The 57,671-nt window shown below is 73.0% G+C and carries 42 protein-coding genes and 1 riboswitch (2 of these 43 cut by a window edge); of the genes, 7 read left to right on the forward strand and 35 right to left on the reverse strand.

Annotated features, from left to right (window positions below; genetic code table 11):
* Both ACZ31C_RS18985 and ACZ31C_RS18990 read left to right on the forward strand, forming a co-directional pair.
* Positions 1-361 carry the 3' end of an endo-1,4-beta-xylanase gene (locus ACZ31C_RS18985; protein ID WP_465796404.1) on the forward strand. It extends 2,924 nt beyond the left edge of the window, so the window shows 361 of its 3,285 coding nt (coding positions 2,925-3,285); its start codon lies off the left edge, out of view; it ends in the stop codon at positions 359-361.
* A 337-nt stretch (positions 362-698) separates the two neighbouring features.
* Positions 699-1,820: a M14 family zinc carboxypeptidase gene (locus ACZ31C_RS18990; RefSeq protein ID WP_465796405.1), complete on the forward strand. Its 1,122-nt coding sequence runs from the start codon at positions 699-701 to the stop codon at positions 1,818-1,820.
* A 100-nt stretch (positions 1,821-1,920) separates the two neighbouring features.
* On the opposite strand, the gene ACZ31C_RS18995 is transcribed toward ACZ31C_RS18990, so the two are convergent.
* On the reverse strand, positions 1,921-3,573 hold the full coding sequence (locus tag ACZ31C_RS18995) for an amidohydrolase (RefSeq protein ID WP_465796406.1): 1,653 nt from the start codon (positions 3,571-3,573) through the stop codon (positions 1,921-1,923).
* Between the two features lies 1 nt (position 3,574).
* The gene (locus ACZ31C_RS19000; RefSeq protein ID WP_465796407.1) at positions 3,575-4,153 is read right to left on the reverse strand and encodes a TetR/AcrR family transcriptional regulator; all 579 of its coding nucleotides are present in this window, start codon (positions 4,151-4,153) and stop codon (positions 3,575-3,577) included.
* A gap of 117 nt (positions 4,154-4,270) precedes the next feature.
* On the opposite strand from ACZ31C_RS19000, the gene ACZ31C_RS19005 reads away from it, so the two are divergent.
* From ACZ31C_RS19005 to ACZ31C_RS19020, 4 genes are all read left to right on the forward strand, one after another.
* Positions 4,271-5,512, forward strand: a complete 1,242-nt coding sequence (locus tag ACZ31C_RS19005) for a cytochrome P450 (RefSeq protein ID WP_465796408.1) — start codon at positions 4,271-4,273, stop codon at positions 5,510-5,512.
* 146 nt (positions 5,513-5,658) lie between these two features.
* Entirely contained in the window at positions 5,659-7,314 is a 1,656-nt protein-coding gene (locus ACZ31C_RS19010; RefSeq protein WP_465796409.1) for a hypothetical protein, read from the forward strand.
* Complete coding sequence (locus tag ACZ31C_RS19015; RefSeq protein ID WP_465796410.1) at positions 7,314-8,396, forward strand: hypothetical protein; 1,083 nt, start codon at positions 7,314-7,316, stop codon at positions 8,394-8,396. The genes ACZ31C_RS19010 and ACZ31C_RS19015 overlap by 1 nt, the downstream gene beginning before the upstream one ends.
* A complete protein-coding gene (locus tag ACZ31C_RS19020; protein WP_465796411.1) occupies positions 8,393-9,442 on the forward strand; it encodes a right-handed parallel beta-helix repeat-containing protein in 1,050 nt (349 codons plus the stop codon). The genes ACZ31C_RS19015 and ACZ31C_RS19020 overlap by 4 nt, the downstream gene beginning before the upstream one ends.
* Before the next feature lie 13 nt (positions 9,443-9,455).
* Here the strand turns inward: ACZ31C_RS19020 and ACZ31C_RS19025 are convergent, their stop codons facing one another.
* From ACZ31C_RS19025 to ACZ31C_RS19075, 11 genes are all read right to left on the reverse strand, one after another.
* Positions 9,456-10,952 carry an FGGY-family carbohydrate kinase gene (locus tag ACZ31C_RS19025; protein WP_465796412.1) on the reverse strand — a complete coding sequence of 499 codons (1,497 nt, stop codon included), beginning with the start codon at positions 10,950-10,952 and terminating at the stop codon, positions 9,456-9,458.
* Positions 10,953-12,587: a fucose isomerase gene (locus ACZ31C_RS19030; protein WP_465796413.1), complete on the reverse strand. Its 1,635-nt coding sequence runs from the start codon at positions 12,585-12,587 to the stop codon at positions 10,953-10,955.
* A gap of 36 nt (positions 12,588-12,623) precedes the next feature.
* Positions 12,624-13,493, reverse strand: a complete 870-nt coding sequence (locus tag ACZ31C_RS19035; protein WP_465796414.1) for a dihydrodipicolinate synthase family protein — start codon at positions 13,491-13,493, stop codon at positions 12,624-12,626.
* Positions 13,490-14,512 carry a sialidase family protein gene (locus tag ACZ31C_RS19040; RefSeq protein ID WP_465796415.1) on the reverse strand — a complete coding sequence of 341 codons (1,023 nt, stop codon included), beginning with the start codon at positions 14,510-14,512 and terminating at the stop codon, positions 13,490-13,492. Before ACZ31C_RS19040 ends, ACZ31C_RS19035 begins: the two co-directional genes overlap by 4 nt.
* Positions 14,509-16,041: a tripartite tricarboxylate transporter permease gene (locus tag ACZ31C_RS19045; RefSeq protein ID WP_465796416.1), complete on the reverse strand. Its 1,533-nt coding sequence runs from the start codon at positions 16,039-16,041 to the stop codon at positions 14,509-14,511. Before ACZ31C_RS19045 ends, ACZ31C_RS19040 begins: the two co-directional genes overlap by 4 nt.
* The gene (locus ACZ31C_RS19050) at positions 16,038-16,535 is read right to left on the reverse strand and encodes a tripartite tricarboxylate transporter TctB family protein (protein WP_465796417.1); all 498 of its coding nucleotides are present in this window, start codon (positions 16,533-16,535) and stop codon (positions 16,038-16,040) included. The genes ACZ31C_RS19045 and ACZ31C_RS19050 overlap by 4 nt, the downstream gene beginning before the upstream one ends.
* Positions 16,535-17,500: a tripartite tricarboxylate transporter substrate binding protein gene (locus ACZ31C_RS19055; protein WP_465796418.1), complete on the reverse strand. Its 966-nt coding sequence runs from the start codon at positions 17,498-17,500 to the stop codon at positions 16,535-16,537. Before ACZ31C_RS19055 ends, ACZ31C_RS19050 begins: the two co-directional genes overlap by 1 nt.
* Positions 17,497-18,180, reverse strand: coding sequence for a GntR family transcriptional regulator (locus ACZ31C_RS19060; RefSeq protein ID WP_465796419.1), 684 nt, complete (start codon positions 18,178-18,180; stop codon positions 17,497-17,499). The genes ACZ31C_RS19055 and ACZ31C_RS19060 overlap by 4 nt, the downstream gene beginning before the upstream one ends.
* A 214-nt stretch (positions 18,181-18,394) precedes the next feature.
* Positions 18,395-18,532, reverse strand: coding sequence for a hypothetical protein (locus tag ACZ31C_RS19065; RefSeq protein WP_465796420.1), 138 nt, complete (start codon positions 18,530-18,532; stop codon positions 18,395-18,397).
* 647 nt (positions 18,533-19,179) lie between these two features.
* Positions 19,180-20,232: a ribonucleotide-diphosphate reductase subunit beta gene (locus tag ACZ31C_RS19070; protein ID WP_465796543.1), complete on the reverse strand. Its 1,053-nt coding sequence runs from the start codon at positions 20,230-20,232 to the stop codon at positions 19,180-19,182.
* Positions 20,229-22,604 (reverse strand): ribonucleoside-diphosphate reductase subunit alpha, encoded by a 2,376-nt coding sequence (locus ACZ31C_RS19075; RefSeq protein WP_465796421.1) that lies wholly within the window; start codon positions 22,602-22,604, stop codon positions 20,229-20,231. Before ACZ31C_RS19075 ends, ACZ31C_RS19070 begins: the two co-directional genes overlap by 4 nt.
* 136 nt (positions 22,605-22,740) lie before the next feature.
* Positions 22,741-22,949, reverse strand: a riboswitch (cobalamin riboswitch).
* A gap of 120 nt (positions 22,950-23,069) precedes the next feature.
* On the opposite strand from ACZ31C_RS19075, the gene ACZ31C_RS19080 reads away from it, so the two are divergent.
* Complete coding sequence (locus ACZ31C_RS19080; RefSeq protein ID WP_465796422.1) at positions 23,070-35,036, forward strand: amino acid adenylation domain-containing protein; 11,967 nt, start codon at positions 23,070-23,072, stop codon at positions 35,034-35,036.
* Here the strand turns inward: ACZ31C_RS19080 and ACZ31C_RS19085 are convergent.
* From ACZ31C_RS19085 to ACZ31C_RS19190, 22 genes are all read right to left on the reverse strand, one after another.
* Entirely contained in the window at positions 34,982-35,965 is a 984-nt protein-coding gene (locus ACZ31C_RS19085; RefSeq protein ID WP_465796423.1) for a DMT family transporter, read from the reverse strand. The genes ACZ31C_RS19080 and ACZ31C_RS19085 overlap by 55 nt on opposite strands.
* 69 nt (positions 35,966-36,034) lie before the next feature.
* Positions 36,035-36,733, reverse strand: a complete 699-nt coding sequence (cofC, locus tag ACZ31C_RS19090) for a 2-phospho-L-lactate guanylyltransferase (RefSeq protein WP_465796424.1) — start codon at positions 36,731-36,733, stop codon at positions 36,035-36,037.
* The gene (locus ACZ31C_RS19095; RefSeq protein ID WP_131053162.1) at positions 36,730-37,560 is read right to left on the reverse strand and encodes a nitrilase-related carbon-nitrogen hydrolase; all 831 of its coding nucleotides are present in this window, start codon (positions 37,558-37,560) and stop codon (positions 36,730-36,732) included. The genes cofC and ACZ31C_RS19095 overlap by 4 nt, the downstream gene beginning before the upstream one ends.
* On the reverse strand, positions 37,557-38,252 hold the full coding sequence (gene npdG / locus ACZ31C_RS19100) for an NADPH-dependent F420 reductase (protein ID WP_465796425.1): 696 nt from the start codon (positions 38,250-38,252) through the stop codon (positions 37,557-37,559). The genes ACZ31C_RS19095 and npdG overlap by 4 nt, the downstream gene beginning before the upstream one ends.
* Positions 38,253-38,256: 4 nt before the next feature.
* On the reverse strand, positions 38,257-39,264 hold the full coding sequence (locus tag ACZ31C_RS19105; protein ID WP_465796426.1) for an LLM class flavin-dependent oxidoreductase: 1,008 nt from the start codon (positions 39,262-39,264) through the stop codon (positions 38,257-38,259).
* Positions 39,265-39,306: 42 nt separating this feature from the next.
* On the reverse strand, positions 39,307-40,722 hold the full coding sequence (gene hydA / locus ACZ31C_RS19110; protein ID WP_465796427.1) for a dihydropyrimidinase: 1,416 nt from the start codon (positions 40,720-40,722) through the stop codon (positions 39,307-39,309).
* Positions 40,723-40,767: 45 nt separating this feature from the next.
* A complete protein-coding gene (locus tag ACZ31C_RS19115; RefSeq protein WP_465796428.1) occupies positions 40,768-42,129 on the reverse strand; it encodes an aminotransferase class III-fold pyridoxal phosphate-dependent enzyme in 1,362 nt (453 codons plus the stop codon).
* Between the two features lie 30 nt (positions 42,130-42,159).
* The gene (locus ACZ31C_RS19120; RefSeq protein ID WP_199489138.1) at positions 42,160-42,723 is read right to left on the reverse strand and encodes an amino acid synthesis family protein; all 564 of its coding nucleotides are present in this window, start codon (positions 42,721-42,723) and stop codon (positions 42,160-42,162) included.
* Between the two features lie 106 nt (positions 42,724-42,829).
* Positions 42,830-43,723: a nitrilase family protein gene (locus tag ACZ31C_RS19125; RefSeq protein WP_465796429.1), complete on the reverse strand. Its 894-nt coding sequence runs from the start codon at positions 43,721-43,723 to the stop codon at positions 42,830-42,832.
* Entirely contained in the window at positions 43,717-45,201 is a 1,485-nt protein-coding gene (locus ACZ31C_RS19130) for an NAD-dependent succinate-semialdehyde dehydrogenase (protein ID WP_465796430.1), read from the reverse strand. Before ACZ31C_RS19130 ends, ACZ31C_RS19125 begins: the two co-directional genes overlap by 7 nt.
* Positions 45,202-45,252: 51 nt before the next feature.
* On the reverse strand, positions 45,253-46,044 hold the full coding sequence (locus ACZ31C_RS19135) for an IclR family transcriptional regulator (protein ID WP_161594958.1): 792 nt from the start codon (positions 46,042-46,044) through the stop codon (positions 45,253-45,255).
* Between the two features lie 112 nt (positions 46,045-46,156).
* Positions 46,157-47,335 (reverse strand): ABC transporter substrate-binding protein, encoded by a 1,179-nt coding sequence (locus ACZ31C_RS19140; protein WP_396696795.1) that lies wholly within the window; start codon positions 47,333-47,335, stop codon positions 46,157-46,159.
* A gap of 20 nt (positions 47,336-47,355) precedes the next feature.
* On the reverse strand, positions 47,356-48,177 hold the full coding sequence (locus ACZ31C_RS19145; protein ID WP_396747220.1) for an ABC transporter permease: 822 nt from the start codon (positions 48,175-48,177) through the stop codon (positions 47,356-47,358).
* Positions 48,174-48,965, reverse strand: a complete 792-nt coding sequence (locus ACZ31C_RS19150; RefSeq protein WP_396747223.1) for an ABC transporter ATP-binding protein — start codon at positions 48,963-48,965, stop codon at positions 48,174-48,176. Before ACZ31C_RS19150 ends, ACZ31C_RS19145 begins: the two co-directional genes overlap by 4 nt.
* 38 nt (positions 48,966-49,003) lie before the next feature.
* Positions 49,004-49,960: an ABC transporter permease gene (locus tag ACZ31C_RS19155; protein WP_465796431.1), complete on the reverse strand. Its 957-nt coding sequence runs from the start codon at positions 49,958-49,960 to the stop codon at positions 49,004-49,006.
* A 363-nt stretch (positions 49,961-50,323) separates the two neighbouring features.
* Positions 50,324-51,238 carry an ECF transporter S component gene (locus ACZ31C_RS19160; RefSeq protein ID WP_465796432.1) on the reverse strand — a complete coding sequence of 305 codons (915 nt, stop codon included), beginning with the start codon at positions 51,236-51,238 and terminating at the stop codon, positions 50,324-50,326.
* Positions 51,238-52,866 (reverse strand): ABC transporter ATP-binding protein, encoded by a 1,629-nt coding sequence (locus ACZ31C_RS19165; protein WP_465796433.1) that lies wholly within the window; start codon positions 52,864-52,866, stop codon positions 51,238-51,240. Before ACZ31C_RS19165 ends, ACZ31C_RS19160 begins: the two co-directional genes overlap by 1 nt.
* Positions 52,863-54,107 carry a CbiQ family ECF transporter T component gene (locus ACZ31C_RS19170; RefSeq protein WP_465796434.1) on the reverse strand — a complete coding sequence of 415 codons (1,245 nt, stop codon included), beginning with the start codon at positions 54,105-54,107 and terminating at the stop codon, positions 52,863-52,865. Before ACZ31C_RS19170 ends, ACZ31C_RS19165 begins: the two co-directional genes overlap by 4 nt.
* Positions 54,100-55,044 carry a hypothetical protein gene (locus tag ACZ31C_RS19175; protein WP_465796435.1) on the reverse strand — a complete coding sequence of 315 codons (945 nt, stop codon included), beginning with the start codon at positions 55,042-55,044 and terminating at the stop codon, positions 54,100-54,102. The genes ACZ31C_RS19170 and ACZ31C_RS19175 overlap by 8 nt, the downstream gene beginning before the upstream one ends.
* On the reverse strand, positions 55,041-56,489 hold the full coding sequence (locus ACZ31C_RS19180; RefSeq protein ID WP_465796436.1) for a prenyltransferase/squalene oxidase repeat-containing protein: 1,449 nt from the start codon (positions 56,487-56,489) through the stop codon (positions 55,041-55,043). The genes ACZ31C_RS19175 and ACZ31C_RS19180 overlap by 4 nt, the downstream gene beginning before the upstream one ends.
* Positions 56,490-56,830: 341 nt before the next feature.
* Positions 56,831-57,325, reverse strand: a complete 495-nt coding sequence (locus ACZ31C_RS19185; protein WP_396747244.1) for a hypothetical protein — start codon at positions 57,323-57,325, stop codon at positions 56,831-56,833.
* Positions 57,326-57,358: 33 nt separating this feature from the next.
* Positions 57,359-57,671, reverse strand: partial view of a peptidase gene (locus ACZ31C_RS19190; RefSeq protein WP_465796437.1) — the final stretch only. 743 nt of this gene lie beyond the right edge of the window; the window shows 313 of its 1,056 coding nt (coding positions 744-1,056); the start codon falls outside the window, past its right edge — the gene reads right to left on this strand; it ends in the stop codon at positions 57,359-57,361.

Below are 57,671 nucleotides of genomic sequence, written 5' to 3' on the forward strand. Positions count from 1 at the left end.
TACGCGCACGTCGATCCGCAACTGGGCCGAGCAGGAGGGCGTCGGCTACCAGAGCACCGCCCGCTGGGGGGTGGGCCGGCTGGTCGAGGGCTCGACCGTGGACGTCACGCTCACCCGGGTGGCCCGGTGGAACTCCGACAGCGGTGGGGGTTACTGCGCCACCATCACCGCCACCAACACCGGCGACAAGCCGGTGGCCTGGAGCGCGATCGTCGACCTGGAGGGCGACATCTACACCGCGTGGAACTTCACCCGGGAACGCCTGGCCGACGGCAGCTACCGGATCAGCGGTCTGGAATGGAACCGCACCCTGAAGCCCGGCGCCAGCACCCACAGCGTCGGATACTGCGCCAATCTGTGAGACCCGGCCCCGGCTGACGTCGGGGCCGGTCCGCGGACCTCGTGGCGGCCACCGCTCAAGCGGTGGCCGCCACCGGCGTACCCGTCGGGAGGTGCCGCAGCTCCGGCCTCGTAGGACATTCGACGGAGTCGCGGGTGCCCGACCCTGAACAGACGACGGAACTTGCCCACCACCCTTGACCTGCGAAAACGCCCCCTTGTTGAATGAGCGCACCGCGGAGCCTTCCGACCAGGAAGGTCGAAGCCCAGCCAGCACAGCGGCGCGAACAGGCGCGCGGAGTCGCACACGATCGTCTTGCTGGACGCTACCGCGACCACCTCAGAAGGGACGTCACCCAGTGTCCAGACCACGTCGCCGGCATGTCCTCCTCGCCGCCGCGCTCCTCCTCGCCCCGATGGTCGTGCCCGGGGTCGCCCAGGCGAACGGGCCGTTCGTACCGCCGAACCAGGAGACCGTCAACCGCTCCTCGATGCTCAGCGCCGCCGAGGTCTCGGCCGAGCTGCACGCGTTGCAGGCCCGCAGCAAGGGCGCCCTGCGGGTGCAGGAGGTCGGCCGCAGCGGCCAGGGCCGCCCGCTCGAGGTCGCCTTCATCGGCACCGGAAGCACCCGGATCTGGATTCAGGGCCGAATCCACGGCAACGAGCCGTACGGCGCGGAGGCCTCGCTGGACTTCCTGAAGACGCTCGTCTCCGGCGGTAAGCACGCGCGGGAGGTGTTGCAGCAGGTCAGCTTCGCGGTCGTCCCGATCTACAACCCGGACGGTTCCGAGGCGTACCGGCGGCAGGACAGCGTCCAGAACGTCGATCTCAACCGCGACTGGGGTGTGGACCGGCCGATCTTCGACCGGCTCAACGCGGTCCGGGCCGGTCTCGGTCAGGCGCCGCTGTCCGAGCAGACCTACGCCAACTACACCCGGCACCGTGCCGTCGAGTCGCAGGCGTTCTGGTACGTCTGGGCCGACTTCAAGCCGCACCACATCATCGACCTGCACCACCAGGGCACGTACGTCGTCGGTGACACCGACGAGATGACCACGTTCTCGGTCGGCATCTCCCTCGACCCCGGCATGCTGACCTCGCAGCAGTGGGACACCGTCCGCCGGATGGGTGTGGTGGCCGCGGACGCGGCGGGGCGCAGCGGTGTGGTCAACGTGACCCGCTACCCGTACATCAACATCCCGGAGGGCGTCACCTCCGCCGCCATGCTCAACGCCCCCGGGCCACGCGGCGAGTACGCCAACTGGCGCAGCAACGCGATGTTCTTCGAGTCGCGCGGCGGCATCGGCCACAAGAGCAGCGGCTACCTCATCAAGCAGAACGTCGACGGGCTCTGGGCCATCGTCAACTCGTTCAGCGACGGCTCGCTGGCCGGCGTGGACGCCGACCGGTGGAGCGACATCCCGGCCCGGGGTGCCTCGATCTCCACCTGCGCCACGTTCCCCCAGCAGTGTGAGTTCTGATCGTCGACGCGATCGCTGACCCGACGGTGGTCCACGTTCCGGTGCCGGAGCGTGGGCCACCGTCGTCGCGTCGACCTGACCGTCCCACGACGAGGGCGGCTCAGGCGGTCCGGCGGCCGGCGCACCAGGTGCCGGTGACGGCGATGTCGGCGAGATGGTCGGGGTCGGCGTGCACCGGGTCCTGGTCCAGTTCGACCAGGTCGGCGGCGGCGCCGGGACGCAGCACACCGGCCCGGTCGGCCAGCCCCAGCGCCACGGCGGCGTCCCGGGTGTAGGCCGCCAGGGCCTCGGTGACGGTGAGACCCTCGTCCGGGTGGACGATGTCGCCGCCCGCCACGCGTCGGGTGACCGCGGCCTGGATGCCGACCAGAGGCGAGAGCGTGCCGGCCGGATAGTCGGTGCTGGCCGCCACCGACGCTCCGGCGTCGCGCAACGTGCGCAGCGGGATGAGCCGCAGGGGTGCGGGCAACGGGAGCACGGTCAGCTCCGCGCCGAGGTCGTGCAGGAAGGACGGCTGCGTGACCACGTGCACGCCCGCGTCGGCGAGCCGACGCGCGGTGGCCGGATCGCAGACCATCGCGTGCTCGATCCGGATCGGGGTGTCGAGCCCGTCGACGGCGGCGAGGGCGTCGGCGAGGGCACCGTTTCCGACCGCGTGCAGGGCCGGCGGCAGGCCACGGTCGACCGCCGCCCGGACGGCGGTGGTCAGCCGGTCACGGTCCAGCACCCGAAGACCGTTGTGCCAGCGGCCGTCCGGGCGGCGGGTCGGGGTGCCACCACGCCGGGACAGGGCCAGGGCCCGACGGCCGTGCCGCAGCAGCGCCCGGGGCATGCCGGCGACCGAACGGAGCATCTGCCCACCGGTGAGGCACAGGTCGCACCGCTCGCCGCCGTCGACGAGGAGCTTGAAGCCACCGAGCGGGGTACGGGCATGTCCGTGGTCCCGATCCGGGTCGAGGTCGGGCAGGGTGGGGTCACCGATCTCGGCCGCGCCGACATGCCAGCGGTGCACGGTCACCGCCAGCTCGGACGCGGCGCGGGCGTACCGGGCGGCACCCTCCGGCGGCACCGCGAGGTCGCCGATGCGGGTGATGCCGTGCCGGGCCAGGGTCCGGCTGTGCGCGACGGCGCGATCCACCCAGGCGTCGTCGTCGCCGGTGGCGCGGCGGGTCAGCGACTCGGCGACGAAGCTGGCCTGTTCGACGAGGACACCGGTGGGGCGTCCACGGCGGTCCCGTTCCAGGTGGCCGCCGCCCGGGTCGGGGGTGGCGCTGCCGTACCCGAGGGCGGCCAGGCCGGCGGAGTTGACCGTGGACTCGTGATAGCTGACCGAGAACAGGTGCAGCGGCCGGTCCGGGCAGGCGGTGTCCAGTTCGGAGGCGGTCGGCAGGCGCCCCTCGGCCAGGTGCAGCGGGCGTACCCCGTGCAGGCGCAGCCAGCCGGTGCCGTGGTCGGCGCGGACGACGGCGGCGATCCGGTCGAGCAGCTCGCGCAGTGTCGCGGGGTGCGCGTCGAAGGCCCGGGTGTGCTGGTCGGCGGCCACCAGATAGAGGTGGTGGTGTGGGTCGACGAAGCCGGGTAGCAGGGTCCGGCCGGCGAGGTCGTGCACGGTCGCGCCGGGGCCGGCGGCGGCGCGTACGGTCGCCGCGTCCCCGGCCGAGACGATCACCTCGCCGTCGATCGCCACCGCCTCGACGACCGGGTGGGCGGGGTCCATGGTGCGGATCGTGCCGCCGCGAAAGACGGTCCTCATGTCACGCTCCGAGCTGGGCGAGCAGCCCCTCGGCCCACGCCGCGAGGAAGCGGTCTCGCGCGACGTGTCCCGGCGGGCAGCCGTAGGTGAACTCGCTGATCGCGAAATAGAACAGCGACGACAGACTCACGGCGGCGACGGCCTCCGCGTCGAACCGGGGACGGTCTCCGGCGAGCTGCGCCAGCCAGGCGGCGACCTCGTCGAAGCCCGGTTGGAACAGCCGCCGGTAGACGTCGGTGAGGTCGACCGGCAGGTCGCCGCCGCCGCGTAGGACGAGACGGTAGAGGTCCCGGTCCGCCTCGACGGTGGCGAGCACCGCCCGGCCGGCGACCGCGATCGCGGTACGCGGGTCGGTGAGGTCGGCGATCCCGGGTCGGGCCTGTGCGGCACGGCGACTGTGCAGGACCCGGTCGAAGGCGGCCACGAGCAGTTCGCGTTTCGACCCGACGTGGCGGTAGAGCCCGCCCGCGCCGGGAGACAGCCCGGCGGCGGCCTCGATCTGCGTGATCGTGGTGGCCCGGTAGCCCTGCTCGGCGAAGAGACGCAGCGCCACGTCGATGATCTCGTCCCGACGACCCATCGCATAAGTAAACACTTGCTTACAGAGTTCTCGCAACGTGCGCTCGGCGCGCGTGCCCCGCCGTTCGTGTCCGGCGGGGCCGGTTTGACGGTCGGGTGAACGGGCAGGACCAGCGGTATGCCGACTGACCTGCTGCACCGCGTGGACGACACCCTGACACTCGCGATCCAGGGCTACGGGTGGCTGCCGAACCGCCTGCGTGCGGATCAGACGGACGTGGTGCGTACCCGTCTGATGGGCCAGACCGCCGTGGCGCTGCACGGCCCCGACGCGGCCCGCTTCTTCTACGACGAGCGCCACATCCGGCGGCACGGGGCGATCCCGGAACCGATCCGCGGCACGCTGTTCGGCAAGGGGGCGGTGCACACCCTCGACGGTGAGCCGCACCGGGTGCGTAAGGCGATGTTCACCTCGCTGCTGATGAGCGGCGGCTTCGACGGACTGGTGACCCGGACCGAGGTGGCCTGGGACGAGGCCGCGCGGTCCTGGGCGGGCCGGCGGGTGGTGCTGTTCACGGAGACCGCCGAGGTGTTGACCCGCGCGGTCTGCGACTGGGCCGGGGTCCCGGTGGACGACCGGGACGTGCCGGAACTCGCCGCGAACCTGGTCGCCGAGGTGGACGGCTTCGCCACCGCCGGGCCACGGCACTGGCGGGCCCGCCGCTCCCGGGGACGCCTCGAACGCCGGTTCGGCGATCTCGTCGACCGGGTACGCCGGGGCGAGGCCACCGCGCCGGAGGGCTCGGCGCTGGCGGCGGTGGCCGCGCACGAGGACAGCGACGGGCGGCTGCTCGATCCGAAGACCGCCGCAGTGGAGTTGCTCAACATCATCCGGCCGACGGTGGCGATCACCTGGTTCGTAGCCTTCGCCGGGCACGCCCTGCACCGGTGGCCCGCGCACCGGGACCGGCTGCGCGCGGCGGAGCCCGCCTTCGTCGAGGCGTTCGCCCACGAGGTCCGCCGCTTCTACCCGTTCGCGCCCTTCGTCGGCGGCCGTGCCGTGACCGACCTGAGCTGGCGGGGCACCGACATCCCGAGCGGCGCCATCGTGCTGCTCGACCTGCACGGCCAGAACCACGACGCCCGGCTCTGGAAGGACCCGTACCGGTTCGACCCGGACCGCTTCGTGGGCCGGGAGATCGGCCCGTTCGACCTGGTCCCGCAGGGCGGCGGCGATCCACGCACCGGCCACCGCTGCCCCGGTGAGCAGATCACCGTCGCGCTGCTCGGTGCGCTCGCCGTCCGGCTGGCCCGCCTCGACTACCGGGTCCCGGACCAGGACCTGGACATCCCGCTGCACCGCATCCCGACCCGGCCGGTGAGCGGTGTGGTGCTCGCCGTGGCGGGGCCGTCCGACTGAGCGCCGGGGTCCCGCACGCCCGCCCGGCGCCCGCCGCGCCGGATCGGGGTTCTTCACCGGCCGGCTACCGTCCGTTCGGCTCCCGTGCGTACCGTGGCCGTAGCGTCCGACGCCGACTCACGTATCGGGAGAAGGACGGGTTTCGGGTGTGGCTCGGGGCTGACAAGAAGGAGTTCGAGGCGTTCCTCGACTCCGCCGCTGTCTACTGGCGCAAGAACGTGGGCACCGCGTCGTCGGAGCGGTACCTCGTCGTCGAGGTGTTCCACCAGGACATCCGGGTGGCGATGCGCAACCTGGCGGTCGCCAACGCGATCCGCCGGATCGTGCCCGCCCAGCTCGTCGTCGTCACCGGCGTCGAGCAGATGTGGCACGAGGCGCTGTGGACCGAGTTCGACGTCAAGCTCGTCGAGCGTCTCGCCCGGGCGTACGGCGCGACCGAGGTGGTGGACCTCTATCGGCTCGTCGAGGGGCCGGCCCGGTCGGGCACGCCCGAGCAGGTGCCGGTGGAGCTGTTCGGCAGGCGGTTGACGCCCGGCCCGTCGATCGGCGCGGACACGCTGGCCGAGTTCGTCAGCGCCACCTACTGCCGGGTGACCAAGCGGCCCCGCCCGCCCGAGGATCCCGGCGCCGATCCGCGCTACCGGCGGCGGGAGGCGTTGGCCCGGGCCATCTCGTCGAGCTACGACGCCCTGCTCGGCAGCGGTTCGGTGGTGGCGCTGGTGACCAGCCACGTCGACTACGACCACTGGGGTCTCGCGGTGGACTCGGCGCGGCGGGCCGGCGTACCGGTGGTGCACACCCAGCAGACCGGATGCCTCAAGGCGTACGCGCTGTTCCCGGAGACGGACAGCGGCCGGTACACCTTCCGGGGTGAACTCACCCACCAGATCGGCAGCTTCTTCGCCGAACGGGTCTGGACGCGGCGCGGCGAGGTACGGCGCAGCGCGGAGCTGGTGGCCTGGCGGTCGAAGGTCAACCTGGGTCGGCCGAGCTGGTGGCGCGGCGGTGCGAGCGCCTCCGTCGACATCAGCAACAGCGCGGAACGCGCCCGGTTGCGGACGCACTTCGCGGCGCGGCTGGGCTTCGACCCGGCCCGGCCGGTGGTGGCGGTGTTCAACCACGCGGTCTCCGACGCCCCCGGCACCAACCACCAGTCCTTCCCCACCCTGGCCGACTGGTTCGAGCAGACCGCACGGTACGCGAGCACCAGCACCGAGGTGCAGTGGCTGTTCCAGGACCATCCGAGTCAGTTCCGCTACGACAGCACCGGCTTCTTCGACTCGGTGGCCGCACGCTACGGCCGGCACCGGCACATGGTGTTCCAGCCCAGCAGCGAGCTGAGCAAGAACGGCCTCTGGAGTCTGGTCGACCTGGGCGTCACCGTTCGCGGCAGCGTGAGCAACGAGCTGCCCGCGTACGGGATCCCGGTGATCCAGGCGGGCTGGTCCGAGTGGAGCGAGTGCGGTCTGTCCACTGTGGTGGAAGACCCGGAGGCGTACGCGAAGGCGCTCAACGGGGCGATCACCGGTCTCTGCCGTGGGCAGGAGCTGATCTCGGTCGAACAGGTCGAACGGGCGCGGCTCTGGTTGTGGTTCTATCGCAGCGCCACCGACCTGGTCACCCCGCAGGTGCCGCACTGGGAGGTGTGGCCCGCCGGGTACCTGCTCAAGGCGGTGCAGACCGCGTTCCGGCACATCGAGAGCGACGCGGATCCACTGTTCGACGCGGTCGAGCGGATGTGGACCCGACGCGAGCCGGTGCTGACCCGGACGGACCTGCGGGTGCCGGAAGGAGTCCGGTAGTGGCCGTCGGCACGTGGTTCGCCACCGAGTTCGACGAGCCGGCCGCACCGCGCGGACTGCCCGCGCTCTTCGCCTCCGGCGCGGACTCCGAGGTGCTGGTCGCCGACCGGATGGCCCGGGGCGTCGCAATCCTGGGGCGGGTCCAGGGCGCGTCCGGCGCGGTCGTGCTCAAGGTCCGCACCGACGGTCGGCCGGTCCGCGTCCGCGTCGACCTGCACGTCGACGGCGCCTCGCAGACGGCCTGGTCCCGGGTGGCCGCACCGTCCCGGGGCGTCCGTGAGCTGCCCCGCCTGGTGATGGTCCGGGCGCAGGGCACCGACCGGGTCGCGGCCCTGATCAGCCGCCAGCGCGGCCGGCTGCGGATGGTCGAGGCGCACGCCTGGGTCGAGTTCTACCTGGGCGCGGACGAGGTCGGCGCGGACGAGCTGCTGATCGTCGAGGTGGCGGACGCGACGCTGCCGGCGTGGGCGTCCCCGTCGCTCAGCACGCTGGCGGCGGTCGGTGTGCGGATCAACCAGGTGGAGATCGCCGCGATCGACGACGTCGAGCCGCCGGAAACCACGGGTCGGGTGACCGGGCAGGCCGCCCAGCACGCCGGGCTCGCCAGCGCCGGTGGTCTGGTGGGGGCGCGCGGACGCGGCGAGGGCCACGCCCGGACCGGATACGTCGTGGTCAACGCGGACGCCACCACGGTGCGGTGTCAGCTCCGGGTGGCCACCGCCTCGGTGGCCCCGTCCGCGATCCGTGCCCCCCGTCGGGCGTGGATGCGTCGTGGCAGGGCGCAGACGGTGTTGAAGGCGGTCCGGGTGGCGCAGCGCGGGGCCGGGTACGCGTTGTTCGAGGCGTCGCCGTTCACCGGGCCACCGCGCCCGGAGCAGCTCCGCGTACGCGCCGTGAACCTGCTCGACGGCGGCGTCTGCCGGGTGGCGGTCACCGCCGACGGCACCGAGACGCTCGACGTGGTGGTCACCCGGACGACGCCCGGTCCGATGCTGATCGGGGTGGACGAGCCCGACGCCACCGCGATGCGCCGACGGGTCTGCGAGGTCGTCTGCCGGGTCGTCGAGCTGGAGTGGACGTGACCGACTCCCCCGGCCACGACCTGGTGCTCACCGACGACGCGACGGCCAACCGGGTCGCCGTCGAACGGATCCTGGCGTCCGGGTCCGGCGGCACGCTGCGGTTGCCGGCCGGCACCTACCCGCTCGACCGGGGACTGGTCGTCGGCGACGGCTGGACCCTGGCCGGCGTGCCGCGTACGGACCGGACCGTCCGGACCTGGCTGACCTCGTCCGCGTCGGACGGTGAGCCGCTGATCCACGTACTCGGCTCGCGGGTCACCGTGCGGGACATCGGTCTGCGCCCGCCGCCGTGTGCCCCCGGAGCGCACGGCGGCGACCGGGGCACCGCGGTCACCGTCGGCAGGTACCTCTATCCGGCCGAGACGGAGTGGATCTCCGACGTCCGGATCGAGGGTGTCCGGGTGGAGCGCCCCGGCACCCGGTCGGCCAACGGCGTCGCCCTGGTCGGCGCGGTCCACGGCGTCGTCGTCTCCGACGTGACGATCGTGGGCGGCTGCACCGGCGTCGCCGTGCACTGGGGAGCGGTCGGCACGGGAGTCGACTCGATCAGCGGGCCCTCCTACCACCCCCACCACGTCACCATCTCTGACCTGCGGGTCTCCGACGCCTTCGAGGGCTTCTACCTCAGCTCCGTGCACGACGTCGAGGTGGACCGGGCCTGCCTGTCGGAGGTGGAGATCGGCTTCCGGCTGCTGCCCGGCGACAACACCGACCGCTTCCACCGGGCGCACGGCGCCTCGATCGGCGAGCGCATCCGGGTGTCGCGTGCCCACGTCGCCTGGAACGGACCGTTGTACGCGGTGCGGATCGCGGGCTGGGGACGCAGCGAGATCGACCACTCGGTGCGGGTGCTGGAGTACCGCGACGTGGTGGTCACGGACTGCACCCTGGTCCCGCTGCCGCCGGCCACGCCCGGTCCGGCCGACCCGCTGTGGGCCCGTTCCCCCGTCGTGGTCGAGGAGGCCACCGGAGTGGTCCTGGAGGCGATCCGCGTCGACCTGCGGGCGTCGTCACCCGAGGGCAGGTGCTGCCCGGCCGGCGTCTGACCGACCCCGCTCGCTACCCGGTGCCGCTCTGCAACCGCGCGAGGGCGTGCACCTCGGCCCGGGTGTTGCGGTACAGCGAGGTGTAGCCGGCGTAGAGGCCGTCGTAGGTGCCGGCCACCGAGGGATCGGGGCGCACGATCTGCCCGGGCCGGGTCCAGTCGGTGTCCGGGGCGGCCAGACCGGCACCGATCGCGGCCAGCAGGGCGTCACCGTAGCTGGCCCCGATGGTCACCTCCGGCACCTCCTGCTCCCGGCCGGTGACGTCGCTGACGATCCGGGTCCAGAGTCCACCCTGGGTGCCGCCGCCCACCGCGACCAGCCGCGCGACCGGGTTCTCCGGGGTGTCCAGCAGTTCCAGGATCTGCCGGATGCCGAAGGCGATCCCCTCGTACCCGGCGCGGAACAGGTGTCCCCGCCCGTGCCGCAGGGTCAGTCCGGCGATCACGCCCCGGGCGTCCGGGTCGAAGATCGGGGTCCGTTCCCCGGCGAAGTACGGCAGCAACAGCAGACCGTCCGCGCCCGGCGGCACCGCCGCCGCCTCCTCGACCAGCGTCTCGAACGGCACCTCGCCCACCAGGTCGCGCAGCCAGGTGGTCAGGCTGCCGGAGGTGGCCATGCCGGCCGCGAGGCAGTACGAGTCCGGAGACACCCCGACGGTGTTCCAGAGCTGCGGATGCCGGGCCACGCCCCGGAGTTGCTGAACGAAGAACATGGTGGAGCCGTACATCAGCATCAGGTCGCCGGGACGGCGGACGCCGACGCTGACCGACTCGGCCCAGGCGTCCACGGTGCCGGCGCAGACGGGCGTGCCCACCGGCAGCCCGGTCGCCTCGGCCGCCGCCGGGGTCACCTCGCCGACGATCTGGGCCGACCAGGCCAGTCGGGGCGCGGGCAGGTCGCCCATGATCTCGTCGTACCAGGGCCGGTGCCACTGCCGGGCCTCGATGTCGTACAGCGGCACGGACTGGCTGGCGGTGTGGTGGTCGAGGACGTACTCGCCGGTCAGCTTCCGCACCACGTACGAGCTGGAGTTGTACCACCGGGTGGCCCGCTCCCACACCTGGGGTTCGTGGCGGCGTACCCAGAGCGCCTTGGGGCCGACCGCCTGGGTGGTGATCGGGGTGGCCGACCGGTGCAGCACCTCCTCGGCGCCGAAGCGCTCGGTCAACTCGGCGATCTCGGCGGTGGCCCGCATGTCGATGCCGTAGAGGATCGCCGGCCGGACCGGCTGGTCCCGCTCGTCGCAGAGCACCAGGCAGGGGCCGACACCGCTGACGCAGACCGCCGCGATCTGCGCGCCCTGGGCGGCGGCGGTCAGCTCGGCGGCGATGGACACCACATCGGCCCACCAGACCGCCTCGGCGTCCACCTCCGCCCAGCCCGGCCGGGGCAGCGACATCGACCGGGGCCGGGGGCGGACGGCGGTGGCCAGCACCTGCCCGGCGGCGTCGGTGAGCACACCCTTGCTGCTCCCGGTGCCCAGGTCGATGCCGATCAGCAACGGTGCCATCTACAGGTTCACCTCACCGCAGAGGTGCACCGCCAGGCCCAGTTCGGCGAACATGGCGGCCTTGGCGGCGAGCGCCCGGTCGGCGGTGGCGGCGTCGGGGGCGTACACCACGTTCAGGTGGTTGGCCTTGTGGCGGGCCATCAACTGGTCACGGTCGACGCCGTGCAGCACGGCGTGCATGATCGGCCACTGCGGGGTGGTGGCGTCGAGGCGGCGCCGGGTCTCCTCGGCCGGCAACTCCACCGCGCTGCCCCGACCCAGGTCGACGTGGAGGACGCCGTCGGCGATGAAGACCCGGGACCAGACGATCTCCCCCGGCTTGGACACGCCGCTGAGGGTGCCGCCGCCGAGCGGGAAGTACATCGGCGGCTGCCGCATGCTCCAGCTCTTGTCGTAGCCGCCGTTGTGCGAGGCCGGGACCGAGCCGGAGATCTCCATGACCCAGACGAACCGGCCGTCGTACTCCTCGCCCCAACGGATGTCGTGCAGGGTGGTCGCCGGGTCCAGCCCCATCGCGGTCCAGATCCGGTTGGTCACCAGGGAGTCCACCGCGACACCCTCGTCGACCTCGTTGAAGTGCGGCAACGGCGCGTCGGCGTAGAGTTCCCGGGCACCGTCGCGGCTGGTCACCGGCGGGCGGGAGACGTTGTTCAGCAGTCCCTCGACCAGGTCGCTGGCGGGTACGACGTCCTTGAGCCCCTGCTGGTACTGGATGCCGACCGCGTCCAGGCCGAAGTCGTCGGCGATGCGCAGCGCGGCCACGTACATCGTGAACTGGCTGTGCAGTTGGGCGTCGGTCAGCTCGGTGGCCTCGTCGGTGCCGGTGTGGAAGGTGAACCCGGCCGCGTCCAGCCAGTCCCGTACGGCCTGCGCCTCGGCGTCGGTGACCGTCGCCATCTCGGCGACCAGGGCGCTCTGCGACAGCCGCTCCTTGTAGACGCCGAGCGGGTTGAGCAGCTCGTCGTCGATGATGGCGTTGTACATGCCCATGCAGCCCTCGTCGAAGACGCCGATGATGGCCTTGTCCCGGACGAGCTGCGCCGCGAGCGCCCGACCGAGGCGTACCTCCTCGGTGGCCGGCAGCTCCGGCAGGTCCCGTACGTGGCTCTGGTCGTGCTCCAGCTTCCCGGTCTCCAGCCAGGTACGCAGCCGCGACACCGCCCAGTCGTCGGTGAACTTCTCGCTCCACAGGATGGAGTGCACCACGCCCGCCTTGGTGAGGCTGGCGGTCAGGCCGAGCAGGCCGACCAGGCCCGGGAACTCACCGCTCCAGTTCGCCACCACCAGGATCGGGCCCCGGTGGGTACGCAGCCCGGCCAGCACGTGGTGGCTGTACTGCCAGACCGCCTCGGCGACGATCAGCGGCGCGTCCGGCGGGATCGACTTGAACACCTCGATGCCCTGGCGCTGGCTGGCGATGAAGCCGTGCCCGGCGGTGTCGTCGACCGGGTGTGCCCGCTGCACCCGGTGGCCCAGGGCGGTGACCGCCCGCTCCAGGTCGGCCTCGAACTGCCGCTGCACCGGCCAGCAGGTGACGTTGGCGCTGGGCCGCAGGTCGCCGCTGGCGACGGTCCAGACCACGCCGGGTTCGGCCACGGGCTGGTCGGTCAACTCGGGAAAGGCGTAGCTGCTCACGCGGGGCTCCTTGGAGTGAGGCGGCGGTGTCGGGGGTCAGAGCAGGTCGGCGACGTCGGCTTCGAGCGCGCGACGGTCGTCGGCCGAGATCGGGTCGAGCGGGGCACGCATGCCGCCGGCGGGCAGCCCGCGCAGTTCGAGGACGGCCTTGAGGTGGGCGAGGTTGCCCTGCCGGGTGGCGGCCACCGCCCGCAGCGACCGTTCCCGGGCCACCGCGAGCGCGTCGGCGTCCCCGCTGCGCAAGGCGTCCCGGACCGCGAGGAAGGGTGCTGGCAGCGCCGAGCTGACCCCGGAGACCACTCCGGCGCCGCCGGCCGCGACGACCTCGGTGAACTCCGCGTCGGCACCGGAGTACGCCGGCAGGTCCCGGTCGCCGAGCGCGGCGAGGTACTCGGCCAGCACCCGGGTCGGCTCGCCGCTGATCTTCACGCCCGCCAGTCCGGTCTCGGCGAGCCGGGCCAGCGACCGTGGCGAGACCGTCGTGGTGGTCCGGGCGGTGAAGAGGTACGCGTACACCGGCAGTCCGGCGGCGGCGGTCACCACCGCCTGGTAGTAGTCGAGCAGGGCGCGCTCGGTGGCCGGGAAGTAGTGCGGGGTGAGCGCCGCGAGCCGGGCCGCTCCCCGGTCGACGGCCGCGCGGGTGAGGCGTACCGCCTGGTGGGTGCTGGCGTGCCCGACGTGCCAGTAGGTGCGCTCGGGCCCGAAGGCGTCGTTGGCGGCGGCGGCGACGTCCAGCCGCTCGTCGTCGGTGAGGGTGGTGAACTCACCGGTGGTGCCGGCCACGAACACCCCGTCGACGGGGTGCGCGGCGAGTTGGTCGTAGGCCGCCCGGGTGGCCGTCAGGTCGACCGCGCCGTCGGGGGCGAACAGGGTCGGCACGGCGCTGATCAGGTTGGCGGTGGTCATGAGATGTGCTCCGAGGGATCGAGCAGGGCGAGCACGATGCCGCGCCGCTGCCAGGTGTACGTCACAGCGAGCCGGTCCCCGACGGGGATCAGGCAGGGGTACGAGAACTCGTTGCTTCCGGTGGTCCGCACCCCCGAGTCGGCGGGCCGGTAGCCCTCGTCCGCCGTCTCGCCGAGCGACTTCTCCAGGGTCAGCCAGGGCCGAAAGGTCTCCCCCTCGTCGGTGGAGACGGAGACGGTCAGGGGCGCCCGGCTGGCCCAGTCCCCGGTGGTGGGGTTGTGGGCCAGGTGGACCTGGTCGCCGAGGCGGGTCACCGCGATGCCGGAGTTGTTGTTCGGCACGGTGGACAGCGAGCCGGGCGACCAGGTGCGGCCGTCGTCGACGCTGGTGGCGGTGACGAGCCGACCGGCGGTGCTGCGGGCCAGCAGGCGTACCTCGCCGGTCGGGGTCTGCCAGAGCGCGGGCTGGATGGCGCCCGCGCCCGGGAAGGCAGCGTGGTCGAGCCGGATGTCCGGGGACCGCTGCCAGGTCTCGCCGTCGTCGTCGCTGCGCTCGACGAAGCAGTCCCATCGGGGGCGCTCACCCCACGTCTCGGTGGAGGCCCCGGCGAGCAGTCGACCGGAGCGCAGGCGCAGCGGCGGGGTGCGGACCGGTCCCCGGCCGCCGGGCTCGGCGTCGCCGAGCGGTCGGGGCGTCGACCAGGTCCGGCCGCCGTCGGTGGAGACGACCTGGTGGGTCACCCAGGTCGAGATGGTCGCGCCGACCTTGAACCAGCAGACCAGGTCCCCACCGGTACGCCGGTGCAGCACCGGGTTCCAGCAGGGTGCCAGGTCGCCGCTGACCACGGTCGGGGCGCTCCACCGGTCGTCGGTCCCCCGGCTGAGCCAGATCCGCGAGTCGGCGGCTCCTTCGTGGTCGCCCTGGAACCAGGCGACCACGAAGGTGTCCTCGGTGACGCAGACGGTGCTGCCGTGGCACTGGCCGGGGACGTCCCGGACCACGAAGTGTCGTGCCGTCACCGGCTCGCTCCGGCGGGGACCGGCGGATCGGTCGGGGTGTCGCGGTCGGTGGGGTCCTGCCGGCGCGCCTTCATCCGGCTGCGGATGCGGGGCACCGCCACGGCCAGCACGGCCAGCACGAGCAGGCCCACCGCGATCGGGCTGGTGTAGATGGTCTCCAGCCCGCCCAGCTCCATCGACCGGCGGAAGTTGCGTTCGGCGAGCGGGCCGAGGATCAGGCCGAGCACGATCGGGCCGGCCGGGAAGCCGTACCGGCGCAGCAGCAGGCCGAGCACGCCGAACAGGACCATGACGCCGACGTCGAAGACGCTGTTGTTCACCGCGTACGTGCCGACGATGCAGAAGGCCAGGATCACCGTCCACAGGAACCGGCTGGGCAGCTCCAGCAGCTTGGCGACGCCGCGCATGCGCAGCAGGCTCAGCCCCAGCGTCAGCACGGTAGCGAAGAACATGATGCCGGCGATCGAGTAGACCAGGTCCGGTTGCGAGGTGAACAGGCCCGGGCCGGGCTGGATGCCCCAGATGATCATCGAGCCGAGCATTACCGCCATCACCGAGTCGCCCGGTACGCCGAGGGCCAACGTGGTGAGCACCGACCCGCCGACACCCGCGTTGGAGGAGCCGTCGGCGGCGGTGAGCCCTTCCAGGGAGCCCTTGCCGAACTTTTCCGGCTCCTTGGAGACCCGCTTGGCCTGGTTCCAGGCGACGATCCCGCCGATGTCCCCGCCGACGGCGGGCAGCACGCCGACCACCGTGCCGACGGAGGAGCCGACCGCGATCGGCTTGACCATCTGCCGGGTCTCCTGCCTGGTCGGCCACCAGCGGCCGAAGCTGGTGATCGCCTTCTGCTTGCTGTGACGACGCGAGATCATCTGGCTGAACACCTCGGCGATGCCGAACAGACCGATGATCACCGCGATGAACGGGATCCCCTCGACCAGTTGCGGGATGCCGAAGGTCAGCCGGTCCGAGCCGTCCATCGGGTCCCGGCCGACGGTGCCCAGCGCCAGGCCGAACAGACCGGCGATGAGACCCTTGACGAGCTGGCGGCCGGAGACCTCGATCATCATGGTGAGACCGAAGACCACCAGCGCGAACATCTCCGGCGAGCCGAAGCGCATGGCCACCGTGCTCAGCGGGATCGCGGCGACCATCAGCACCGCGATGCCGACGAAACCGCCGACCGCCGAGGCGAAGGCCGACGAGGTCAGCGCCAGGCCGGCCTTGCCCTGCTTGGCCATGGCGTAGCCGTCGAAGGTGGTGGCGATCGACGCCGGAGTGCCCGGGGTGTTGATCAGGATGGCCGGGACCCGGTCGCCGAACTGGGCGCCGATCAGGATGGTCAGCAGCACGGCCAGGCCGGGCAGCGGATCCATGGTCAGGGTGAAGGCGCTGGCCAGAGCGACCGCCATGGTGGCGGTGATGCCCGGGAACGCGCCGACGAGCATGCCGATGGCGGCGCCCGCGAGGACGCAGAGCAGCATCTGGACGGAGAGGAGGGCACCGAAGCCCTCGACGAGCGCGTTCACAGCGGCACCCTCAGCAGCAGGCCGAACAGGCCGTAGATCACCACGGTCACCCCGGCGGGGAAGAACAGCAGGTCCTTGATCCCCCGGCCCCCGGCGATCCAGGTGAGCGCGGCGACGAAGATCAGTCCGGAGACCAGGAAGTGCAGGTAGTACCAGAGCACCCCGAAGGCGAGCGTGGCCGCGACGAAGCCGACCACCCGGACGATCCCGGAGCGGGTGGCCGGTCCGTCCTCGTCCTCGTCGTCGTCGGCCACGGCGGGCGTGGTGACGAAGGCGAGGACGATCTGCAGGGCCGACAGACCGACGATCCCGATGGCGAGCGTCTCCGGCCAGATCCGGGGGCTCACCGCCAGGGCCCGGGCGGGCAGCTCGATCGAGCGGGCCAGCCACAGGAACACGGCGCCCAGCACCAGGAAGACCATCCCCGGTGCCGCCGCGCGCCAGCGCGCGGCGGCACCGTGATCACCCTGGATCGGCGGGTGGTGGATAGCCATCAGCCGTAGATCTGGCCGAAGCGGTCGTACTCGGTCTGGGCGAACTCGCTGGCCTCGTCCGGCGAGGTCGCCAGCGGCGTGTTGCCGGCCTTGGTCATCACGTCCTTGAACGCCTCCGAGGAAGCGGCCTTGCGGACAGCGTCGGCGAGGCGCTGCCGGACCTCGTCGGGCAGGCCGGCGGGGGCACCCATCAGACCCCAGCCACCGATGACCACGTCGACGCCCTGCTCCGTGGCGGTGGGCACCTCCGGCAGCGAGGAGACCCGCTCCGGGGCCAGCACCGCAAGGATACGCAGCTGGTTGTTTCCGGCCGCGGCGGCAGACTCGCTCACGCCGGCCATCACGGCCTGGACCTCGCCGGAGACCCCGGCGGCCACGGCCGGCGCGCCACCGTCGTACGGCACCGGCTTGAAGGTCGCACCGGCCGCCTCGCCCAGGGCGAGGGTGGCGGCCTCCCAGATGGCGCCGGCACCGGAGTTCGACACGGTGATCGTGCCCGGCTCGCGCTTCGCCGCAGCCAGCAGGTCGTCGAGGCTCTGGTACGGGCTGTTCGTCGGCACCGACAGCGTGGCCGGCGCGTTCATCACCTGCCCGAGGACGGTGAACTGCTCCGGGGTGATGTCGGCGCCCTGGTGCCCGAGCATCGCCACCTCGACCGGGATGAAGCCGATCGAGTACCCGTCGGCGGGACGGCCCTTGAGGTAGGTCAGGCCCACCCGTCCGCCGCCACCGGTCCGGTTCTCCACCACGATCGATCGCCCGAGGTCCGCTTCCAGCTCCTTGGCCAGCGTGCGGGCGGTGAGGTCGGAGCCGCCACCGGCGGCGGCGTGCACGACGAGGGTGAGGTCCTTCTCCGGGAAGTTCTCGCCGGAGGCGGTCTCGCTCCCGCCGCGGTTGGCGCAGCCGGTCACCACGAGAGTGCCGGCGACGGCCAACGCGGCGAGGCGCAGCATGCGTGATCTCATAGGTCGTTCTCTCTCTGGACGGGGGTCGGGGGGATCGCGGAACGCAGCCGCGAGCAGGTCGTCTGCAGGTGTCGGTGCAGCTCGGCCTTGACCTCGGCGACCTTGCCGGCAGTGATCAGCCCGGCCAGGTCATGGTGCTCCCGCGCCGAGGGCGCGAGGTCGGCCAGCCGCTTGCCGGAGGCGTGCAGCAGACCTTCGATGGTGGGGCGGAACTGGTCCCACAGGACGCTGAGCCGGGTCATCCCGGCGGTGGCGAAGAACGCGCTGTGGAACCGGATGTCCGCGGTCGTGAAGGCGACCGGGTCACGGTCGGTCACCGCCGCGTCCATGTCGACCAGCGCGGTACGCAACTGACGGGCGAGGACCTCGCGCCGGACGGTGATGGCCCGCTCCACCGCCAGCAGCTCGAACGACTCCCGCAGGGCCATCAGCTCCTCGATGTCGGCGTCGTTCAACGAACGGGTGACCGCGTTGCGGCCGGAGCCGGTGACCAGTCCCTCCGACCGCAGGATGCGGATCGCGTCGCGGACCGGCCCCCTGCTGACCTGGAAGGAGTCGGCCAGTTCCTCCTCGACGAGACGGGTGCCCGACGGCACGTCGCCCACGATGATGCGACGGCGCAGCTCGCCGGCCAGCTTCTCGCCGAGGGACTCCGCCCTGATCGGCCTGACGTCCAACACGTTGTCCTCCTGATAACTGTTAACAGTTAACACTCGACTCATCCCACGGTCAACGGAAGATGACGAACGAGTTTCTCGATGTTTCCTGCCGACATTTCGCCTGGTGGATGCCCCGGACGGGACGAAGGGACGCCGCCGCGACGACTGGCGGCGGCGGCAGCGGGCCGGAATGGGGCGCGCGCGAACCGGGAACACGACGGCCGCCACGGGCCGCTCAGCGGGCGGCGGGGCCGTGCCCGGCCACCGGTCCCCGCACTGCGGTCGCTGCCGGCACCGCAGGGGCCCGACCCGGCCGGCGGTCCCGCGACCGCACGTCGGTGGACCCGAGGTCACGCCGGATCAGCAGAGACATTGCGACAGGGTACGGGCGCGACCGGTTCCGGTCCGCCCACGGCGAGCGACCTTTCCCCGCAGTCGCACGAGTCGCTCGGCCAGCTCGCCAGCACGCGTGGAAGCTCGGCGCAGGCGTCGGCGTCGGCGTCGGCGTCGGCCGAGGGTCGGAGACGCAGGCGTCGGCCAGGGCCGGGGGCCGGGGCCAGGGGCCGGGGCGGCTGACTGCCATGTCGGGTACGGGCACTGTCGAGCTGACGGCAGCGACGGATCGCGGTGAGCGCCTACCTGCTCTGCGCCGGCCAGGAGTGGCCGAGCCGAGCCGAGCCGAGCCGATCCGCCCCGCCGCTCGCCGGGCCTGACCGCAACTCACCGTTCGAGCACGGTCGGCCCGCGTTGATGGCCTCCACGGTCGGAGTGTCCGGGTTCGTCTCCCCGGACGGGCGCGCAAGGGCGATCGGCAGCGACCGAGACCGCCCGACCCGCCACATCGCCGAGTCGTCGGCCCGCTGGCCGCTCTCGCAGTCGAGAGGGCCGATAGCGCATACGGTTCAGCTCGACAGGGGCCGCCGACACCACCAAGGACCAGGCATCGGCCGGAACACGAGTCGGAACGTCGCCGTCCCGGGCGGCGCCACGCCACCCGGGACAGCGGTCCGTCTCAGCCGGTCAGAAGTCGTCGTCGAAGCTGACCGAGCCGGTCACCCCGACCTGGTAGGCGGAGACCCGACGCTCGAAGAAGTTGGACAGCTCCTGGACGTCCTGCAACTCCATGAACGCGAACGGGTTGCCACTGCCGTACATGGGTGCGATGCCGAGCACAGCCAGGCGCCGGTCGGCCACGTGCTGGAGGTACTCCCGCATGTCGGCCGGCGACATCCCGGAGACACCCTGCTCCAGCAGGTCGACGGCGAACTGCACCTCGCACTCGACCGCCTCGGCGAGCATGTCCTTGACCTGCTGCTCCATCTCGGCGTCGAAGAGGTCCGGCTCCTCGGCGCGGACGGTGTCGACCACGTCGAAGGCGAAGGCCATGTGCATGGACTCGTCGCGGAACACCCAGTTGGTGCCCGAGGCGAGTCCGTGCAGCAGCCCCCGGGAGCGCAGGAAGTAGACGTAGGCGAAGGCGCCGTAGAAGAACAGGCCCTCGATGCAGGCGGCGAAGCAGATCAGGTTCAGCAGGAAGGCCCGCCGGTCCTCGCGGGTCCGCAGCTCGCGCAGCGCGAAGATGGAGTCGATCCACTTGAAGCAGAACTCGGCCTTGCGGGCGATCGACGGGATGTTCTCCACCGCCGCGAACGCCTCGAACCGTTCCTTCTCGTCCGGGACGTAGGTGTCCAGCAGGTTCAGATAGAACTGGACGTGCACCGCCTCCTCGAACAACTGCCGGGAGAGGTACAACCGCCCCTCCGGCGAGTTGACGTGCTGATAGAGGTTGAGCACGAGGTTGTTGGCGACGATGGTGTCGCCGGTGGCGAAGAACGCCACCAGCCGGGACACCAGGTGCTGCTCGGCCGGGGAGAGCTTGGCCAGGTCGGCGAGGTCGGAGTGCAGGTCGACCTCCTCCACCGTCCAGGTGTTCTTGATGGCGTCCTTGAAGCGGTCGAAGAACTGCGGGTAGCGCATCGGGCGCAGGGTCAGGTCCATGCCGGGATCGAGCAGCAGGTGCCGCTCCCCCATGCCGGTGCCGGTGCTGGTGCTGGTCTCGGAGACGGTGGTCACTGGCATGCCTCGCAGCTCTCGGGGTTCTCCAGGGAGCAGGCCAACGCCTCGTCGTCGCTGACCGCCACGACCGGCGTGACGCTCGGGGTGACGGCGACGGTGGCCTGCTGGATCCGGGTCGCCGGACGCGACCGCAGGTAGTAGGTGGTCTTCAGCCCGGACTTCCAGGCGTACAGGTACATCGAGGAGAGCTTGCCGATGGTCGGCGCGCTCAGGAACAGGTTCAGCGACTGCGACTGGTCGATGAAGGGGGCGCGGGCCGCCGCCAGGTCGATCAGCGCCCGTTGCGGCAGCTCCCACGCGGTCCGGAACAACTCGCGTACGTCTGCGGGCAGCTCGACGACGCCCTGCACGGAACCCTCGGCGCGCTTGATCTGCTCCCGGATCGCGGCCGTCCACAGTCCCCGCGCCTTCAGCTCGCGGACCAGGTAGGTGTTGATCTGGAGGAACTCGCCGGACATCGTCTCGCGCTTGAACAGGTTGGACACCTGCGGCTCGATGCACTCGTAGCAGCCGGCGATCGAGGCGATGGTGGCGGTCGGCGCGATCGCCACCAGCAACGAGTTCCGCAGGCCGTGCCGGCCGATCGTCTCGCGCAGCGCGGCCCACCGGTCGGGCTGGCCGACCTCGGCGCCCCACAGGTCCGGGTGCAGCTCACCCCGGGCGGCGCGGGTCTGCGCGTACGCGGGATGCGGGCCGAACCGCTCGGCGAGCCCGGCCGAGGTCTCCAACGCGGTCAGGAAGATCTCCTCCTGCACGCGGGTCGACAGCTCCCGGGCGGCCGGGGAGTCGAACGGCAGGCGCAGCGTGAAGAACGCGTCCTGCAACCCCATCAGCCCGAGCCCGACGGGGCGCCAGCGCGGGTTCGACGCCGCCGCCTGCTCGGCCGGGTAGTAGTTGATGTCGATCACTCGGTCCAGGAACACCACGGCGGTCCGCACCGTGGCGCGCAGCCGCTCCCAGTCGACCCCGTCCGCGGTGACGTGCGCGCCCAGGTTGACCGAGCCGAGGTTGCAGACCGCCGTCTCGGCGTCGTCGTTGACCTCCAGGATCTCGGTGCAGAGGTTCGACAGGTGGATGGTGTTGCCCCGGGCGCCGGTCTGGTTGGACAGCCGGTTCGAGGCGTCCTTGAACGTCATCCACCCGTTGCCAGTCTGCGCGAGCGTCCGCATCATCCGGCCGTACAGGTCGCGGGCCTTGACGGTCTTGACCGCCTTCTTCTCCGCCGCGCGGTACGCCTCGTCGAACGCCTCACCGAACAGGTCGGGCAGCTCGGGGGCGTCCGACGGGTCGACCAGCGACCAGTCCCCGTCCGCCTCGACGCGCCGCATGAACTCGTCCGGGATCCAGTTGGCGAGGTTCAGGTTGTGCGTACGCCGGGACTCCTCGCCGGTGTTGTCCCGCAGTTCGAGGAACTCCTCCACGTCCGGGTGCCACGGTTCGAGGTAGACGCAGGCCGCGCCCTTGCGACGGCCGCCCTGGTTGACGGCGGCCACCCCGGCGTCCAGCGTCTTGAGAAACGGCACGATGCCGTTCGACCTGCCGTTGGTGCCCCGGATCAGCGCGCCCCGACCGCGCACCCGGGACCAGGAGATGCCGATGCCACCGGAGAACTTGGACAGCTTCGCGACCTGGTGGTAACGCTCGTAGATGGAGTCGAGTTCGTCGCGCGGCGAGTCGACCAGGAAGCACGAGGACATCTGGGTGTGCCGGGTGCCGGAGTTGAACAGCGTCGGCGAGCTGGGCAGGTAGGCCAGGCTGGACATCAGCCGGTAGAAGCCGATCGCCTCGCCGGGCGTCTGCGACAGGCCGCAGGCGACCCGCAACAGCCAGTACTGCGGCGTCTCCACCACCAGTCGGGTCTGCGGGTGCCGCAGCAGGTACCGGTCGGCGACCGTGCGCAGCCCGAAGTACTCGAAACGCAGGTCCCCGGCCGGGTCGACGGCGTCGTCCAGCTTGCGCGCGTTGCGGGCCACGAACGCGGCGGTGTCGTCGCCGATCAGGCCCAAGCCGTGTGCGTACCGGATGGACTGGCTGAAGCTGGCCACCTGCTGCCCGCGGACCTCCTTGTCCACGTACGCGGCCAGCAGTCGGGCCGCCAGCTTCGAGTACTGCGGCTCCTCACCGATCAGTTCGGCTGCGGTCTGGATGGAGAGCTTGTCCATCTCGGCCGTGGTCGCGCCGTCGTACAGCCCGCTGATGGTCTTCGTCGCCACCCGCAGCGGGTCGATCTCGTCCAGGTCGGCGACCCACCGCTCCACCGCCTTGACGATCTTGTTGACGTCCACCGGCTCGGTGTCGCCGTTCCGTTTGCGGACCTGCATGACGTGCCGGCGTTGCTCCGGCCCCGCCTGCTCCTGGGTCACCGTCATGTTCCCCCTCCTCACGCCTGTCCCCGAGATCGTCGGGTCCGCGCGGGAGGACGCCGCCGGTCACCGACGGCACTGCTGCCGTGACTGACCAGCTCCTGGCGTCGGCCGTCCCACGCGGCCTTCGACCGCCGCACACGTCGCGTGCGGCGCGCTGGCAGGTCTTCGGACTCGTGGGCCTGGTGCTCGCGCCTACTGGCCGTCGCTTCCCAGACCTGGCGGGTCCAGTGCGTGATGACGGCGGTCGTTCCCACTCACCGCTGCGGGGCAGTCCCGGATTCCCACCGGGTTCCCTCTTGCCTCGACCGCCGTTTCAGTGGCGGTCGAACCAGCTACGGGGCACACCATATATGGGTACGGTGCGGAGATGGCAACACCAGATGCTGTGCCGGGCGTGTCGCGTGCCAGATGACGGGCATCCCGGCGACCGACGGCCGGGTACTCGATCATGCCCACTAGCATCGTCGCGTGCAGACTGCGGCCGGGCCCGGCGACCGACGGACACTGCTTGACGTCCTCGTCCAGGCCGCGGATCGCGCACCCGAGCAGATCATCGTGCACGTGCGCGACGACGGCACCGAACGCACCGTCACCGTCCGAGAGTTGCGGGACGAGTCGCTGCGGGTGGCGGGCGGCTACCGGGCCGCCGGAGTGGTCCCGGGCACCCCGGTGATCCTGGTCGCCGACGCCGGGGACGACTTCCAGCCGCTGTTCTGGGGGGCGCTCGCCGCCGGGCTGGTCCCGGTGCCGCTGCCACCCGAGCCGACCCGGGTACGGGCCGTCCGCGAGCTGCTCACCGACGCGGTGACCGTGCTGGACGACGCCACCGAGGCTGTCGCCGACGGGCTGGCCGGCCCGGTGCTGCGGCTGGCCGACCTGCGGACCGGCACCCCACCGGAGGAGCTGTTCGCGGCCGACCCGACCGACGTGGCGTTCCTCCAGTTCTCCTCCGGCAGCACCGGCGCGCCGCGCGGGGTGGAGCTGACCCACGCCAACGTGCTGGCCAATGTGGAGCAGTCCCGGCTGGCCAGCGGCGCCGGACCGGACGACGTGCTGGTCACCTGGATGCCGTACTTCCACGACATGGGGTTGATCGGCACCCACCTGACCCCGCTGGCCATCGGGTGCACGCAGGTCCGCGTACCTCCGATGGCGTTCGCCAAGCGCCCGGCGCTGTGGTTCACCGCCGCGCACCGGCATCGCGCGACCCTGCTCTCGGCGGCGAACTTCGCGCTGGCACTGGCGGTCCGGCGGGTTCCGGCGGATCTCCTCGCCACGCTCGACCTGAGCCGGGTCCGGTGCGTGGTGGTGGGCGCGGAGCCCATCTCCCCCACGGTGTGGCGGGCCTTCCTGGCGCACGTCCGCCCGGCCGGGCTCGCCCCGGCCGCCCTGCGACCGGTGTACGGCCTGGCGGAGGCGACGCTCGCGGTGACCTTCCCGCCGCCCGGGGAGGTCGCCGCGCCGCTGGTGCTGGACCGCGCCGCGCTGAGCCGGGGTCGGGCGGTGAGCACCGCGCCGGGTACGCACGCGGTGGAGCTGATGGACCTGGGGCACCCGGTGCCCGGCTGCGAGGTGCGCGTCGTCGACGAGCGGCACCGGCCGCTGCCCGAGGACCGGGTGGGCCTGATCGAGGTACGCGGCCCGAACGTGGCGCGCGGCTACCACCGGGACCCGCAGGCCAGCCGGGAGACCTTCGTGGACGGTTGGCTGCACACCGGTGACCTGGGTTTCCAGCGCTCCGGCCGGCTCTGCGTGACCGGCCGCGCGAAGGACGTGATCTTCGTCAACGGTCGGACGTTCCACGCCCCCGACCTGGAGGCGGTGGCCTCCGCGACCGTCGGGTTGCCGGCCACGGTGACGGCGGTGGTCGGCTGCACCGACCCGGACACCGGCGGCGAGCGGATCGTGGTGTTCGTGGCCTGGGCGCGACCGCCGGCCGGGGCTACCGTGGTGCTCGACGCCACGCGGGCCCGGGTCGCCGAGGCGGCCGGGCACGACGACGTACGGGTGCTGCCGCTGCCGCCCGGCGCGTTCGCCCGGACCACCAGCGGCAAGTTGCGGCGGCGACGGATGCGCGAACGCTACCTGGCCGGCGACTTCGCCGACCGGGAACGCCGCTGGCACCCGGCGGGACCGAGTGCGGCGCACCGGGTGGCCGAGCCAATGCCCTCGGGGCCGCTGTCCCGGCGACGGGTCGAGCAGGTCGTCCGGGCGGTCTGGGCCCGGGTGCTGGACCGGCCCGCCGACACCATCGCGGCGGACGACCGCTTCCTGGCCATCGGCGGGTCGTCGCTCACGGCGATGGAGGTGCTGGCCGGGCTGGAGGACGCCCTCGGCACCACGTTCGATCCGGCGGACCTGCGGGACTGTCCCACCGTCGCCGCGCTGACCGACCGCATCCTGGCCGGGCCGCCCACGACCCGACCGGCACCGCCCGACGGGCTCGCTACGGCGTCGCAGGACGCCCGCTCCGGTGCGACACCGCTCGCGGTCATCGGGATGGCCTGCCGCTTCCCGGGTGCCGACGACCCCGACGAGTTCTGGCGCGGACTCGTGGACGGCGTCGACGCGGTGCGGCCGGTCCCGGAGCACCGGTGGACGCCGCAGGACGGCCGGTCCCGCTGGGGGTCCTTCCTGGACGATCCGATGCAGCTCGACGCGGACTTCTTCGGGCTCTCCGACGAGGAGGCCCGGCTCACCGACCCGCACGCCCGACTGTTCCTGGAGATCGGGTACGAGGCGCTCGAACGCGCCGGGTACGCCGGGCCGCGTCGGCAGGGCCGTCGCGTCGGGGTCTTCGCCGCCGTCGGCGAGAGCGCCTTCCCGGAGCTGCTGGCCGCCGCCGGTCCGGTCACCGCACCGGCGGCGCTGGTCGGCAACCTGCGCAACCTCGTGGCGGCCCGGCTGTCGCAGGCACTGGACCTGGCCGGTCCGGCGATCGTGGTGGACACGGCCTGTTCCTCGGCGCTGGTCGCGCTGCACCTGGCCGCGCGCAGCCTGGCCACCGGCGAGTGCGACATCGCGGTGGTCGGCGGGGTGAACCTCAATCTCACCGAGACCGCCTACCGGCTGCTGGACGCCGCCGAGGCGCTGTCGCCGACCGGGCGGTGTCGCGCCTTCGACGCCGACGCCGACGGCTTCGTGCCCGGCGAGGGCGGCGCGGCGCTCGTCCTGTGCCGCCCGGACGACGCGTACGCCGCCGGGGACCGGGTGCTCGCCCTGGTCGCCGGCACCGCCGTGGGTAACGACGGCCGGTCGCTCAGTCTGCTCGCCCCGAATCCGCAGCGGCAGTGGGAGGTCATCGCCCGCGCGTACGCGGACGCCGGGCTCGACCCGGCCGCCGTCTCGTACGTCGAGGCGCACGGCACCGGCACCGGCCTCGGTGACCCGGTGGAGGCACGGTCGCTGGCCGCCGCGTATCCGCGCCGCCCCGACGGCACGCCCCGCTGGTTGGGGTCGGTCAAGACCAACCTGGGACACCTGCTCAACTCCGCCGGCATGCCGGCGCTGCTGAAGGTGGTGCTGGCCCTGCGGCACCGGCAGTTGCCGCCGTCGCTGCACCACGTCCGACCGTCCACCCGGTACGACCTGGACGCCGCCGGCTTCACGGTGGTCACCGAGGCACGCCCGTGGACCGCACCCGGACCGTTGGTCGCCGGCGTGAACGCGTTCGGCTTCGGCGGCACCAACGCGCATGCCGTCCTGCGCGAGGCGCCGCCCCAGGAGCCCGTACCGCCGCCGGACGGCACCGGCGTGCACCTGGTGACGCTCACCGCGCGATCGGCGTCCGCGCTGCGGCGCAGTGCCCACGACCTCGCCGCGCACCTGCGCGCCCGGGGCGACCTGGACGTGGCCGACGTGGTCGCCAGCGCGGGGACGGCCCGCGACGACGCGCCGTACCGGCTGGCGCTCGTCGCCGACGGCACCGGGCTGGCCGACCGGTTGGCGGCGGCCGCGACCGCGTACCGGGACGAGCCGGTCCACCGCCGCCCCCGGATCGTCTTCGTCTTCCCGGGCGACGGTTCCCCGCCGGCCCTGGCTGCGGTCCGCGACCTGCACGACCGGCTCCCGGTCTTCCGGGCCCTGCTGACCGGGGCCTGCGCCGCCGCCGGGCCGGTGGCGGGACGGCCGTTGCTGTCCTGGTGCCTGAACGACGGGCCGGACCGGTCGGACCGGCGGATCACCGCCCCGGTGCGCGTGGTGGTGGCCCTGGCCCTGGCCGGACAGCTCGCCGCCTGGGGGGTACGGCCCGACGCGCTGCTCGGACACGGGGTCGGTGAGCTGGCGGCAGCCGCCGCCGGGGGCGCGCTGGGCGTCGCCGAGGCGGTCCGGCGGTCCGGCGCGCTCGCCGATCCGGCCGCCGCCGAGGACGGCCACGCCGACCGGGACGACGACGGGTACGCCCTCGCGGCACTGCGGGGCGTGCCGGTGTTCAGCCCGGCGGCCGGGCGGTGGGATCCGCCGGACCCGCTGCGGTGGGCCACCGGGGCGGCGAGCGGAGCGCAGTGGCACGCGGCGTGGCGACGGCTCCACGACGACGGGTACGACACTGTGGTCGAGCTGGGCGTCGCCGACGGCACCGCCGACCTGACGGCGGCCGGGATCGGCGCAGTGGAGGCGACGCACCACAGCGGCGGCCAGGGCGACGAAGAACCCACCCGGCGCCTGGTCCGGATGATCGCGGTGCAGTGCGGGCCGACCGGTGCGGTGCCCAGCGGTGCTGCGTCGTTGCTGGCCACCGCCGGGCGGCTCTGGGCTCGGGGTGGTCCGCTCGACCGGCCCGCCCTGTACGGCGGGCGGCAGCGGGTGCCGGTGCCGACCTACCCGTTCGCGCGTCGCTCCTTTCCGCCACCGGGGGCGGCGCACGCCGTACCCCTGCACGTCGTGGCCTGGCGGGAGGTGCCGGCGGCGGTCGGCGTACCGGCCCGGCGGGTGTGGCTGCGCGGACCGGGGATGGGGGGTCCGTTCGCCGACGACCTGGCCGCCGCGTTCACCGCCGACGGGATCGCCGTCCGCACCGGCCCGGCGGTCGGTGCGGACGGCGACATCACCGTGCTGCTGGCCGGGGCGGCGGTAGACACGCCGGACGTGGCCGCGCTCGACGCCGCCGTCACCGCGCAGGTACGCGCCGTCCGCGCCCTGATCGACGAGGGGGTCGACCGGCCGGGCCGGCTGGTGGTGGTCACCGAGGACGTGCACGTCACCGGCGCAGCCGAGGAGCGGGGGCGGCCGGCGCAGGCGGTGTTGGCCGGACTGGCCGCCGCGCTCGCCGACGAGCGTCCCGGCCTGCTCGTGCACACCGTGGACCTGTCCTCGTCGGACGCTACGACAGCGAGGGTCGACGCCGTCCGCCGCGAGGTGTCCGCCGTCGCCGCAGACCCGGCAGTCGGCGACGGGCACACCTCACCCGACCCGTACGCGGCGACCGGTGTGGCCTGGCGGGGCGGACGCCGGCTGGGCCGGTTCCTCGACCCGCTGTCGTCGGCGGCTGAACAGACCGGCGACCCTGCCGGTGGTGGACCCGTCGCATCGGGCGCCGTGCACGTGATCGTCGGTGGTGCCGGTGGTGTGGGCGCGGAGCTGGCCCGGTCCCTGGCCCGCCGGGAGCAACCGACCCTTCTGCTGGCCGGTCGGTCGGACCACGCACCGGCAGCGCTGCTGGCCGAACTGACCGCGCTGGGCGCGACGGCGACCTACCACCGGTGTGACGTGACCGTGGCCGCCGACGTGGACGCCCTGCTCGCCGCCGCGCCCCGGGTGGACACCGTGTTCCACGCCGCCGGCATCGTCCGGGTCGGCACCCTGCGCACCAAGTCCGTCCCGGACGTGCTCGCCGTGCTGGGTCCGAAGGTACGCGGCACCCACCTGCTCGCCGAGGCGCTGCGGCGACACGGCCACGATCGGACCGCGCTGGTCGGGTTCTCGTCGGTCAGCGCGGTGCTGCCCGGCCTGGCCGGCGCGATCGGTGACTACGCCGCCGCCAACCGGTTCCTCGACGCGTTCGCGACTGCGCACCGGGCCACGGGCCGCCCCGTCCAGGCGGTGGGCTTCGCCGCGATCAGCGACGCCGGCATGGCCGCCCGGACCGGCAATGTCGGTGGCGGCCCCGGTGCCATGCCGGTCGACGACGCACTGCGCGCCCTGGCGCTCGCCCGACGTGTCGACGCCGCGCACGTCGTCGTCGCGGCCCGGCCGGAGAACCCGGCGACCGCCCCGACGGCCAGCGCCCCGGCGGTCACCGTCCCGGCCAGGGCTACCGTCGCTGTCGAGACCACCGCCGTCGACCTGCCGCGCGGACCGGACGGTGTGGACGGCAGACCAGGTCGGGACGAGGTGGCCCTGCTGTTGCGGCGGCTGCTCGCCGAACCGCTGCACCGGCAGCCCGACGAGATCGCCGACGACACCTCGTTCCTCGCTCTCGGCCTGGACTCGCTGGCCGCGGTGGACCTGGTCAAGCGGCTGGAGGAGGAACTCGGCCGGGAGCTGCCGGTCACGCTGTTCTTCGAGTACACCACCGTCGCCGACCTGGCCGCCCACCTCACCGGGGTACGCGCCGCCGAGGCGGTTCCACCGGTGACGCGTACGTCGGCGGCCGGGGAGCGGACTCCGGTCGAGGGCGAGCCGTTCCCGCTGACCGCCGTGCAGCGGGCCTTCCACGTCAACGAACGGCTCCACCCCACCGTGGCCAGCTTCGCCTTCGTCCAGCAGACCGTCACCGGTCCCCTGGACGCCGGACTGCTCGGGCAGGCGCTGGCCCGCCTGGAGTTGCGCCACCCGATGCTGCGGGTGCGGTTCACGCCCGGTCCGGGTACGCCGCGCCAGGTGGTCCCGCCTGTGCCGGCCCACCCGGTTCCGACCCCGGACTGGTACGCGGTGCGGTCACTCACCGAGCCGCTCGGCGAGGTACGGGAGCGGCTGTGCAACACCCCGGTCGACCTGACCCGGCAGCCGCCGCTGCGAGCGGTCCTCGTCCGGGAGGCACCCGACCGGGCCCACCTGATGCTGGTGCTGCACCACGCCGCCGGGGACGGGTTCAGCCTGAACCTGCTCAGCGAGGAACTGTGGGCCGACTACACCGCCCTGGCCCACGGCCGTACGCCGGTGGCCCGACCGCCGGCTCCCGGATTCGACACGTACGCGCGCCAGGTGGCCGGGCCCGCGCCGGAGGACCTGGCGTACTGGTGGGACCTGCTGGCCGACGGGACGACGCTGCGGCTGCCGTTCGATGGTGACCCGGACGCGCGCCCCGGCCCGCCCCTGCTCACCATGCAGAGTGAGCTGGAGCCGGATCTGGTGGCGGCGTTGCGGGACCGGGCCGCCGAGGCCGGTGTGTCGCTGTTCCACCTGCTGCTGGCCGGGTACCTGCGCTGCCTGGCCCGCTGGAGCGGCCGGCGACGCGTGCCGGTGACGGTGGCGCGGGCCGGTCGGGACGCCCGGCTGGCCGACATCGACCGGATCGTCGGGCCGTTCGCCGACACCCTGCCCCTGGTGCTCGACGTGGACTCCGACGAGCCGGTCGGACAGCTCGCCGACCGGCTCCGGGTGGCCTGGTCGGCGGCGCAGCGGCACGGCTCGGTGACCAGCCTCGACCTTGCCCGACTGCTCGACCGTCCCGGCGCCCGGCCGCGTACCGTCAGCCCGGCCGGGTTCAGTTTCGCCCGGTTCCCGGTCACCCTCGACCCGGACTGTCCCGTCGCCGTGCGGCCCACCGCGGCTGGTTCCGGCTCCGCCGCCACCCGGTTGAGCCTGCTCTGCTGGGAGTCCGGCGACGGCCTCGGCCTGTCCTGGAACTTCCCGCGCCGCCTGTTCACCCCGGCGACCGTGGCCCGGCTCGCCGCCGAACACCGGGACGACCTCGTCGCGATCGCCACCGGCCGACCGCCGCAGTCCGCCGACGTGACCGCTCGGATCCGGGCGGTCTGCCGACGCACCCCGGACGCGGCGGCGGTGACGACCGACGAGCGGACCCTGACCTACCGGACGCTGGACCGCGACGCCGACCGGGTGGCCGCACTGCTCGCCCGGCACGGGGTACGCCCCGGCGACCGGGTCGGCCTGCTCACCGCGCCCGGTCCGCAGACCGTGGTCGGTGTGGTCGGCATCCTGCGGGCCGGTGCCGCCTGGGTGCCGTTGGACGCGGCCCACCCGCCGGCCCGCCTCGCCGACCACCTGGTCCGGGCCGGAGCCGGAGTGCTGCTGCACGACGACGACTCGGCCGACGTCGCGGCCCGCCTCGACGCTGCCACACGACCGGTCTCCTTCGACCCGAGCACCGCCGACGCCGTCGCGGAGCACGACGTCCCGTCGGTGCCCGAGGCCACGCCGGACCAGACCGCGTACGTGATCTTCACGTCGGGATCGACCGGGCGGCCCAAGGGCGTACCGGTCAGCCACCGGTCGATGCGTACCTATCTCGACTGGGCCGTGGCCACCTTCGGTTACCGGCCCGGGGACCGGCTTGCCCAGACGGCGTCGAGCTGCTTCGACGCCTCGGTCCGACAGATCCTGGCCCCGCTGCTGGTCGGGGCCACCGTGGTCACCTTCACCCGCGCCCAGCTCCGCGATCCGCAGGCGTTGCTGTCCCTGATCGCCGCAGACCGGATCACGGTGTGGAGTTCGGTCCCCACGCTGTGGGAGCGGATCCTGCGCGCCGCCGAGGAGCACGTGCGCCGCCACGGCGAGGCACCCGACCTGGCCGCGTTGCGGTGGGTGCACGTGGGCGGCGAGGAGTTGTCGCCGGTGGCGGTCCGGCGCTGGTTCGACCTGTTCGGCGACGCCCGGATCACCAACCTGTACGGCCCGACCGAGGCCACCATCAACGCCACCTGGCACCTGATCGACGCCCGGCCCGACGACGCGGTCCGTCGGCTGCCGATCGGTCGCCCGGTCGGCGGGGCGGTGGTCCGCGTCGTCGACCCGGACGGTCGGGTCTGCCCGCCCGGCGTGGCCGGTGAGCTCTACCTCGGTGGCGTCGGCCTCACCACCGGCTACCTCGGCGAGCCGGAGCTGACCGGGGCGGCGTTCGTGGTCCACGACGGCGAGCGGTTCTATCGCAGCGGCGACCGGGGTCGGCTCGCGCCGGACGGTGCCCTGGAGTTCCTGGGCCGCCTCGACGACCAGATCAAGATCCATGGTCACCGGGTGGAGCCGGGCGAGATCGAGGCGGTGCTGCGCACCCATCCGCAGGTCGCCTCCGCGACCGTGGTGCACCGGGCCGATCCGCATCCCCGGCTGCACGCCTTCGTGCTACCCGCGCCGCAGACCGCCCCGACCACGGCCGCGCTGCGCACCCATCTGGCCGCTCACCTGCCGGCGCACATGGTGCCCGCGCGGCTGCACCTGCTGGACAGCCTGCCGTTGACCGCCACCGGCAAGGTCGACCGCGAATCGCTGGCGGCACTGGCCGCCGCCAGCCGCGTACCCGTCCCGACCGCCGACCCTCATGCACCCGCTCCGGCGGACGCCGATGGCCTCACCCCGCCGGAGGCCGACGCGGCGGCCCCGGCCCGCGCCACCGCCCCGACGGACCGCCGCGCACCAGCAACCGGCATCACCGGTCCGGCCGGTACCGAAGCGGAGCTGGCCCGGATCTGGGCCGGTCTGCTGGACCTGCCGGTGGTCGGCCCGGACGACGACTTCTTCGTCCTCGGCGGCGACTCCATCCTGGCCCTGGAGGTCTTCGCCCAACTCCAGGAACGCCGCGCGGTCACGGCGAGCCCGACGCTCATCTACGAGCACCGGACCCCGGCCACCCTGGCCGCCGCCCTCGACGGCGGTGCGGCCGACGACGACGGGCCGGGCCCGCGCACCGGCGCACCGGGCGCCGTGGACGCCGATGCCACGACGGATCCCGTGGCCGTCGACAGTGGACCGATGGTCGACGCCGGACCGCAGCCGGACTCCACCGCGCCGTTTCCGGTGACCGCCGCGCAGCGTGGCTTCCTGCTCGCCGACGCCGTCACGCCCGGCGCGGGTACCGCCTGGCTGGCCCGGCTGCGGTTGCGCGGTCCGCTGCGCCGGGACGCCTTCCAGCGTGCGGTGGACGTGCTGGTCGCCCGGCACCCGATGCTGCGGACCGTCTTCCCGGCCGGTGCCCGGCCACCGGTGCAGCAGGAACTGCCCGTCGCGATGCGGCTGCCGGTGGCGTACGAGAACACGACCGGCCCGGCCGACCTGGCCGCCCGGGTGGCCGAGGAACGCCGTCGACGGTTCGAGCCGTGGGCCTGGCCTCTGCTGCGGCTGCGCCTGCTGCGGGTCGCGCCGGACGACCACGTCCTGCTGGTGCACGCGCACCACCTGATCGGTGACGGCTACAGTGCCGCGCTGCTGGGCCACGAACTGCTGGCCGCCTACCACGCCGACGGGGCGGCCGATCCGCTGCCGCCGCTGCGGGCCGGTTTCCGGGACTATGCCCGGCTGCTGTCGGAGCGGGCCGCCGCCGCACCGGAGCCGGAGGCGTACGCCTGGTGGTCACAGCGGTTCGGGTCCGCGTACCGGCCGCCGGTGCTGCGGGCGGACACCGACCGGCGGCACCCCGACGGCACCACCGACACGGGCACCGCGGTCCGCGCGTTCACGCTGGACGCCACGGTGGTGGCCGGACTGCGCCGGCTGGCCGCCGAGGCGTCGACCACCCTGTACGCGCCGGTGCTGACCGCGTACCACCGGGTGCTGGCCCGGCTCACCGGCCAGGACGACCTGGTCCTCGGGCTGGCCGTGACCGGACGCGACCACCCGCTGCCGGACCTGCACCGGATCTTCGGTCCCTGTGCGGCGATGCTGCCGCTGCGCCTGGCCGGCACCGAGCCCTTCCCGATTCACCTGGCCCGGGTCGCGGCCGAGGTCACCGCCGCCCGGCAGCACGCCGACCCGCCGTCGATCGCGGCGGCCGTACCCGCCGGACGTCCCGACGGCGCACCGACCGGTGCCCAGTTCTTCTTCAGTTTCCTGGACTTCGACGCGCTCCGACCCGCCGCCCCGCCGACGGGGACGGCCGGACCGGACCGGCTCGACCTCTCCTGGGACGAGGACACCGAACTCGCCCCGCCGCCGCTGGGCACCGACCTGTTCTTGACCGCCCGGCCGGTCGCCGGCGGCCTGCGGGTCACCCTGCGCGGCTCCCCGACGGCGGTGAGCGCCGCCGACCTGGACCACCTCGCCGACCGGCTCCGCACCGATCTGAGCACGGCGGCGACCGAGCCGACCGCAGAGCCGACCGAGACGCACGAGGTCGCGGCCGCGCCGACTCAGCCGCACACGGGCGTGGCGACGGTCGACCGACCGACGCCGCGCGCCGGGACGTCGGCCGCGCTGACCGCCGCCATCGTCGGATACCTGCCGTCGCCCGCGCAGCTCGCCGTGATCGCCGGGCTGCCGGCCGGAAGCCTGCCCCGCGAGCAGCTTCGTGAGCTGCTTTTCCCCGGCGGGCGGCCCCGGCTGTTGGAGGAGTTGTCCACTCCGCTGGGCACCTCCGGCTTCGTCTGTCTCCCCCGTTTCGCCGACGAGCTGGCCACCGCCGGGGACCGGCTCGCCACCGAGGCCGCCGCCGCCGTCGACCTCGCCGCCGGTCTCGGCGCGACGTGCGTCTCCCTCGCCGGCCTGATCCCCGCCCACACCGGGTACGGCGTCGGGGTGCTGCGGCACACGCGTACCGCCACGGCGGTCACCACGGGTCACGCGGCCACGGTCGTTTCGGTGGTCCTCACCGTCGAGGCGGCCCTGACGGCGACCGGGCGGAGCCTGGCCGGACGGACCGTCGCCGTGGTCGGTCTCGGCTCGATCGGGTTCTCCTCACTGCGGCTGCTGCTGGCCCGCGCACCCCGTCCGCCGGCGCGGCTGCTGCTCTGCGACCTGCCGGCGACCGCGCCCCGGCTCGCCGACCAGGTGGATCGGCTCCGCGCCGACGGGCTCACCGCCGCCGTCGAGATCTGTCCCACCACCCCGGCGGTGCCCGACCCCGCATACGCCGTCGACCTGATCATCGGTGCCACCAGCTCGGCCACCGAACCGCTGGACGTCGACCGGCTGCGCCCCGGCACGATCGTGGTGGACGACTCCTTCCCGCACGCGCTGGATCCCGCCCGGGCGCTGGCCCGGATGCGGCGGGTCCGCGACGTGCTGGTGGTCGGCGGCGGGCTGCTGCACGTGGGACCGACCAGCCGTAGCGTGCCGGTGGACCTGCCGTCGGCGGCGGTCGCCGGTCACGCGGCGGCGCTCGGGTTGCCCGGCACCATCGCCTCCTGCCAGTTGGAGTCGCTGTTGCGTGCCGGTACGCCCACCCTGCCGCTGGTGCACGGCCTGGTGGACGAGCCGACGGCGACGGCGTACGCGGCGGCGCTGGCCGGGGCGGGGATCACCGCCGGGCCACTGCACCTGCTGCGTCACCGCGTCGAGCCGGACCTCCCGGCGGCGCTGCCGGAGGTGCCCGCCACCTGAGGCACCCGCTGCTGCGGGTGCCGCACCGCCGGCCGGGAGCTGCGGTTCTCGTGCAGCGCGAGCAGGACCACCGAGGCCAGCACCAGCGTCAGGCCGACCCACTGGCTGGTGCCGAGTCGCCCGTCGAGCAGGGTGAGCCCGACCAGGGCGGCGGTCAGCGGGAAGGCCAGTTCGGCGAGGGTCGCGTTGGACGCGGGCGTCCGGCGCAGGGCGTGGTAGTACAGCGTCAGCGCGAGCAGGCCGGGGATGGCGGCGAGCAGCACCAGCCGGGGCACCAGCTCGATCGGCACGCTGACCGGGGTGCCGGTGGCCGCCGCGAAGGTGGCCAGCGTGACCAGGCCGACGCTGAACCGCAGCGTGGTGACGTGCAGGAAGGACAGTTCGGCGCTGACCATCCGGCCGAGGACGGTCCCGGCCGCCCAGAGCGCCGCCGCGCCGAGCGCGAGTCCGGCCGCGGCCAGGCCGCGCGGCTGCGCCGACAGTGGATCGGGGAAGGCCAGCAGCCAGGCGCCGACCAGCGCGGGCACCGCGAAGAGCGGGAACCGGGGGCCGACCCGCTCCCCCAGCAGCATGGCGGCCAGGACCAGGGCGAGCACCGGCTGGAGCTTCTGCAACACCTGCGGGGTGATCGGGTCGCCCAGGCGGAAGGCGGCGGTGAAGAGCGTGGTGGCCAGTGCCGATGAGCCGGCACCGATCACCAGCACGGCCAGCTTCGTCCGCACCGAGGACCGGGCCAGCGCGCGTACGGCCGGGATCAGCCACGGTGACACCATCAGCACCAGCACGACGTGTTCGGCCAGCACCACGCTCAGCGCGGGAAGCTCGCGGGCCAGCGGTTCGCGAAGCAGGCTGGAGAAGCCCCAGAGACTGGCGGCCACCGCGACCAGCCAGGTGCGATCGCCGGTGGCCCGGCTGGTGAGCGGGCTCATCGTGTCCTCCCGGTGGGTGCCGACCTCATGATCAGTGAACCATTCTCGACCGTCCGGGCCGAGGCGGCCTCAGGCCGGGTGCCGGACGGCGTGCGGGTGGGCCGGGCGAACGGGCCGGGTGACGCCGGGCGGATCGACGGACGGCGGTGTCGCGGCCCACGCGCGAGTGCTGGCCCCGAGGTGACCGGCCCGCAGGTCCAGCAGGTGGGCCACGGTGTCCACGTCCCGGCGCAGCCCTGGGGCGAGCACCGGCAGGTCGTGGTAGCCGTCGGCGAGGAAGCGGCGACGCGAGCCGGGCCCGAGGTGGGGACGGAAGTCGGCGGCCTCGGTCAGCGCCAGCAGGGTGGTACCGGTGCCGTCGGCGTCCGGGACGATCGCCCGTGGGTACGGTCCGGCCGCTGCCAGCGCCGCGTCGAACTCCGCCGGGCGGGCCGCGGCGAGGTCGGCCATCACCACGGCCAGGCGCGCGTCGCCGTACGCCTCGCCGGCGAGCCGCAGCGCCGCGTCGACCTCCCGGTTCAGGTCGGGCGGGCCGATCCGGCCGGCGACCACGGCGCCGCAGGCCAACGCCGTGGCGGTGACCTCCGGGTCGGTGGTGGCGACGACCACGGCGCGGACCCGCCGGGCCCGGGTCAGCCCACCGAGCACGTCGGTGAGCATCGCCCGGGCCAGCGCGGCACGGTCGGCGGCGGCCAGCCCCACGCACCTGGTCTTGGCCGCTGCGAAGGACTTGGCGGGTACGACCACCACCCACGAGCCGGGTGTCACGTCTCCGGCTCCATCCGGGTCAACCGGCCGTACAGTTCGGGCCGGCGGTCGCGCAGGAACGGGCGACGGCGACGGGACAGGTCCACCAGGTCCAGGTCGACCTCGGCCACGGCGATGTCGTCGCGGTCGTCGGCGGCCTGGGCGAGCACGTCGCCGTTGGGGCCGTAGACCGCGCTGAGCCCGAAGTATTCCTTGGTGCCCTCGGTGCCGACCCGGTTCGCGCAGATCACGAAGAGCCCGTTGAACACGGCGTGGGCGCGCAGCTCCAACTGGAACACCTCGCGCATCGGCGCGCTCGCCGAGGCGACGGGTACGCAGAGCACCGACCCGCCGCGCAGGGCCACCACCCGGCTCAGTTCGGGGAAGTGCCGCTCGTAGCAGATGATGGTGCCGACCCCGGTCTCCCCGGTCTGCACCACGTCGGGCTCGGTGCCGCCCGGCTGGAAGTAGAACTTCTCCGGGAAGCCGTTGGAGAACGGCAGGTGCGACTTGCGGTACACCGACTTGAGTTCACCGTCGACGTAGGTGCAGGCGGTGTTGTGGTAGACCCCGGGGACCTGGCCCGCCTCGAAGATCGACGAGACGACCGTCATCCGGTGCCGCTTCGACCGCTCGGCCGCCATCCGGTTCGACGGACCGTCGAGGCCCTCGGCGTACCGGAAGTAGTCCAGGTCGGGTTCGGGTTGGACGAACGGCACCGCGAACAGTTCCGGCAGCAGCAGGATGCGGGTGCCCTGGTCGGCGGCGGCGTCGATCAGGTCGGCGGCACGGCCGATCGTCTCGGTCCGGTCGTCGGTGGCGCGGAGTTGCAGGGCGGCGAGTTTCACGCGGGGACCTTTCCGACCGCCGGGGCGAGGCCGGTCAGAGCCAGCCCCGAACGGGTCTTGTACCGCTTGTTGACGCTGATCAGGACTGCGGTCAGGGGTTCCAGTTGGCGGGCCAGCCGCAACCGGCCGGCGTCGAGGGCACGGCCACCGGTGACGTCGACGGCGAGGGCCATCACCCGCTCCTTGGCGGCGACGTCGTCCCCGCAGACCAGGACGTCCTCGTGGCTCAGGTCGGCGTCCGGGTCGAGCAGGAGGGGGGCGGCCAGATGGTGGAACGCGCCGACCACGGTGGCCGAGGGGACCAGCGCGGCGGCCTCCTCGGCGGCGCTGCCGGCCAGCACGGCGACGCCGTACGGGCCGTGGCGGTCGAAGCCGAGCGGGTTGACGCAGCTCACCACCAGCGTGTCGGCCAGCGCCGGGGCCAGTCCGGTGACCAGGTCGGCGTGCCCGTCGTAGGGCACGGCGAGCAGGACGACGTCGGCGTCCGTCGCCGCCGCCAGGTTCGTCGCACCGGTGACGCGTGCGGCACCGACCTGACGGGACAACTCCTCGGCGGCGGCCTCGGCGCGTCCGGCGTCGCGGGAGCCGAGGACGACCCGGTGTCCGGCGCGGGCCAGGCGATAGCCCAGCCCACGGCCCTGCGGGCCGGTGCCGCCGACCACGGCGACGCGGCAGGAGGGGTGGGTGCTCACCGGGTCACGCCTTCGCGGCCTGGGCGAGCCGGGTGAGGGTCTGCTCCTTGTCACCGAGCGTGGAGATGATCGGGCAGCGCACGCCCGCCTCCTGGTACGCCTGGAGCTTCTGGAAGGCGTCGTCGGTGGTGCCGCAGGCGGTGACGTTCTGCACCAGGCTGTTGGGGACCAGGTGCATCGCCCGCTTGATGTCCTCCGGGGTGGCGGGCCAGCCGGCGATCTCCTGCAACCGGTCGACGAGTTCCCGCTCCACCCCGCAGTGCTCCGCGATGTGCGGCTGCTGGCACAGATAGAGGGTGAGGAACGCCTTGCAGGCGTCGATGGCCTCCTGCGGGTCGTCGTCGTTGACGCTGCACGAGACGATCTGGGTCAGGTCGATGGCGTCGCGGCCGTCGGTCCGCTTGGCCAGGCCACGGCCGATCGCCTCCTGGGCACCCACCATGTACGACGGCGGGAGCAGGAAGTCCATGTGCACGCCGTCGCTGATCTCCCCGGCGAGTTCGAGCATCCGGGGACCGACCGCGCCGATGTAGATCGGGATGTCGACCGGCTTGTTCTCCCGGTACATGCTGTCGAAGCGCACGTCCTGCATCTGCACGAACTCGCCGTCGAAGTTGACGACCTCGTTGCGGAAGAACGCCTGGAGCACGCCGATGTACTCGCGCATCGACTTGAGCGGCTTGGACAGCGGCTGGCCGACCTTGGTCGCCAGCGGCTCCCACCAGGCGCCGATGCCCAGGATGGCCCGGCCCGGCGCGACCTCGTCCAGCGTCTTGAAGGTGACCGCCATCAGGGCCGCGTTGCGGCTCTTGTTGTTGACCACACCGGTGCCGATCTTCACGTTCCGCGTCTTGCTCGCGATGATCGCCGCCGGGACGATGCCGTCGCGGGCGAGTCGTCCCTCGGCGACCCAGACGGACTCGAACCCGTTCTGGTCGGCGAACTCGGCCTGCCAGTAGGTCTGTTCCAGGCTGAGTCGCTCACCGACGTGGATACCCAGGGGAAGTGTCATCTGTCCAGCTCCGCTCGTACGTGGTGCAGGGGATTCGGTGGGTCAGAGGAGACGCGGCGCGTCGCGGGTCAGGAAGGCGCCTCGGCCGGGGGTGTCGATCCGCAGGCCGTCCGGGTCGACCAGGTGCTCGCCCCGGGAGAAGACGTGCACGGGTCGACCGGTCACGCGCATGCCCTCGTAGATGTTGTAGTCGGTGCGCGTGTGCGAGCCCGCCGCCGTGATCACGTGGTCGGCGGCCGGGTCCCAGATCACCAGGTCGGCGTCCGCCCCGACCGCGACGACGCCCTTGCGGGGGAACAGGCCGAACAGCTTGGCCGGTCGGGCGGCAACCAGGTCCACGAAGCGGCACGGGTCGATCACCCCGCTCACCACGCCGGACTGCCAGAGGACCATCAGCCGGTCCTCGACGCCGGGGACGCCGTTGGGCACCTTCGGGAAGTAGCCGGGGCTGCGCAGCTTCTGCGGCGGCAGGTCCTCGGGTTGGTGCAGGCAGAAGCCGGCGTGGTCGGTGGCGACGGTGGACAGGGCGCCGGTGGCGAGCATCCGCCAGAGGCCGTCCTGGTTGCTGCGTTCCCGGATCGGCGGGGAGCAGACGTACGCGGCGGCCCGCTCCCCCAGGTCGGCGTAGTCCTCGTAGGCCACCACGAGGTACTGCGGGCAGGTCTCGCCGTAGACCCGTGACCCGGCGGCCCGGGCCCGGCTGATCTCGTCGGCCGCCTCCGCGCTGGAGACGTGCACCACGTACAGCGGTGTGCCGATGCTCTCGGCGAGCACGACGGCGCGGTGCACCGCCTCGGCCTCGGAGTCGTGCCCGTGCGCCCGCATGTGGAAGTTCTCGGCGGTCCGGCCGCTGTCCACCAGGCGCCGCACCTCGCGGGCCACCATGTGCCCGTTCTCGGCGTGCACCATCGGCAGCACGTCGAGGTCGCGGGCCAGCTCGAAGCCGTCGAGCAGCTCGTCGTCGTCGACCATCTGGCCCGGGTAGGCCATGAAGAACTTCCAGCTCGTCGCGCCCTCGCCGACCAGCCGGCGCAGGTCGTCGAGGACGTCCGGCTGGGCGGCGCGGGGCGGGACGATGGCGTGCAGGCCGACGTCCACCACGGCCTTGGCCGCCGCCGTGTCCCGCCGCCGCAGGTACGTGTCGTACAGCGTCCGGTCGGGTTCCTTCTTGACGAAGTCGATGACCGTGGTGGTGCCGCCGCACGCCGCCGAGACCGTGCCGCTGTGGAAGTCGTCGGCGGTGTGGGTGCTGAAGCCGTCGACCGGGTACTCCAGGTGGGTGTGCGCGTCGATGCCACCGGGCATGACCAGCTTGCCCGTCGCGTCCACCACGTGGTCGGCGGTCCAGTCCGTGCCGGTGCCGAGGGCGACGATCCGGCCGTCGCGTACCAGCACGTCGGCGCGGACCGCGGCGTCGGCGTTGACGACCGTGCCGTTGGTGATCAGCGTCGTCGGCATCGTGCCTCTCCTCTCCCCGGCGGGTCCGTCACCCGCCGCCGTCGCTCAGTTCTGGTAGTGCTCGTCGGCGAGGTCGAGCACCTCGTCCAGGACGCCGAGCGCCAGGTCGATCTCCTCGGCGTTGATGACCAGGGGCGGGGTCAGCCGCAGCACGTTGAAGTTGGCGGTCAGGTAGACGCCCCGCTGCATCGCGGCCTTGAGCAGCCGGCCGACCGGTGCGGCGGCGGGTCCCTTGGCGTTGAACGGCACGAGGGGTTCCCGGGTGTCGCGGTCGCGGACCAGCTCCACGCCGTAGAACAGCCCCCGGCCCCGGATCTCGCCGATGCTCGGGTGGCGCTCCGCCAGCGTGGCCAGACCGGCACCGAGCCGCTCCCCCATCGCCCGCGCGTTCTCCACCACGCCCTCGTCCTGCATGATCCGCAGGGAGGCCACTCCGGAGGCGCAGGCGAGCGGGTGCCCGGCGTACGTCAGGCCGCCCCAGAACATGTTGTCGCGCAGCCACTCGGAGATCCGGGTGGAGACCGTCATCGCGCCGAGCGGCACGTACCCGGAGTTCAGCCCCTTGGCAGTGGTGAGGATGTCCGGCACGACGTCCCAGTGGTCGCAGGCGAACCACTCGCCGGTACGCCCGAATCCCGCCATCACCTCGTCGAAGATGAGCAGGATGCCGTACTTGTCGCAGACCTCGCGCAGCGAGCGCAGGTAGCCGTCCGGCGGGTAGAGCAGCCCGTTCGTGCCGGTGACCGGCTCGACGATCACGGCGGCGACGGTCTCCGGGTTCTCGTACCGGAGGATCTCCTCCAGGTGCGGGCCGCCGGAGCAGACCGGGCACGGGTCGGGGTGCCCGGCCGGGCAGCGGTAGGTGTACGGGTCGAGCATCCGCACCACACCGCTCATCCCCGGCTCGGCCGCCCACCGACGCGGGTCGCCGGTCAGCGACATCGCGCCCGCCGTGGCGCCGTGGTACGAGCGGTACCGCGCGATGACCTTCTGTCGGCCGGTGACGTGCCGGGCCAATCGGACGGCGTTCTCGTTGGCCGCCGCGCCGCCGGTGGTGAAGAAGCTCATCTTGAGGTCACCGGGGGTGAGCCCGGCCATCATCTCGGCCAGTTCCGCCCGGGACCGCTCGGCGAAGCCGGGTCCGATGTAGCAGAGCTGTTCGGCCTGGGCACGGATCGCCTCGACCAGGCGGGGGTGCTGGTGGCCCAGGTTCAGGTTGACCAGTTGGGACTGGAAGTCGAGGTACCGGCGGCCGTCGTAGTCCCAGAACCACGAACCGGATCCGCCGGCCACGGGGATGGGGTCGAGCGCGCCCTGCACCGACCAGGAGTGGATGACGTACTCCTTGTCGATCTCCTTGAGGCGCTCGCTGGTCCAGGTGGTGGTGTCGGTGTCGGTGATGGTCATCGGCTGGCTCCGTCCCGTCGCGCGCTCAGGTCAGTTGCTCTTGAGCTCGGCGCCGAAGGCGGCGAGGCGGGCCAGCGGGCGTCCGGTGTTCGACGCGGCGCAGACCACGAGGATCTCCCGGGGTCGAGGCACGTCGGCCACCTGGAGGGTCACCGTCTGGTGGTGCGAGCGGGTCTTGGAGTCCAGCTTGTGCTTGAGCGGGATGTCGATCGGGCTGCCGGGCACGCCGACCTTCTCGGCGGCGGGCAGCAGTTCGGTGCCGCCGGCCGCGGTGCGGAAGACGTTGCCGAAGCGCAGGTTGTGGATCAGCGCCGAGCCGTGCTCGACCTCACCGTCGATGCCGACGAGCGCGGCCTTGCCGAACGCCTCGACCTCGGCGCCGAGCAGCTCGACGCAGGCGGGGCCGACCAACTCGCCGATCTCCTGGCCGATCTCGTCGGCGAGGGTGACCAGGTCCTGCACGTACTCGCTGGGGTAGGGATTCTCGATGACCACGCCGGCGAAGGCGACCCGGTGCACCGGCTGCACCGCTCTGCCGTTCTCCAGCCGCGTCTCTTCGAGGTGACGGATCAGCTTGCGAACCCGGATGCTCACGATCACTCCTTAGTGGTTCATTGGATGAACCATTGGTTCATATCCTGGCGTTGCAGAGGGTGCGAGTCAATAGCCCTCAGGGACGTATCCGGCTATCCGGCGAGGTTCACCCGTCGCCGTCCACGCAGGTCAGCGTGGTGACGGCAGCACCGCCGGCACGGTCGACGTCGCCGGTCACATAGAGATCGGTCCGCCGGTCGGCCAGCGGTTGGTTGAACGGGTTGTGCCACCGTTGCGCCCGCGTACCGATCAGGTCCACCTCGGCCAGCACGAGCTCCTCGCGGTCGCCGCTGGCCGGTCCGGCGATCGGCCAGCCGTCCGGTCCCACCAGGACGGACCGGCCGACGAAGGGTTGGCCGTTCTCCACCCCGATCCGGCTGATCCCGGCCACGTAACACTGGTTGGAGTGCGCCCCGGTCATGCACATCAGGTTCGCCATCGCGGGCGACGTCGTCGGCTGCCCCGGCACCGGCACCCAGTTCGACGGCAGCACCACCAGGTCGGCGCCCTGCAACGCGGCGCTGCGGAACGTCTCGGGGAACCAGGCGTCGTAACAGATCCCGATGCCGATGCGGCCCAGCGGCGTGTCGTAGACCGGGAAGCCGTCGGCGTTGCGGTCGTAGATCTCCTTCTCGTCGTTCCACAGGTGGGCCTTGCGGAACGTGCCGAGGTGCCCGGTCGGACCGAGCAGCACCGCCGAGTTGAAGACCGCGTCGCCGTCGCGCTCGGTCACCCCGCCGACGATCCAGACGTCCAGCTCGGCGGCGAGCCGCGCCCACGCGGTGACCGTCGGCCCGTCCGGCACCGGCTGGGCGTACCGGGCGGCCTCCGCCCGGTCGGCGAAGACGTACCCCGCCGAGGCCGCCTCGGGCAGCACCACGAGCCGGGCTCCCTGGTCGGCCGCCGCCCGGATCCAGGCGGAGGTGCCGGCGATGTTCGCCGCGACGTCGCCGAAGACCGGCGCCATCTGCACCCCGGCGAGCAGGAAGCGGGTCACCATGACGCCCGCACCGCCGCGTACTTGACGAACAGGTACTCGTCGATGCCGACCGCCCCGCCCTCGCGGCCCGTCCCGGACTGCTTGACGCCGCCGAAGGGGGCCGCCGGGTTGGAGATGACGCCCTGGTTGAGCCCCACCATCCCGTTCTCCAGCCGCTCGGTCACCCGCAGCCCACGGCCCAGGTTCTCGGTGAAGACGTACGCGGCCAGTCCGTACTCGGAGTCGTTGGCCAGGCCGACCGCCTCGTCCTCGTCGTCGAAGACCACCACCGGGGCGACCGGGCCGAAGATCTCCTCACGGACGCACCGGGCGCGCTCCGGCACGCCGGAGAGCACGGTCGGCGCGAAGAAGTGCCCGGCTCCCTCGACCGGCCCGCCACCGGTGACGACCGCCGCCCCCGCCTGTGTGGCGTCGGCGACCAGCTCGGCGACCGAGGTCACCGCGCCGCCGTCGATGAGCGGTCCCACGTCGGTCGACGGGTCCAGCCCGTGCCCGACGCGCAGCCCGCCGAGCCGCTCGGCGAGCGCCTCGACGAAGTGCGGCGCCACGGAGCGGTGCACGTAGAACCGGTTCGCGGCGGTGCACGCCTCACCGACGTTGCGCATCTTGGCCTGGACCGCCCCCTCGACGGCCAGGTCGAGGTCGGCGTCGCCGAAGACCAGGAACGGCGCGTTCCCGCCCAGCTCCATCGAGGTGCGCAGCACCCGCTCGGCGGACTGGGCCAGCAGGGTCCGGCCGACCGGGGTCGAACCGGTGAACGACAGCTTGCGCAACCGCTCGTCGGTGAGCAGGGCCGAGGTGACCCGGCCGGACTGCGAGGTGGTGATCACGTTGACCACGCCCCGGGGCAGGCCCGCCTCCTCCAGGATCCGCACCAGAGCCAACATGGACAACGGCGTCTGCTTGGCCGGCTTGACCACGACGGTGCACCCGGCCGCCAGGGCGGGACCGATCTTGCGAGTGCCCATCGCCATCGGGAAGTTCCACGGGGTCACCAGCAGGCAGGGGCCGACCGGTTGGCGCATCACCACGACCCGCGAGTTGCCGCCCGGCGCCGGCAGGTAGCCGCCGTCGATGCGGACCGCCTCCTCGGCGAACCAGCGCAGGAACTCGGCGGCGTAGCTCACCTCGGCCTGGGACTCGGCGAACGCCTTGCCCATCTCCAGGGTCATCATCCGGGCCAGGTCGTCGCGGCGCTCGATGATCAGGTCGAACGCCCGGCGCAACACCTCGCCCCGTTCCCGGGGTGGGGTCGCGGCCCACCCGGCCTGGGCCCGGGCGGCGGCGGCCAACGCGTCCCGCCCGTCCTCGACCGAGGCGTCCGCCACCTCGGCGATGGTGGTGCCGGTCGCCGGGTCCTCCACGGGCAGGACGGCACCGTCCCGACCCGCGCGCCACTCGCCGTCGACGTACAGCCCCTTGGGGGTCTTGTCGACCACCGTCAGTGCCGCCGCCAACACCTCGGCTGGTACGGCCATTGTCTCCTCCTTCACCGCACGCGTGGACGAGCCGTGCGGTCGGCGGGTGCCCTAGCGTCTGGCGAAGGCACTCGGAATGTCGATGTCTGCGTTACTGAGCAGGTCGGTGAGCTGCCGGGCGGCCTTGATCACCGACTCCGCCATGGTGTCGATGCGCTCGCGGGTGATCCGGTACGTCGGCCCGCCGATCCAGACCGCGTACGGCGTGTTGCCGCGCAGCCGCACCGGCGCGGCGACCGATGCCGCCCCGACCTCAAGTTCGTCGTACGCGAAGGCGAACCCGCGCTCCCGGACCGCGTCCAGCGAGGCCACGAAGGACTCCAGGTCGCCCACCTCCGGCGGGGCGTGCTCGGCGAACTCCTCGGTAAAGTCCTCCCACACCGACTCCGCGCTCAGCGCCGCCAGCAGCACCTTGCCGGTGGAGGTGGCCCAGACCGGCTGGGTACGGGGCACCGGCTTGAGCGTCTGCCCGATCAGCGACGGCCCCGGCACCTGCGCCACGACCATCACCTGCGGTGGCAGCAGCACGTCGAAGCCGGCGGTCTCCCGGGTCTCCTCGGCGAGGTTGCGCAGCACCTCCCGCATGTGGCCGTACGCGCCACCGCCGTCGAGCAGTCCGCCCACGATGGAGAGCAGACCGAGGGACACCCGGTAGCGACGGGTGATCGGATCCAGGGTGAGCCAGCTCTCCCGCTCCAGCACGGTGAGCACCCGGTAGCAGGTGGCCTTCGGGATACCCGCCTCGCGGGCGACCTCGCTGAGCCCGACACCTTCCGGGTGCGCCGCCACCGCCCGCAGGAGCCAGATCGTGCGTCGCACCAGGCCCGCCTCACTGGGCGCCATCGCTACCTCCATCAATTGCCGTCAGCCGTGAGATACGGCCCACATCTTGGCAGAAGCCATCGGCTACGGTCGGGTGCCGAACGGCGGGAACCGCCGGCACCCGACCGCCCGCCTACCGACCGCCTTCGGTGATCGTCACGGTCTCCGGTGTGTAGGAGTTGCCGTTGGCGTCGAAGCCGTCGGCCGAGAGTTCGTCGTTGGCGCGCTTGGACAGGTCGGTGCGGAACGCGTCGGAGTCCGGCACGCCCTTGAGCACGCCGCCGCCCATCGCGATCTTGATGGTCTGGTCCCAGGCCGCCTGGTCCATCATCCCGACGCCGTTGGCGGCCGGCCAGATCAGCTTGTTGATCTCGTTGAGCATCCAGGTCTGGTGTCCCTTGCCCAGCGCGCTACCGGCGTTGAGCACGATGTCCACACAGTCGTCCAGCTCGTCGCGGCAGAAGCCCCAGCCCCGGTAGGACGCCTTCAGGAACTTCACCGCCGTGTCCTGGTTGGCCTGCTCGTTGAGCCAGTCACCCCGGGCGTAGACGCCGTCCTCGAGGCTGGTGTAGCCGGCGTCCTGAAGGTTGATCACGGAGAAGTCCGACGGCTGGTACAGCTCACCGGTGTCCGGGTTCTTGGTCTCCAGCAACTGGGCGTACTCGTTGTAGGTCTTGGCCTGGGCGGCGTCGACCTCCTTGCGCAGCAGGAGCGACATGTCGAACGGCTGCTGGATGATCTCGGCGTCCTTGGTCGGGTCGACACCGGCGTCCTTCATCGCGGCGAACAGCACGAGTTCGTTGCCGTAGCCCCAGCTCCCGACCTTCTTACCCTTGAGGTCGGTCAGCTCCTTGATGCCGGAGTCGGCCCAGGCGACCTGGAGGTACGCGCCGCGCTGGAACACCTGGCCGATGTTGACCAGGTCCGCGCCCTGCTCCCGGGTGACCATCGTCTTGGTGACGTGGCTGACCGCGAACTCGGCGTTGCCGGCGGAGAGCACCTGCTGGGGGACGATGTTGACGCCACCCTCCTGGATGGTGACGTCGAGGCACTCCTCGGCGTAGTACCCCTTCTCCTTCGCCGCGTAGTAGCCGGCGAACTGGGCCTGGGCGACCCACTGGAGCACCACCCGGACCTTGGTGGTCGACTCACAGTTCTTGGCGGCCTCGGCCGCGGACTCGCTCGGGCCGTCGGACATGCCTCCGCAGGCCGAGGCGGCGAGCAGGACGGCGGTGAGGGTGGCGGCGATCGTGATCGGGCGGTTCCTCCGCGAGGTCCGCCGTAGGTGCAGGGCCATATCTGACTCCAACATTTCGTGGGGGATCCGGGCTTTTAGGAGTCGCTGTCGTGCAGGGACTCGTGCCAGGGCATCAGGAGGCGTTCCAAGAGGGACGTGGCACCGAACAGCAGCAGACCGAGGGCACTGGCCACGGCGATCCCGGCCCAGGCGTACTCGAAGCGGGGCAGGGCCGCCTGGTAGGCGATGTACACCCCGAGCGCGTTGCTCGGTCCACCGAAGTACTCGGTCACGATCACGCCGATCACGGCGAGCGTGCTGCCGAGTTTGAGCGCGTTGAACAGGTACGGCAACGCGTTGGGCAGCCGCAGCATGAGCGCCACCTGTCGAGGCTGTGCCGCGAGCGACTGCATGATCTCCAGGTGCAGGGGTGAGACCTGGAGGAGTCCCCTAGTGGTGTTGACCAGGACCGGGAAGAAGACCATCACCGCGGCCACACCCGCTTTGGACATCGGGTTGGTGACCCCGAACCAGTTGTTGAAGATCGGGGCGAGAGCCACGATCGGGGCGCAGTTGATGATGACGGCGGCGGTCAGCACCGGGCCGGACACGCCCGGGAAGCGGCTGAGCGCCAGGGCCACCGAGACCCCGGCGACCGCGCCGAGGAGCAGGCCGAGGAGCACCGCCCGCACGGTGATCACCGAGGCCGACATGATCGTGCCGAACTCGGAGCGGAACGCGGACGAGATCTCCACCGGCGCCGGCACGATGAACGACGGGACGTCGAAGATCGTGACGACCAGTTGCCACGAGCCGAGGATCACCACGGCGGTGAGCACGACCGGCAGGAACCGGCCGACGGCCGTCCGGAGCCCGGCGGCGGACGGGGCGGTCCGGGTCAGCGGCGTGGTGCTCATCGGGCCGCCTGCTCGGACGGGACGCCGTGCAGCGCCGCGCGCACCTCGGTGACCTTGGCGAAGAACGCGTCGGTGGTCCGGGTCGCCGCGGTGCGCGGGTACGGCAGGTCGACGTCGATGCTGGCGGCGATGCGACCGGGACGGGCGGACATCACGACGATCCGCGAGGAGAGGAAGACCGCCTCGGAGATGCTGTGCGTGACGAAGACGACGGTGGTCCGGGTGTCCGACCAGATCCGCAGCAGCTCGCCCTGCAGGCGTTCACGGTTCATCTCGTCGAGCGCGCCCAGCGGCTCGTCCATGAACAGGATCTCCGGGTCCGCCGACAGCGCGCGGGCGATCGCCACCCGCTGCTGCATGCCGCCGGAGAGCTGCCAGGGGAAGTGGCGGGAGAAGTCGGAGAGGCGGACCAGGTCCAGCATCTCGTGGGCCTTGGCCCGCCGGGTCGCCTTGTCCACGCCGGCCACCTGCAACGGCAGTTCGACGTTGCGCTGCACGGTCCGCCACTCGAAGAGGCCGGCCTGCTGGAAGACCATGCCGTAGTCCCGGTCCAACCGGGACGCGGCCGGCGTCTTGCCGTTGAGCGACACCGTGCCGTCGGTCGGCTCGGTGAGGTCCGCCAGGATCCGCAGCAGGGTGCTCTTGCCGCAACCGCTGGGCCCCAGCAGGGACACGAACTCGCCCCGCTCGATCGACAGGTCGATGTCCTCAAGCGCCGTCACCGTACGGTCTCCGCCGGTGAACTGCTTGGTGACTCCTCGCACGGAAATGATCGCGGCCTCAGACATCAGCGTCTCTCCAGGTGTTGTGGAGGCGGAAGGGGTGGTCACCGGGTCTGCCGGTTCCGGAGCGCGACGCGCTCGATGAGTGCCAGGGACTGCACGAAGACGATGCCGGCCGCCGCAGCGACCAGGACGGCGGCGTACAACTTCTCCGGACCGTTGGAGTAGTAGTAGGCGAAGGTGAGGATGGCCCGGCCGATGCCCCGGCCGGTGCCGGCGGAGAGTTCGCCGACGATCGCGCCCACCACGCTCGCGGTCGCCGCGAGCCGCAGGCCGGCGAAGACGAAGGGCAGCGCCGCAGGCATCCGCAGCCACCCGAGTACCTGCCAACGGCCGGCACCGACGCTGCGCATGAACTCCAGTTGGACCTTCGGCGGTGACTTGAGACCGCGCAGGGTGTTGATGGTGACCGGGAAGAACGCGAGGTAGGCGGCGATGCCGGTGACCGCCACCCAGGGCGGTGCGCCGGCCTTGCCGCCCCAGATCACGATCATCGGTGCGATGGCCACCAGCGGGACCGTCTGTGACGCCACGAGCCAGGGCATCAGCCCCTTGCTCAGCGGCACCACGTTCAGGAAGAGGACGGCGAGCAGCAGGCCGAGCGACGCGCCGGCCACCAGGCCGTAGAACGCCTCGCGCAACGTCACGCTGGTCTCGCCGAGCAGATAGACGCCGAGCGTGGTCGGGTCGCCGCGTCGGGCCGGTTCGACGAGTGCGCTGAGGATCGTCCACACGTGCGGCATCGACAGGTCGTCGGTGGCGACCGGGAAGGCGATCCGGGTGCCGGGCACGACGTCGCCGACGGCCCGGCCCAACGCCTTGTAGCCCTCCCAGAGGCCGGCGAGCGCCGCCACCACCAGGACGGCTCCGGCCGCGTTGCGACCGCTCCTGCTCGCGGCGGCCAGTCGGGCGTTTCGGCGGCGTGGTGTCGGCGGGTCCACCTGACCGGTGGGTCCGCCCTGGGCGGCCACCGCAGCGGTGGTCGTTCTTGTCACGGTCATGCAGGCACTCTCCGAATCCCTCGGAAGCGTCGTCTGGCGTGGGATCCGCCGGCTTCCCCCGCCCGGATCGGATCACTCAGTGAACTGGTGGTTCACCATAGGAGCGTGAGCGAGGCCACGTCAACGGTTCGGAGCCGCCCTCAGATCACGATTTACGACCTTGTAACCCGCGCCCACCTGCGGATACCCCGATCCGGGCGGACGCCCACCACCCGCCGCCACACAGAGCGACGTCGTGGGCACCACGCGTGCCAGCGGTCGTCGTCGTCCGCACGGCGACGAGGCGTCAGGACGGTGCGGACGCCGGGCCGCCAGTCCCGGAACGCGTCCGGGCACACCCCCACACCGTCCGGACACACCCCCTCATCGTTCGGGTGGCGTACCGTCCCCGGTTCGTCCCGGCGGGGCGGTCGGCGCCGCGTCCGGCCCGTCGACAGGCGCACCGGTGGGCGTCCCCGACCCGGGGCCGGCCGTCCGCGCGGCCGGCGGGACGAAGGTCACCGGGGCGTCGAACGCGGCCCGGCGGGCGGCCCGGCGCAACGCGGCCAGGACCGCCGGACCGACCAGGACGATCGCGACGGCGGTGGTGACCGCCCGGCCGGTGTCCCAGCCGAAGGTGGAGGTGACGGCGGTGAAGACCGCGAAGCGGTGCAGGTTCTCCAGCACCGGCGCACCGGCGACGTACGAGAGCTGGGTGTCCGCGCCGACGCTGAACGGCCAGAACCAGAGGTTCATCAGCAGCCCGTACGCGTAGGCGGCGACCGCGCCGTACCCGGCCAGCACGGCGATCTCGGCCCGGCCCCGCAGCCGGGACGGCAGCAGACCCGCGCCGAGCCCCAGCCAGGCGGCGGCCAGCATCTGGAACGGCAGCCAGGGTCCGACCCCGGCGGTGAGCAGCGCGGAGGCGAACAGCGAGATGGCGCCCAGCAGGAAGCCGAAACCGGGCCCGAACACCCGACCGGCCAGCACCAGTAGGAAGAACACCGTCTCGATCCCGGCGGTCCCGGCACCCAGCGGGCGTAACGCGGCGTTGACGGCGGCGAGCACGCCGAGCATCGCCAGCGCCTTGCTGTCGATGCCGCCCGAGCTGAGTTCGGCCAGGACGAGGGCGAGCAGGACCGGCAGGACGACGATGAAGACCAACGGCGCCTCGGTGGTCCGCGCCGTCGCCTCGGGCTGGGCGGGCACGAAGAACGGCCAGGTGAAGGTGGCGAACGCAGCAACCGAGGCGAGGGTCAGGATGACAGCCGTACGCGGGGCGACCCGCAGCACGCTCATCACGTCACCTCGGCGGCGGCCAGAGCGGTGCTGACCTGGTCCACCGTCAGCCAGGGCTGCGGGGCCAGGACCTTGGCGACCTGGGGCGCGAACGCCGGTGAGGCGAGCATGACCTCGGCGGCGGTGCCGTCGGCGACGATCTCGCCCTGGGCCATCACCACGACCCGGTCGGCGAGGGTGGCGACGAGTTCGACATCGTGGGTGGCGACCACGACCGCCCGGCCCTGCGCGGCCAACCGGCGGACCACGGCGGCGAACTGCCGCTTGGCCCGGTAGTCCAGCCCCCGGGTGGGCTCGTCGAGCAGGACCACCGGCGGGGCCGCGGTGAGCTGGACCGCGAGCGCGAGGGCCAGCCGCTGCCCCTCCGACAGGTCCCGTGGGTGCCGGTCGTCCGGCAGCCCCGGGGTGAGGTGGTCCAGCAACTCCCGGCAGGTCCCCTCGGGCACCTCGGACTCCCGGTCGGCCTGGGCGCACTCGGCGGCCACCGTCTCCAGATAGAGCAGGTCGCCCGGGGTCTGCGGGACCAGACCGACCTGGCGGCGGGCCCGCGCGGCGGACAGCGCCTTCGGATCGGTGTCACCGTCCGGGCCGGGCACGGTCACCGTGCCGCCCTGGCGTGGGCCGCTGCCCTGCACCGCCCAGAGCAGGCTCGACTTCCCGGAGCCGTTGCGGCCCATCAGCGCGACGACCTGGCCCGGATGCAGGTCGAGGTCGACGCCGCGCACCGCCACCGTGCCCGGGTACCGCACCACGACGCCCCGCGCGGTCAGCGCCGGTACGCCCTCCGGGGCCGGTGCCGCCGGTGGTGGCACCGCGTCGGCGAGCCGCTGTCGGAGGTCGCCCGCACGACGCCGGGCGTCGCGGACGGAGAGCGGCAGGGGTGTCCAGCCGGCGACGCGGCCCAACTCGATCAACGGTGGTGCCAGGTCGATGTCGGCGAGCACGGCGTCCGGTGGCCCGTCGAGGACGGTGCCGTCACCGGGCAGATAGAGCAGCCGGTCGGCGTACTGCACGACGCGTTCGAGCCGGTGCTCGGCCACCACCACGGTGACGCCGAGGTCGTGGACCAGGCGGGTGACGGCGGCCAGGACGTCCTCGGCGGCGGTCGGGTCCAGCGCCGAGGTCGGTTCGTCGAGCACCAGCACCTGCGGGTGACTGGTGAGGACCGCGCCGATGGCGACCCGCTGCTGCTGCCCGCCGGAGAGTGTCCGCAGCGGCCGGTCCCGGAGCTCGGCGATGCCGAGCAGGTCGAGGGTCTCCTCGACGCGCTTGCGCATGACCGGCGCGGGCAACGCGAGTTGTTCCATGCCGTAGGCGAGTTCCTCCTCGACGGTGTCGGTGACGAAGCCGGCGAGCGGGTCCTGACCGACCACGCCGACGACGTCGGCGAGGTCACGCGGCGGATGTGCCCGGGTGTCCCGGCCGTGCACGGTCACCGTGCCGTACAGGGTGCCGCCGGTGAAGTGCGGCACCAGGCCGTTGATCGCCCGCAGCAGCGTCGACTTGCCCGCCCCGGTGCGCCCGGCGACCAGGCACAGCTCGCCCTCCGGGATGTGCAGACAGACGTCGCGCAGCATCGGCTCGCGGCTCTCCGCGTACCGGACGGTGACCCGGTCGAAGTCAATCATCGGTGCGCCTCCGGCTGGGCGGTGTCGCGAGGCGACGGGTGGTCGGTACGGCCGCTCGCCGCCGGTGGCACGGGCAGCGGTCGCGGGGCGGGGTTCGCCGTCGGCGCCGGTGGGGCCAGCCAGGCCGGTGCCACCGCCACCAGCACCGCGAGCACCACCAGCGGCGTCAACTCCGGCCAGGTGAGCGGACTGACCGGCGGGTAGAGCCGGTCCGGGTCCACCGTGCCGGCCATCGTCATCACCGCAGCGGTGGCCAGGCCGCATCCGGCGACGGCCAGCTCGGCCAGCCGCCACCGGTCGGGGCGGTAGCGACTGCGCCGCACCTGACGCCCGGCCAGCAGCATCCCGGCCACCGCCGTGGCCAGGCCGGCGAGGAGCATCGGCAGACCGAGGTAGCCCGGCACGGTCGCGTCGAGCAGGCCGTACGTGCCGACGCAGACACCGACCAGCCCGGCGAGCACCAGGGCACCGGTGAGAGCACGCCGACCGGCAGGTACGGCGGCGGTGCGTCCGTAGCCGCGCGAATCCATCGCCGCCGCCAGGGCGAGGGACCGGTCCAGGGCGTCGGCCAGCACCGGCAGGGCGATGCCCCGCAGCGCGCGCAGGCCACGCCCGGGAGCGCCGCGCAGTCGACGGGCACGGCGGACCCGCAGCACGCTCTCGACCAGTTGCGGTGCGACCGACAGGGCGACCACCACCGCCGTGCTGACCGCGTACAGGGCGCCGGGCACGGCCTTGAGCAGCCGTTTCGGGTTGGCCAGCGCGTTGGCGGCACCGAGACAGATCAGCATCGTGGCCAACCGCAGCCCGTCGTAGAAGCCGCCGAGGAGCTGTTCGGCGGCGACCGGCCCGAACAGCCGGATACCCGCCGCCCAGGCCGGCAGAGGAATCTCCGGCAGGTGGAGCAGGACGTGGTCGCCCTGACCACCGCCGAAGACGAGCCGGAACAGCACCCGCATCGCCACGATCACCGCACCGAGCACGAGGTACATCCGGAACGCCAGCGCCCAGGGGGCGTCGCCGCGACGGCGGACCACCACCAGCGCGGCCGCAGCGACGATCATCGCCAGCGGCAGCGGATTCGTGGTGTGGCTGGCCGCCGTCGCCAACCCGAGCGCCCAGCACCACCACGCGCCCGGGTGCAGGCTGCGCGGCAACCGGCCGGTCCCGGCGGACCGGGCCCTGGACGGCACCGACACCCGGGTGGGTGGGCCGCTGTCGACGACGGCCCGGTCAGTCATCCGGTTCGGCGGTCCGCCGACGACGGGCCGCGAGGACACCTCCGCCGACCAACGCGACCAGCAGGAACACGCCGGCCAGGGTGCCCAGCGGCAGGCCGTCGCCGTCCCGGGCCCCGGTGACCTCGACCGGCGGGAGCGATCCCGTCGGGTCGGTCGGTGGCGCGGGCGCGGCACCCAGCGGCGGGACGACGCTCCCCGTCGGCGGCACGTCCGGTGGCGGGCCGGACGCATCGCCGGTCGGCGCGACCGGGGCCGGGGCGGCGGGCGTACCGGCCGCACCGGTCGGGACGCCGACGCCCGGCGCCACGGGTGCGCCTGCGGCCGGCGGCGGGACCACGGGCGGCGGGGCGCCCGGCGGTGGCGGGGCGGGTGCGGGTGGTGGCGGGGCCGGTGCCGAGGTGCGGGGCGGCGGCGGTGCCGCAGGTGTGGTGCGCGGGGGTGGTGCCGGCCGGTTCGGTGCCACCGCAGGCCGGGGTGCGTCGTCGGCGCTGCGGTTGAAGGAGAACGACCAGCCTTCGAAGCTGCCCGCCGGTGGCTTGCGGTTGAGGACCCCCCGGTCGCTGTACGTCCACGAACCGCCGTCCGGCGCGTGCCAGTACGACCAGTAGGCGCTGGCCGGCGGGGTGTCGACGCACTTCTCCGTGGCGGTCGAGGGTTTGCCCTCGATGCGGCAGATGAAGCCCTCGCCCCACCGCAGGGTGCCGGCGATCTGGAACCCGGCGTTCTTCAACGCGGCCAGACCGGTGGCCTGGTCGCCCGGGGCGCAGCGGACCACCACCCCTCCGCCGAGTTCCTTGAAGTCGACCACCACGGTCACCCCGTTGGCGTCCGGGCAGTGGCCGGCGCGACCGGCGGCCTGTGCCGGAGCCGCGCCGAGGGCCGTGCTCGCGGCGGTCACCGCGAGCACCAGTGCCGCGCGGATCGTCCGGCCGCTCATGTGGCCCGCCGACGGCCCAGCACCAGCAGCACCGCTCCCCCGCCGACGAGCAGCAGCGCGGTGAGCACGTACCCGCCGATGGCCACGCCGGTGGTGGGCAGGCGTCCCGGTCCGCCCGCGACCGGGCTGGTGCTCACGGTCGGTGTGGCGACCGGTGTGGACGGCGTGTCACTCGGGGACAGACTCGGCGTCGCGCTGGCGGTGGGCGGATCGGTCGGCGTCGGTGGCGTGCTCGGCGTCGGTGACGCGGTCGGCGTGGGCGAGCCGGTGGGCGTGGGCGACGCGCTGGCCGACGGGGTGGGACCGCCGGTGGGCGGCGGATCGAGACCGATCCGGCCGAGCGGCACCTGGGCCAGGCCGAGCAGCGCCTGGGCGGTGGCGCGACGCCACTGGTCCCGGAGGTTGTCGGTGATGCCCGCGCCGACCGCCTCGGTCAGCGCGTCGGTGTTGTAGGCGATGGCACCGGCCTCGGTCGCGGCGGCACCGCCGTTGCCCGTGTTGATCTGGAGTGCCGCCAACGCCTCGGCGGCCCGCTTCGCCTCGCTGTCCCGACCCGCTGCGGCCAGGGCCTGCCCGGCGAGGCCGGTGCTGTTGGAGTTGGCGCCGCTGGTCGGCCCCGAGCCGCCGAACGACCCGTCGGCGCGTTGTTGTGCCGCCAGCCACTGGGCACCGCGCTGGGCGGCGTCGTCCGCGCCGTCGGCCCCACTGGCCAGCAGCGCCTGGACGGCCATCGCGGTGGAGTCGACGTCGAGCGTGGCGTTGCTCTGCGCGTCGCAGCTCGCCGACGGTGCGCCGTCCGCGTCGGGATAGAGCCGGAAGCCGCCGGCCGCGCACTGCTGGCGGACCAGGAAGTCGGCCGTCTCCTGCGGTGCGCCGCCGCTGCGGGCCAGCCCGAGGAGGGCGAAGCTCTGGTCGAAGGTGTTGGACGGGTCCTGCCCGGACGCCTCGGTGGTGCGGCTGGTGATCCGGCCGTGCTGGTGGCCGGTGTCCGCGCCGGAGATCAGCGAGAGGGTCTCCGCGCGCAGGTCCCAGCCGCCGAAGTCGGTCGGGTCGCCACCGGCGGCGGAGGCGGCGTAGAGCAGCTTGGCGGTGGCCCCGCCGTCGGTGAAGCCCTCGATGCCCCAGTCGTCGTAGCTGTTGTAGGAGCGCACGTTCGCGGCGATCTGTGCGGTCGCCGCCTGCCGGGTCGACGCGTCGACGCCGGTGGCCGCGAGGGCGAGCACGCCGTCGATGGTGAGGCCCCAGTCGGCACCGCCGAACGGGCCGGGCAGGATGCCGTCGGCGTACTCGCCGGCGAGCCAGCGCGCGGCGTCGCCGGCGGCGGCGGTGTGGGTCGCGGTCGGTGCGGCCACCCCGCCCAGCGGTGTGGCGACGACGACGGCGAGCGCGGTGGCGGTCGCGGCGCCGAGTCCGGCGCCGACGCGCCGGAGCGAGCAGGAGAGCATGAGGGGTGCCTTTCGCAGAGCGGTCGGTGAAAGCTCCGGAAGGCACCGGCGGCATCCCGTACACGTGGTCGCGACGAGATGCCGAAAGTCGGCTACCCGGACCCCACCCTGTAGACCTCGACAGTGGAAGCCGCTCGTCCTGTTCGGGGCATTCCGGCTCGCGAGACAGAGCTCGCTCACGGTTGCGGGTCAGCGCCGGCTTCGACCGGCTTCCCCCCGAACGGGACGCATTCAGTTGTGGCCCGGCACGCCGGGTGTCGACACCGTACCGCCCGGTCGCCCTACGGCGCCAGACGGCGTCGACACCCGGCGGGCGCGTGGCCCGTCAGGCAACCCGCAGGTCAGGGGGCGGTGATGCTGGGTGCCGTGCCGGTGCCGAAGGACCATCCCTCGACCGTGCCCGGCGCCGGGTTGTAGCTGGTCGCGCCCAGCGTGCTGTAGGTCCAGGCGGCGCCGCTGCCGGAGGCGTGCCAGTAGGACCAGTACGCGCTGGCCGGCGGGGTGTTCACGCAGGGCTCGGTGGCGGCGGTCGGCTGGCCGTTGATCCGGCAGATGAACGCCAGACCCCATCGTTGGGTACCGGTCACCGCGAAACCCGCGCCCTGGAGGGCGGCCAGGCCGGTGGCCGGGTCGCCGAGCGCACACGCCACCTGGACGCCACCGCCGAGCGGGCCGTAGTCGACCACGACGGTGACCCCGGTCGTGCCGGTGCAGGCGGCGGCGTGGGCGGCGCGCGGTGACGGTTCGACGGCGATCAGGCCGAGCGCGACGACGGCCGCTGCCAACAGGCCGGCGAACCACCGGCGGACGGGACTCTGGACATGGGACATGGGCACTCCTTCGTCTGAGGAACGGGGATCGGTGCGTGGTCAGGGGCAGGGCAGGGTGGGTGCGCCGGTGGCGGCACCGGCAGAGGAGAGCCGCGCGTAGCCGGTGCCGGTGACACCGAGGACGGCCTGGGTGGTGGCGCGGGTGGCGGTGCCCGGGTCGAAGACGCCGCCGTCGAAGTCCACGGCACCCCGGTCGGCCGTCGGCGCGGCGCAGCCGACCTGCAACCCGGTCAGGAAGATCCGGGCCCGCAGCCAGGCCAGCGGTCGGCCACCGTCGCGCAGCGCCTGCGCCGCCAGTCCGGTGCTGTTGGCGTTGGCGATCCCGTCGGCGTTGGCGAACCCGCCGTCGACC

The sequence above is a fragment of the Micromonospora sp. NPDC023869 genome (assembly GCF_055559695.1).

What these genes read in the sequence shown, in the direction of transcription:
- ACZ31C_RS19140 (WP_396696795.1), bottom strand. Translation starts at nt 47,335, where the DNA reads ATGTTGGAGTCAGATATGGCCCTGCACCTACGGCGGACCTCGCGGAGG.
- ACZ31C_RS19105 (WP_465796426.1), bottom strand. Translation starts at nt 39,264, where the DNA reads ATGACACTTCCCCTGGGTATCCACGTCGGTGAGCGACTCAGCCTGGAA.
- ACZ31C_RS18995 (WP_465796406.1), bottom strand. Translation starts at nt 3,573, where the DNA reads ATGAGGACCGTCTTTCGCGGCGGCACGATCCGCACCATGGACCCCGCC.
- ACZ31C_RS19000 (WP_465796407.1), bottom strand. Translation starts at nt 4,153, where the DNA reads ATGGGTCGTCGGGACGAGATCATCGACGTGGCGCTGCGTCTCTTCGCC.
- ACZ31C_RS19115 (WP_465796428.1), bottom strand. Translation starts at nt 42,129, where the DNA reads ATGACCATCACCGACACCGACACCACCACCTGGACCAGCGAGCGCCTC.
- ACZ31C_RS19025 (WP_465796412.1), bottom strand. Translation starts at nt 10,952, where the DNA reads ATGGCACCGTTGCTGATCGGCATCGACCTGGGCACCGGGAGCAGCAAG.
- ACZ31C_RS19145 (WP_396747220.1), bottom strand. Translation starts at nt 48,177, where the DNA reads ATGAGCACCACGCCGCTGACCCGGACCGCCCCGTCCGCCGCCGGGCTC.
- ACZ31C_RS19065 (WP_465796420.1), bottom strand. Translation starts at nt 18,532, where the DNA reads ATGTCTCTGCTGATCCGGCGTGACCTCGGGTCCACCGACGTGCGGTCG.
- ACZ31C_RS19005 (WP_465796408.1), top strand. Translation starts at nt 4,271, where the DNA reads ATGCCGACTGACCTGCTGCACCGCGTGGACGACACCCTGACACTCGCG.
- ACZ31C_RS19160 (WP_465796432.1), bottom strand. Translation starts at nt 51,238, where the DNA reads ATGAGCGTGCTGCGGGTCGCCCCGCGTACGGCTGTCATCCTGACCCTC.
- ACZ31C_RS19075 (WP_465796421.1), bottom strand. Translation starts at nt 22,604, where the DNA reads ATGACGGTGACCCAGGAGCAGGCGGGGCCGGAGCAACGCCGGCACGTC.
- ACZ31C_RS19135 (WP_161594958.1), bottom strand. Translation starts at nt 46,044, where the DNA reads ATGGCGCCCAGTGAGGCGGGCCTGGTGCGACGCACGATCTGGCTCCTG.
- ACZ31C_RS19170 (WP_465796434.1), bottom strand. Translation starts at nt 54,107, where the DNA reads ATGACTGACCGGGCCGTCGTCGACAGCGGCCCACCCACCCGGGTGTCG.
- ACZ31C_RS19050 (WP_465796417.1), bottom strand. Translation starts at nt 16,535, where the DNA reads ATGGCTATCCACCACCCGCCGATCCAGGGTGATCACGGTGCCGCCGCG.
- ACZ31C_RS19055 (WP_465796418.1), bottom strand. Translation starts at nt 17,500, where the DNA reads ATGAGATCACGCATGCTGCGCCTCGCCGCGTTGGCCGTCGCCGGCACT.
- ACZ31C_RS19150 (WP_396747223.1), bottom strand. Translation starts at nt 48,965, where the DNA reads ATGTCTGAGGCCGCGATCATTTCCGTGCGAGGAGTCACCAAGCAGTTC.
- ACZ31C_RS19035 (WP_465796414.1), bottom strand. Translation starts at nt 13,493, where the DNA reads ATGACCACCGCCAACCTGATCAGCGCCGTGCCGACCCTGTTCGCCCCC.
- ACZ31C_RS19125 (WP_465796429.1), bottom strand. Translation starts at nt 43,723, where the DNA reads ATGGTGACCCGCTTCCTGCTCGCCGGGGTGCAGATGGCGCCGGTCTTC.
- ACZ31C_RS19155 (WP_465796431.1), bottom strand. Translation starts at nt 49,960, where the DNA reads ATGACCGTGACAAGAACGACCACCGCTGCGGTGGCCGCCCAGGGCGGA.
- ACZ31C_RS19085 (WP_465796423.1), bottom strand. Translation starts at nt 35,965, where the DNA reads ATGAGCCCGCTCACCAGCCGGGCCACCGGCGATCGCACCTGGCTGGTC.
- ACZ31C_RS19165 (WP_465796433.1), bottom strand. Translation starts at nt 52,866, where the DNA reads ATGATTGACTTCGACCGGGTCACCGTCCGGTACGCGGAGAGCCGCGAG.
- hydA (WP_465796427.1), bottom strand. Translation starts at nt 40,722, where the DNA reads ATGCCGACGACGCTGATCACCAACGGCACGGTCGTCAACGCCGACGCC.
- ACZ31C_RS19130 (WP_465796430.1), bottom strand. Translation starts at nt 45,201, where the DNA reads ATGGCCGTACCAGCCGAGGTGTTGGCGGCGGCACTGACGGTGGTCGAC.
- ACZ31C_RS19175 (WP_465796435.1), bottom strand. Translation starts at nt 55,044, where the DNA reads ATGAGCGGCCGGACGATCCGCGCGGCACTGGTGCTCGCGGTGACCGCC.
- ACZ31C_RS19180 (WP_465796436.1), bottom strand. Translation starts at nt 56,489, where the DNA reads ATGCTCTCCTGCTCGCTCCGGCGCGTCGGCGCCGGACTCGGCGCCGCG.